The organism is Vibrio sp. YQ_11 (assembly GCF_043103065.1).
GTDB lineage: Bacteria > Pseudomonadota > Gammaproteobacteria > Enterobacterales > Vibrionaceae > Vibrio > Vibrio parahaemolyticus.
Genome location: NZ_JBICJM010000044.1, coordinates 1 through 57,671 on the forward strand (window position 1 = coordinate 1; position 57,671 = coordinate 57,671).

51 protein-coding genes, 4 tRNA genes and 1 other annotated feature (1 of these 56 running past the window's edge) are annotated in these 57,671 nt (G+C 44.9%); of the genes, 28 read left to right on the top strand and 27 right to left on the bottom strand.

Annotated features, from left to right (window positions below):
- Nucleotides 1-121: 121 nt before the first annotated feature.
- The 8 genes from ACF8EG_RS17280 to ACF8EG_RS17315 form a co-directional block, all read right to left on the bottom strand.
- Nucleotides 122-514 (bottom strand): GspS/AspS pilotin family protein, encoded by a 393-nt coding sequence (locus ACF8EG_RS17280; RefSeq protein ID WP_005459209.1) that lies wholly within the window; start codon nucleotides 512-514, stop codon nucleotides 122-124.
- Between the two features lie 3 nt (nucleotides 515-517).
- The gene (locus ACF8EG_RS17285; protein WP_005481648.1) at nucleotides 518-814 is read right to left on the bottom strand and encodes a YciI family protein; all 297 of its coding nucleotides are present in this window, start codon (nucleotides 812-814) and stop codon (nucleotides 518-520) included.
- 115 nt (nucleotides 815-929) lie between these two features.
- On the bottom strand, nucleotides 930-1,325 hold the full coding sequence (gene yciA, locus ACF8EG_RS17290) for an acyl-CoA thioester hydrolase YciA (protein WP_069506489.1): 396 nt from the start codon (nucleotides 1,323-1,325) through the stop codon (nucleotides 930-932).
- A gap of 157 nt (nucleotides 1,326-1,482) precedes the next feature.
- Nucleotides 1,483-2,046 carry a septation protein A gene (locus tag ACF8EG_RS17295; protein ID WP_005481614.1) on the bottom strand — a complete coding sequence of 188 codons (564 nt, stop codon included), beginning with the start codon at nucleotides 2,044-2,046 and terminating at the stop codon, nucleotides 1,483-1,485.
- A gap of 221 nt (nucleotides 2,047-2,267) precedes the next feature.
- A complete protein-coding gene (locus tag ACF8EG_RS17300) occupies nucleotides 2,268-2,510 on the bottom strand; it encodes a hypothetical protein (RefSeq protein ID WP_005481662.1) in 243 nt (80 codons plus the stop codon).
- A gap of 95 nt (nucleotides 2,511-2,605) precedes the next feature.
- Nucleotides 2,606-5,158 carry a hybrid sensor histidine kinase/response regulator gene (locus tag ACF8EG_RS17305; RefSeq protein WP_069506492.1) on the bottom strand — a complete coding sequence of 851 codons (2,553 nt, stop codon included), beginning with the start codon at nucleotides 5,156-5,158 and terminating at the stop codon, nucleotides 2,606-2,608.
- Nucleotides 5,151-6,332 (bottom strand): acyl-homoserine-lactone synthase OpaM, encoded by a 1,182-nt coding sequence (gene opaM, locus ACF8EG_RS17310; RefSeq protein ID WP_069506494.1) that lies wholly within the window; start codon nucleotides 6,330-6,332, stop codon nucleotides 5,151-5,153. Before opaM ends, ACF8EG_RS17305 begins: the two co-directional genes overlap by 8 nt.
- Before the next feature lie 155 nt (nucleotides 6,333-6,487).
- Complete coding sequence (locus ACF8EG_RS17315; protein WP_031851228.1) at nucleotides 6,488-7,747, bottom strand: dicarboxylate/amino acid:cation symporter; 1,260 nt, start codon at nucleotides 7,745-7,747, stop codon at nucleotides 6,488-6,490.
- Nucleotides 7,748-8,288: 541 nt separating this feature from the next.
- On the opposite strand from ACF8EG_RS17315, the gene ACF8EG_RS17320 reads away from it, so the two are divergent.
- The gene (locus ACF8EG_RS17320) at nucleotides 8,289-9,830 is read left to right on the top strand and encodes a long-chain fatty acid--CoA ligase (RefSeq protein ID WP_069506497.1); all 1,542 of its coding nucleotides are present in this window, start codon (nucleotides 8,289-8,291) and stop codon (nucleotides 9,828-9,830) included.
- 118 nt (nucleotides 9,831-9,948) lie between these two features.
- On the opposite strand, the gene ACF8EG_RS17325 is transcribed toward ACF8EG_RS17320, so the two are convergent.
- From ACF8EG_RS17325 to ACF8EG_RS17360, 8 genes are all read right to left on the bottom strand, one after another.
- Nucleotides 9,949-10,641, bottom strand: a complete 693-nt coding sequence (locus ACF8EG_RS17325; RefSeq protein ID WP_020840978.1) for a Crp/Fnr family transcriptional regulator — start codon at nucleotides 10,639-10,641, stop codon at nucleotides 9,949-9,951.
- A 173-nt stretch (nucleotides 10,642-10,814) separates the two neighbouring features.
- Nucleotides 10,815-11,621, bottom strand: coding sequence for a tryptophan synthase subunit alpha (gene trpA / locus ACF8EG_RS17330; RefSeq protein WP_053316749.1), 807 nt, complete (start codon nucleotides 11,619-11,621; stop codon nucleotides 10,815-10,817).
- A complete protein-coding gene (trpB, locus tag ACF8EG_RS17335; RefSeq protein WP_005465096.1) occupies nucleotides 11,621-12,811 on the bottom strand; it encodes a tryptophan synthase subunit beta in 1,191 nt (396 codons plus the stop codon). The genes trpA and trpB overlap by 1 nt, the downstream gene beginning before the upstream one ends.
- Nucleotides 12,812-12,851: 40 nt before the next feature.
- The gene (gene trpCF, locus ACF8EG_RS17340; protein WP_069506500.1) at nucleotides 12,852-14,291 is read right to left on the bottom strand and encodes a bifunctional indole-3-glycerol-phosphate synthase TrpC/phosphoribosylanthranilate isomerase TrpF; all 1,440 of its coding nucleotides are present in this window, start codon (nucleotides 14,289-14,291) and stop codon (nucleotides 12,852-12,854) included.
- A gap of 13 nt (nucleotides 14,292-14,304) precedes the next feature.
- Nucleotides 14,305-15,303: an anthranilate phosphoribosyltransferase gene (gene trpD / locus ACF8EG_RS17345; RefSeq protein ID WP_069506503.1), complete on the bottom strand. Its 999-nt coding sequence runs from the start codon at nucleotides 15,301-15,303 to the stop codon at nucleotides 14,305-14,307.
- Nucleotides 15,304-15,322: 19 nt separating this feature from the next.
- Complete coding sequence (locus ACF8EG_RS17350; RefSeq protein WP_020840975.1) at nucleotides 15,323-15,913, bottom strand: aminodeoxychorismate/anthranilate synthase component II; 591 nt, start codon at nucleotides 15,911-15,913, stop codon at nucleotides 15,323-15,325.
- 5 nt (nucleotides 15,914-15,918) lie between these two features.
- Nucleotides 15,919-17,496, bottom strand: a complete 1,578-nt coding sequence (locus ACF8EG_RS17355; protein WP_069506506.1) for an anthranilate synthase component 1 — start codon at nucleotides 17,494-17,496, stop codon at nucleotides 15,919-15,921.
- Nucleotides 17,497-17,621: 125 nt separating this feature from the next.
- Nucleotides 17,622-17,725 (bottom strand) — a sequence feature (Trp leader region).
- Entirely contained in the window at nucleotides 17,672-17,797 is a 126-nt protein-coding gene (locus ACF8EG_RS17360; RefSeq protein ID WP_005465085.1) for a trp operon leader peptide, read from the bottom strand. (Overlaps the previous feature by 54 nt.)
- A 95-nt stretch (nucleotides 17,798-17,892) precedes the next feature.
- On the opposite strand from ACF8EG_RS17360, the gene ACF8EG_RS17365 reads away from it, so the two are divergent.
- Nucleotides 17,893-18,750: a PHP domain-containing protein gene (locus ACF8EG_RS17365; RefSeq protein ID WP_005465084.1), complete on the top strand. Its 858-nt coding sequence runs from the start codon at nucleotides 17,893-17,895 to the stop codon at nucleotides 18,748-18,750.
- Between the two features lie 109 nt (nucleotides 18,751-18,859).
- Complete coding sequence (locus ACF8EG_RS17370; protein ID WP_017448415.1) at nucleotides 18,860-19,480, top strand: L-threonylcarbamoyladenylate synthase; 621 nt, start codon at nucleotides 18,860-18,862, stop codon at nucleotides 19,478-19,480.
- An 89-nt stretch (nucleotides 19,481-19,569) separates the two neighbouring features.
- On the opposite strand, the gene ACF8EG_RS17375 is transcribed toward ACF8EG_RS17370, so the two are convergent.
- Nucleotides 19,570-20,280, bottom strand: coding sequence for a calcium-binding protein (locus ACF8EG_RS17375; protein ID WP_025441656.1), 711 nt, complete (start codon nucleotides 20,278-20,280; stop codon nucleotides 19,570-19,572).
- Between the two features lie 344 nt (nucleotides 20,281-20,624).
- Between ACF8EG_RS17375 and rluB the strand changes: the two genes are divergently transcribed.
- Nucleotides 20,625-21,563, top strand: coding sequence for a 23S rRNA pseudouridine(2605) synthase RluB (gene rluB, locus ACF8EG_RS17380; protein ID WP_005465081.1), 939 nt, complete (start codon nucleotides 20,625-20,627; stop codon nucleotides 21,561-21,563).
- Between the two features lie 150 nt (nucleotides 21,564-21,713).
- Here rluB and ACF8EG_RS17385 read toward each other — a convergent pair whose 3' ends face one another.
- Complete coding sequence (locus ACF8EG_RS17385; protein ID WP_005465080.1) at nucleotides 21,714-22,034, bottom strand: HI1450 family dsDNA-mimic protein; 321 nt, start codon at nucleotides 22,032-22,034, stop codon at nucleotides 21,714-21,716.
- 2 nt (nucleotides 22,035-22,036) lie between these two features.
- Complete coding sequence (yeiP, locus tag ACF8EG_RS17390; protein ID WP_005465079.1) at nucleotides 22,037-22,603, bottom strand: elongation factor P-like protein YeiP; 567 nt, start codon at nucleotides 22,601-22,603, stop codon at nucleotides 22,037-22,039.
- Between the two features lie 186 nt (nucleotides 22,604-22,789).
- On the opposite strand from yeiP, the gene ACF8EG_RS17395 reads away from it, so the two are divergent.
- Complete coding sequence (locus ACF8EG_RS17395; RefSeq protein WP_005488521.1) at nucleotides 22,790-23,557, top strand: nucleotidyltransferase domain-containing protein; 768 nt, start codon at nucleotides 22,790-22,792, stop codon at nucleotides 23,555-23,557.
- Here ACF8EG_RS17395 and ACF8EG_RS17400 read toward each other — a convergent pair.
- Entirely contained in the window at nucleotides 23,554-25,917 is a 2,364-nt protein-coding gene (locus ACF8EG_RS17400; RefSeq protein WP_069506509.1) for a DNA polymerase II, read from the bottom strand. The two genes, ACF8EG_RS17395 and ACF8EG_RS17400, sit on opposite strands and share 4 nt — an antisense overlap.
- Before the next feature lie 499 nt (nucleotides 25,918-26,416).
- On the opposite strand from ACF8EG_RS17400, the gene uvrY reads away from it, so the two are divergent.
- The 10 genes from uvrY (at nucleotide 26,417) to nspC (ending at nucleotide 36,457) form a co-directional block, all read left to right on the top strand.
- Nucleotides 26,417-27,061, top strand: a complete 645-nt coding sequence (gene uvrY, locus ACF8EG_RS17405; RefSeq protein ID WP_005386783.1) for a UvrY/SirA/GacA family response regulator transcription factor — start codon at nucleotides 26,417-26,419, stop codon at nucleotides 27,059-27,061.
- A 1-nt stretch (nucleotide 27,062) separates the two neighbouring features.
- Nucleotides 27,063-28,895 carry an excinuclease ABC subunit UvrC gene (gene uvrC, locus ACF8EG_RS17410; protein ID WP_079858937.1) on the top strand — a complete coding sequence of 611 codons (1,833 nt, stop codon included), beginning with the start codon at nucleotides 27,063-27,065 and terminating at the stop codon, nucleotides 28,893-28,895.
- Between the two features lie 46 nt (nucleotides 28,896-28,941).
- Nucleotides 28,942-29,499 (top strand): CDP-diacylglycerol--glycerol-3-phosphate 3-phosphatidyltransferase, encoded by a 558-nt coding sequence (gene pgsA, locus ACF8EG_RS17415; protein WP_005494716.1) that lies wholly within the window; start codon nucleotides 28,942-28,944, stop codon nucleotides 29,497-29,499.
- A gap of 390 nt (nucleotides 29,500-29,889) precedes the next feature.
- Nucleotides 29,890-29,963: transfer RNA gene (locus tag ACF8EG_RS17420), tRNA-Cys, on the top strand.
- 37 nt (nucleotides 29,964-30,000) lie between these two features.
- Nucleotides 30,001-30,076: transfer RNA gene (locus ACF8EG_RS17425), tRNA-Gly, on the top strand.
- Nucleotides 30,077-30,152: 76 nt separating this feature from the next.
- Nucleotides 30,153-30,239: transfer RNA gene (locus ACF8EG_RS17430), tRNA-Leu, on the top strand.
- Between the two features lie 10 nt (nucleotides 30,240-30,249).
- Nucleotides 30,250-30,325: transfer RNA gene (locus ACF8EG_RS17435), tRNA-Gly, on the top strand.
- Between the two features lie 736 nt (nucleotides 30,326-31,061).
- Complete coding sequence (locus ACF8EG_RS17440) at nucleotides 31,062-33,938, top strand: pyridoxal phosphate-dependent class III aminotransferase (protein ID WP_069506516.1); 2,877 nt, start codon at nucleotides 31,062-31,064, stop codon at nucleotides 33,936-33,938.
- An 18-nt stretch (nucleotides 33,939-33,956) separates the two neighbouring features.
- Nucleotides 33,957-35,210 (top strand): carboxynorspermidine synthase, encoded by a 1,254-nt coding sequence (locus ACF8EG_RS17445; protein ID WP_069506518.1) that lies wholly within the window; start codon nucleotides 33,957-33,959, stop codon nucleotides 35,208-35,210.
- A gap of 113 nt (nucleotides 35,211-35,323) precedes the next feature.
- Nucleotides 35,324-36,457 (top strand): carboxynorspermidine decarboxylase, encoded by a 1,134-nt coding sequence (gene nspC / locus ACF8EG_RS17450; protein WP_005483192.1) that lies wholly within the window; start codon nucleotides 35,324-35,326, stop codon nucleotides 36,455-36,457.
- Nucleotides 36,458-36,534: 77 nt separating this feature from the next.
- On the opposite strand, the gene ACF8EG_RS17455 is transcribed toward nspC, so the two are convergent.
- Together ACF8EG_RS17455 and ACF8EG_RS17460 are read right to left on the bottom strand one after the other, a co-directional pair.
- Nucleotides 36,535-37,047, bottom strand: coding sequence for a glycine cleavage system protein R (locus ACF8EG_RS17455; protein ID WP_005483182.1), 513 nt, complete (start codon nucleotides 37,045-37,047; stop codon nucleotides 36,535-36,537).
- A gap of 223 nt (nucleotides 37,048-37,270) precedes the next feature.
- Nucleotides 37,271-38,173 (bottom strand): DUF3943 domain-containing protein, encoded by a 903-nt coding sequence (locus tag ACF8EG_RS17460; protein ID WP_021448933.1) that lies wholly within the window; start codon nucleotides 38,171-38,173, stop codon nucleotides 37,271-37,273.
- A gap of 197 nt (nucleotides 38,174-38,370) precedes the next feature.
- Here ACF8EG_RS17460 and ACF8EG_RS17465 point away from each other — a divergent pair, with 197 nt between their 5' ends.
- Nucleotides 38,371-39,603 (top strand): CinA family nicotinamide mononucleotide deamidase-related protein, encoded by a 1,233-nt coding sequence (locus ACF8EG_RS17465; protein WP_069506519.1) that lies wholly within the window; start codon nucleotides 38,371-38,373, stop codon nucleotides 39,601-39,603.
- Nucleotides 39,604-39,675: 72 nt separating this feature from the next.
- Here the strand turns inward: ACF8EG_RS17465 and yfaE are convergent, their stop codons facing one another.
- From yfaE to ubiG, 4 genes are all read right to left on the bottom strand, one after another.
- A complete protein-coding gene (gene yfaE, locus ACF8EG_RS17470) occupies nucleotides 39,676-39,954 on the bottom strand; it encodes a class I ribonucleotide reductase maintenance protein YfaE (RefSeq protein ID WP_005457859.1) in 279 nt (92 codons plus the stop codon).
- Complete coding sequence (nrdB, locus tag ACF8EG_RS17475; RefSeq protein WP_023623868.1) at nucleotides 39,954-41,087, bottom strand: class Ia ribonucleoside-diphosphate reductase subunit beta; 1,134 nt, start codon at nucleotides 41,085-41,087, stop codon at nucleotides 39,954-39,956. Before nrdB ends, yfaE begins: the two co-directional genes overlap by 1 nt.
- Before the next feature lie 81 nt (nucleotides 41,088-41,168).
- Nucleotides 41,169-43,451 carry a class 1a ribonucleoside-diphosphate reductase subunit alpha gene (gene nrdA, locus ACF8EG_RS17480; protein ID WP_005457837.1) on the bottom strand — a complete coding sequence of 761 codons (2,283 nt, stop codon included), beginning with the start codon at nucleotides 43,449-43,451 and terminating at the stop codon, nucleotides 41,169-41,171.
- Between the two features lie 501 nt (nucleotides 43,452-43,952).
- The gene (gene ubiG, locus ACF8EG_RS17485; RefSeq protein ID WP_005483291.1) at nucleotides 43,953-44,660 is read right to left on the bottom strand and encodes a bifunctional 2-polyprenyl-6-hydroxyphenol methylase/3-demethylubiquinol 3-O-methyltransferase UbiG; all 708 of its coding nucleotides are present in this window, start codon (nucleotides 44,658-44,660) and stop codon (nucleotides 43,953-43,955) included.
- Between the two features lie 309 nt (nucleotides 44,661-44,969).
- Between ubiG and gyrA the strand changes: the two genes are divergently transcribed.
- From gyrA to ACF8EG_RS17500, 3 genes are all read left to right on the top strand, one after another.
- On the top strand, nucleotides 44,970-47,606 hold the full coding sequence (gene gyrA, locus ACF8EG_RS17490) for a DNA topoisomerase (ATP-hydrolyzing) subunit A (protein ID WP_025631569.1): 2,637 nt from the start codon (nucleotides 44,970-44,972) through the stop codon (nucleotides 47,604-47,606).
- Between the two features lie 121 nt (nucleotides 47,607-47,727).
- The gene (locus ACF8EG_RS17495) at nucleotides 47,728-48,351 is read left to right on the top strand and encodes a hypothetical protein (protein WP_069506688.1); all 624 of its coding nucleotides are present in this window, start codon (nucleotides 47,728-47,730) and stop codon (nucleotides 48,349-48,351) included.
- A 32-nt stretch (nucleotides 48,352-48,383) separates the two neighbouring features.
- On the top strand, nucleotides 48,384-48,917 hold the full coding sequence (locus ACF8EG_RS17500) for a hypothetical protein (protein WP_069506632.1): 534 nt from the start codon (nucleotides 48,384-48,386) through the stop codon (nucleotides 48,915-48,917).
- A gap of 116 nt (nucleotides 48,918-49,033) precedes the next feature.
- Here the strand turns inward: ACF8EG_RS17500 and nrfA are convergent, their stop codons facing one another.
- The gene (nrfA, locus tag ACF8EG_RS17505; RefSeq protein ID WP_392411578.1) at nucleotides 49,034-50,380 is read right to left on the bottom strand and encodes an ammonia-forming nitrite reductase cytochrome c552 subunit; all 1,347 of its coding nucleotides are present in this window, start codon (nucleotides 50,378-50,380) and stop codon (nucleotides 49,034-49,036) included.
- 531 nt (nucleotides 50,381-50,911) lie between these two features.
- Here nrfA and nrfB point away from each other — a divergent pair.
- The 9 genes from nrfB to ACF8EG_RS17550 all read left to right on the top strand — a co-directional run.
- Nucleotides 50,912-51,514 carry a cytochrome c nitrite reductase pentaheme subunit gene (nrfB, locus tag ACF8EG_RS17510; protein ID WP_069496896.1) on the top strand — a complete coding sequence of 201 codons (603 nt, stop codon included), beginning with the start codon at nucleotides 50,912-50,914 and terminating at the stop codon, nucleotides 51,512-51,514.
- Between the two features lies 1 nt (nucleotide 51,515).
- Entirely contained in the window at nucleotides 51,516-52,202 is a 687-nt protein-coding gene (nrfC, locus tag ACF8EG_RS17515; protein ID WP_045545766.1) for a cytochrome c nitrite reductase Fe-S protein, read from the top strand.
- On the top strand, nucleotides 52,199-53,170 hold the full coding sequence (gene nrfD, locus ACF8EG_RS17520; protein ID WP_069506648.1) for a cytochrome c nitrite reductase subunit NrfD: 972 nt from the start codon (nucleotides 52,199-52,201) through the stop codon (nucleotides 53,168-53,170). The genes nrfC and nrfD overlap by 4 nt, the downstream gene beginning before the upstream one ends.
- Nucleotides 53,171-53,179: 9 nt before the next feature.
- On the top strand, nucleotides 53,180-55,087 hold the full coding sequence (locus tag ACF8EG_RS17525) for a heme lyase CcmF/NrfE family subunit (RefSeq protein ID WP_043037966.1): 1,908 nt from the start codon (nucleotides 53,180-53,182) through the stop codon (nucleotides 55,085-55,087).
- Complete coding sequence (locus tag ACF8EG_RS17530; RefSeq protein ID WP_069489996.1) at nucleotides 55,065-55,598, top strand: DsbE family thiol:disulfide interchange protein; 534 nt, start codon at nucleotides 55,065-55,067, stop codon at nucleotides 55,596-55,598. Before ACF8EG_RS17525 ends, ACF8EG_RS17530 begins: the two co-directional genes overlap by 23 nt.
- On the top strand, nucleotides 55,585-55,995 hold the full coding sequence (gene nrfF, locus ACF8EG_RS17535; RefSeq protein WP_005494740.1) for a heme lyase NrfEFG subunit NrfF: 411 nt from the start codon (nucleotides 55,585-55,587) through the stop codon (nucleotides 55,993-55,995). Before ACF8EG_RS17530 ends, nrfF begins: the two co-directional genes overlap by 14 nt.
- A gap of 148 nt (nucleotides 55,996-56,143) precedes the next feature.
- The gene (locus tag ACF8EG_RS17540) at nucleotides 56,144-56,320 is read left to right on the top strand and encodes a hypothetical protein (protein ID WP_005483239.1); all 177 of its coding nucleotides are present in this window, start codon (nucleotides 56,144-56,146) and stop codon (nucleotides 56,318-56,320) included.
- Nucleotides 56,321-56,541: 221 nt separating this feature from the next.
- Nucleotides 56,542-57,198, top strand: coding sequence for a GTP cyclohydrolase II (gene ribA / locus ACF8EG_RS17545; protein WP_005457833.1), 657 nt, complete (start codon nucleotides 56,542-56,544; stop codon nucleotides 57,196-57,198).
- Nucleotides 57,199-57,375: 177 nt separating this feature from the next.
- Nucleotides 57,376-57,671, top strand: the 5' portion of a protein-coding gene (locus ACF8EG_RS17550) for an imelysin family protein (RefSeq protein ID WP_005494743.1). It continues 967 nt past the right edge of the window; 296 of the gene's 1,263 nt are visible here — the first part of the coding sequence; it begins with the start codon at nucleotides 57,376-57,378; its stop codon lies off the right edge, out of view.

The window sequence follows — 57,671 nt, forward strand, 5'->3', positions numbered from 1 at the left end:
TGGCCAATAAAAAAGCGGAGACCATCGTCTCCGCTTTTGTATCTTTTATTTAATGTCCGCCTAGCTCACTAACGACGGCTCTCGTTGTCGTCGGGCTTGAGCGACAAGCAAATTACTGTGACTATTTGATTTTGCTACAGGTTTGCTCTGAAACCAATTCATCAGCAATTAACTGACCGCGTGAGTTACGCACTTTCAATCGGTACATCAAACCCATATCAATTTGCTCTCTTACCGACGGCGTATTGCAGTATGTATAAATACTGGTATTCAGTACTTGGTTTAATGGTTTCGCACCTAAAGCATCGTCGTTGTAAATCATCATCATTTCTACCACGTTCTTGTTAGAAGAAACACGCATAATTTGCAGCGGACCGTATTCCAACGGCAGTCCGGCAGACAAGACACCAGCACGGTTAGACGCCATTAATTCAAGTTGGCGTTGGTTGTCATTGCTTGATGAACAACCCGCCAATGCACCAAAGGCGAGGAAGAGACACAGTAATTTTTTCATAACTTAAAACACTTTTTTGAACGGTTTTACGATCACGTTTTCGTAAACGCCCGCCGCCACATAAGGATCGGCGTCAGCCCATGTTTTGGCATCTTCCAAAGAGGAAAATTCAGCAATGACTGTCGAACCAGTAAAGCCGGCTTCTCCTGGGTTATCAGAGTCGATCGCTGGCATTGGACCTGCAGTAAGTAAACGACCTTCATCTTGAAGCTGTTGCAAGCGTTCTAAATGTTGAGGACGAACGCCCATACGTTTTTCCAATGAGTTCTCGACGTCCTGAGAAAAGATGACGTACCACATAGCATAGTTCCTTAATTGGTGGGGTAAAGTGTTAATTTAACGTCTTTTTTGAACCTCTCACAAGTGAACAATAGAAAATGTGAGATTCTTCCTAGCAATTCGATTTTATGACGACTTAGCTTTGCACTGGACGTGGTTTGCCTTCACTGTCGATGGCTACATAGTTAAAGGTTGCTTCACAAACCATGAAACGATCTTCGATGCCGTCGACTTTCACTGGTTTCACCCAGACTTCTAGGTCAACGCTCATAGATGTACGGCCGATTTTCTTACACACGCCGTAACAACAAACCACGTCACCTACGCTGACTGGTTTTTTAAATGTAATGCTTGAAACAGAAACGGTAACGACGCGACCAGAACAGATCTCTTTCGCCAGAATCGCACCCGCCAAGTCAAGTTGAGACATTATCCAACCACCAAAGATATCGCCGTTTGCATTTGTATTAGCGGGCATTGCAAGGGTACGAAGCAGAAGCTGGCCTTTCGGAGAGTTAAATTCTTGGCTCATAGTGACATCCTAAATCTTCAAGGGCGCTCAAAAAAAGCGCAAATATGGTGTGCCAATAAGAATACTAATGCAGTAATTATTGGTCCGTTGAACAAAACAGCGACCCGAAGGTCGCTGTGAATAATACATTTGCGCGGATTATAGCAAAATTGAGTTTTTAATCATCAACCGAGACATCGGAGGAGTTATTTTTCTCTTCCTTTGGCATGTGCTTGTAAATGTAGACACCAGTAGCAATCATGTAGGCGAAGGTGGCAATCAGCATTCCAAATACTTTGAAGTTAACCCAAACATCCAGAGGTAGCTCGTAAGCGATGTAAATGTTTAGGCCTGCAAAAAATGAGAAGAAGCCTACCCATGCCCAGTTTATCTTCGCCCAAATCGCGTCAGGTAGCGTGATCTCTTTACCCAACATGCCTTTGACGACCGATTTTCCCATTAAGTGGCTGGCGGTTAAGCCAACGGCAAGCACCACGTAAATGATAGTGACTTTCCATTTTATGAAGTTGTCGTCATGGAAGAAAATGGTCATGCTGCCGAATATCGTGACGATGACAAACGTGATCAGTTGCATCTTCTCTACTTTCTTATACAGCGCGTAGGTCACGATAAGTTGAACTGCCGTTGCAACGATGAGTGCTCCAGTCGCTACATAGATGTCGTACATCTTGTATAGAGCGAAGAAGATAATGAGAGGAATAAAATCAAGGATTTGCTTCATGTTGCCAAAAACTACCGAGTTGTTGAGTTGCTGACAGTCTAGCGGAATCTGGCGTAATGTGAATAGCTCAAGGGATTTGGATAAAAAATTGCCGCTCAATGAGCGGCAATGTATTGATATGTTTAAGGCACCTAAAAAGGCGAAATCTTGCTCGTTAGTACAGATAGCTTGGTTAGCTTCTGTAGGCTTGACTCATGGCTCGAGAGCTAAACGATTCTTTCCTACGCCACACGTTGGTATTGAGAAATCAGAGACTTTACGTCTTCCAAATAGCCTTCTCTCAACAAGTTATCGACGGTGGCTTCTAGCTCTTCATGCGTCATGGTGAAGCAAGTTGATTTGCCTGTCATTAGGCTCAAATATTGGTGATACTCTTCCTCGGTGTAGCGTCCGATTCTGTCTAACAATAGTGCTTTTATTCCGTGATGAATCAAGCCGTAATATGTGTGTCGGTGAAGTAACATAGCCATCTCCTTATCAAGCTTCCTGACTGCATGACAGCAAGCTCAACGCTCTGGATAATTCGGTTTGTACTTCAGTTAGGCAGTTTTAATGCCAACTATTCATTCGCAATTTGATAACTGTTCGTTACGCTGATTTTATCGAAATGAAGCCATCTCACCAGTACATCACGCAATGCGTTGAGTGTGGTTGGCTTTTCCAGACGACCATCCATCAACTTAGCAATCATCTCGAGCTCTTTCTCTCCAGATTCACCAGACAGGGCGATGATTGGCGTAGTTGGGGAGCACTGCTTGATTTTTTCGCTGGCATCAAACCCATTCATTACCGGCATTTGAACATCCATCAACACCAAATCGACCTGATGTGATTGAAACAGTTCCACCGCATTTGCGCCGTTATTGGCTTGTAAACTATTGACGCCAAGTCGGTTTAGGTACATTTGAACCAAAGTACGTTGCACCTCTTTATCATCGACAATGAGCACAGTTGGTGCATCTTTGTTGATTTGTACGACAGGTTCTGGACTTGGTTTGGTTTTGACTTTCTGATTCCAGTTGTAAAAGTTTGGCGTTCGAAGCGTTTCTACTTTCGGTGCATTTGGCACAACCGGAAAATGCAGATAAAACTCGGTAAATTCATTAGTTACCGATTTACACTCAATTCGACCACCAAAAGAACGCATCACACGCTGACAGTAACCCAAGCCAAGTCCGCTACCGCCGCTCTTCTGGAATGAGAAAAAGTCATCAAAGATTTTGTGTACGATGCTGTCATCGATCCCAGGCCCTGTATCGCGGAAAACAAGCGTGTTTTCATAAGGGCCGACGAGGGTTCTGATTTCAATTTGACTATCGGGATAGGAATCAAAATAGTAAATCGCATTGCGAATCAAATTGAAAATGACAAAGTTGAACAGCGTCTCGTTGATTTTGGCGACAAAGTCGTTTTGAGTCGGAAGTTTCACCCTTTCGATGATGTGTTCGTTTTCAAAACCGTATCGACTCACCGCAAGATCCACCGCTTTATGAATCGAGGTAAGCGAAAGGGGTTCATGCACAGCAGAAGTATCGCTGACTTCGCGCAAGATGATGTCGATGAGTTGGCGTCCACGCTGAATTGCTGCTTGGCCTTTTTCGATATCGCTTATGATCTTGTCATCGGATGCATTGCTATCAATGTGCTGTTTCAGCGCTTCAAATTGAAGCTGAACTTGCGCCAATGGGTTGCGCATTTCATGGGCGATCGAGTTGGCCAACGCGCGGCTTTGACGAATCTTTCTATCAGACTCAATCGTATTTTGTACGCGGATCAACAATGTTTGTAGTGCTGAAATCTCTTCGTTCGAAAACAGTTTGTTATCGCTTTTGTGTGAAGAAATCAGCAAATGTGAAACCGACTTTTCACGGCCAAACAGTGGCATAACAAGTGCCGTGTTACTCGATCTCATGCGTTCATACAGAGCTTTGATTGAACCTTTTGAAGACGGTTTTTCGTCGAGTCTTTCAGAAAGTTCGTCGAGCACCAAAACCGAATCATTGCTGTGTAAATAATCTTCGTAGAAGGTTTCGGTGTAGTTACTGGTTACGAGTTGAAGCTTGTCATTGGGTATGTTGAGTAATGTGCTCAACTGATGCACGGCATCGTCGATTGAGCGCTTAAACTCTTCTTCTAACGCTAAGATCTGCTGTACTGGTGTTTGTCGATTGCCGTAGATAAAGAACGATGCGACTCGGCTAACGCGTTTGTAGACCAAGTGCCAAGTGATGCCAATCAAGGCGCAAATCGGAATTGAGATGAGCCATTGATTGTCTTCAGACATTGGAATAAATACCGCACCTAATGGCAGGACGAAAATGGTGCACACAAAAAGCACACTGATCGTCAGATAAGCAAGGTATTTGGCGCTGTAGAATCTCGATGTAAGCAGCGCGTAACCAACAAACAGCATTTCACTGATGGATAACGCTGGTGGCAGCCACGTTAGTGAGAAATCCCCAAGGAAGTAGGTCATGCCTAGGTGTATGACAGCCGTAGACAGCATGAATACTAAGATCCCTGCGATCATGTAATTGTTCTTCGCTATAGAGAGCTTACTGCTGTTTGCGCGCATGCTAATGAGGTTGGTGAGTGTCATAACGACAAAGGTCACCAATCCCATGAAGAAATAAGAAGTGTGAGGGCCAAACTCAATCACAAATTGGCTAGGGCCATCAATCAGCACATTCTCAACGGTTAGGTTCGGGCGTAAATTGATGACCAGAGAATAAACCGTCAGCGCAACAAAAATGCCTTGTTGCCACAGTTTTACTTTGCCTTTTTTCTGCTCTGCGGCGAGCTGGCAAGAAAAGTAGAAAGCAAAAGCAAATGCGAAGAAGGAAGCTAAGTTGGCTAATTTCGCCATGAAAATGCCGTCCTCTGACCCAAGCAGAGGTAGCAAATCGGTATGGAAGTAGGCGTTACTGCTAATCCAAATAATAATGCATGTCGAATAGGCGATATAAGGCGCGTGGTACGAACCTAAGATCACTTCGTTCTTTTGTTTAAGGCGATAGCAGTAGTACAGCAGCCACACGAGAACCACGGCCACTGTAGCAAACAGTGTGATGGCTTTCGGGTAGAGTAGGCCACTAAGACCTATATCAAGCATGTTCATTCACCTGCGTATTTTGTCTGATTACTCGAATACGGCGTTTATAATCGCGAAAGTCTGTGCGTTTAAAGGTGTCTACCATCGATTCAAAATTCCAGAAACCCCGGTACGTATTAATACCGTCACCGTTAATGTCGCAGTATCCTGAATGAAAGTAGGCTTTAGAATCAATAGATTGATAAAAATTTAATATGAACGCTTGTTCTATAATGGTGAACCCAACCTTGTAGCCTGACTGAAACAGCACATTCATCAGCTCTTTTTGTGCAAGATATAAGAAGTAGAGCTTGTGTTGAACGCTGCCGCTCACAGTAAGACGTAGCACTTCGCATACCGTCTCTGTTTTAGTTATGTGTGTTTGGAATGCCTGATCAAACACTGTTAAAGAACCATAGTCTGTAACGAGGTCACTTGCCAAGATATCAAGACGATTAAGCTCTTGATAGCCGTGCAGAGGTAGACAGAATCGCCATTTTTCACTGTTAAACTGCGGCGCATAACTTAGCCAAGTGTTACGTTGGTTCCAGTCTTGGATTAGCGCTGATGCGACTAACACCGGAGTTGTCTGAGTTTGGAGCAGAATAAAGTGCTTACCTTTCTGAGAAAGTGACAACAAGGGCAAGATTTCATACCACTTTTCTCCTTGAACGAAGAGTTCCAAATTACTCAACGCAACTGCGTCACTCAAGGTCATTGCCACTGGGTTGCTGGGCAGTTGAACGCGCATTGAAGACTCTGAAATATCATCAATGAGCATTGCTGAGTAAGAGGCGTCTTCGAAGGAGAGTTCAGTCGCTGGTTCGCGGTTTTCAAGCGAGTATTTCTGTTTGATGGCTTCGATTTCGCAAGCGCACCAAAAGTCTAACCAATGAGGGAAGCACTCTGCTGCAATTAATTCAAGTAGATAGACGTCGTCATGTAGGTTGTTCGGATGCAGTCGAACCAAATCTCGATAATCCATTAACTCAAACAAGACAGAAAGACTTTTGGACTGGTACTCAGGATAGCGTGCCAGCAAGTTCGTTTCTCGTTGATGAGTGATGGACTCAAAGAGAGAGGCTCTCTCTTGTGGTGTTAGGAAGCGAAGAACAATATCGATCAGTGCCTGTTGTTTTGTTTCAATAGGCAAATCTGTATTGGAAAGCGAAACCAAAGACAGCTTAAGACTCATGATACAACCTAGATCTGACGTTTTTTATAGTTAGTACGGGCGTTATATCACTTCAGAAAAATTATGCTATTAGTTTCTATTTGTATGGTTACGTAATGCAAAGAATCGAAAAAAAAGCCGCTCTTTTGAGCGGCTTTTAAGTATTTGTTAGGCAACTAAGCTTCTTGCTTTTGTAACTCCGCTTCAGCGGCAGTTTCTTCTACTAAAGCATCAACAATGACCGCACATGCCGCATCACCAGTAATGTTTAGAGCCGTACGAATCATGTCGAAGATACGGTCAAGAGCGAAGAGTAGAGGCAGACCTTCAATTGGGATACCCGCCGCTAGTAGTACTGCTACCACTAGGAAAGAAGGGCCCGGAACACCAGCTTGACCAACCGCACCTAGTGTTGAAGTCACGATAATAGCGATGTAAGCGCCCATGCCTAGGTCGATGTTGAACAGCTGTGCAAAGAAGATAGCAACCAAGCCGTAGTAAATCGCATTACCAGACATGTTGATGGTCGCGCCCAGAGGTAGAACGAATGACGCAGTTGAGTTTTTCACGCCAAGTTCTTTTTCACACGTATCCATAGTGACAGGCAGTGTCGCCATTGACGACGCTGTTGATAGTGCAACTGCTTGTGGTTTTTTCATGGCAGACACGAATTTCTTCGCTGATGTCTTAGTGAAAACATGCACCATTGCAGGGTATACGATAAAGCCAAACACAAGGATTGCCGCAACGTAAACAACGAACAGTTTGAATACAACCATGAGTGCGCCAAAACCGAATGTACCTACGGCTTCTGCCATCAGACCAAATACACCAATAGGTGCAATGATCATCACTTTATTGATCATCCAAACCATTGCATCAACAATGCAGTTCACGCCATTGATGATTGGTTCACGACGCTCTTTCGCTTGCTTAGAAATCGCAATACCAAAGAACATACAGAATACTAAGATCTGTAGGATGTTCGCTTCATTCAGTGATTGGAAAACGTTGGTTGGGATCATACCAGTAATGGTTGCCCAGAAAGTAGGTAGTTCACCTTTTGAAGCGTACTCTGCCGAGAACATGCCTTCTACGCCAGAAACGTCGATGCCCATGCCCGGTTGGAATACTTCACCCATAAACAGAGCCAATGCAACTGCTAGAGCCGAAGTTAAACCGAAGTAACCCAATGTTACCAAGCCAACTTTACCCGCAGACTGGCTGTTACCAAGACCAGCAGCACCAGAAATCAAAGCGACAGCAACCAATGGGATTACCAGCATCTTGATTAGGTTGATAAAGATAGCACCTAATGGCGCGAATACAGTCGCATCATGACCCATTAGAGCACCAACGGCAGTACCCGCGATCATTGCAATGACGACTTGCACGCCAATGTTGTTTAGCAAACTCTTTTGTTTTAACACTTCCATAACCTCTGTGCTAATAAAATGTAAAATCCTAAAATTACCCACCAGCCTGTAATTGTTTTATGGATAATTATCTCGCCTTGCTTTTTACACGTATCGTTCACAATTGGCAATATGCAGCAGAAGCTTATTGATGAAATAATCGATATTTCATTGACGGGTGCTAATTTTTTGCACGATAGCAAACGATTGCTATTTGCTTAATGTATGGATTCTGTGTCTCGATGTGCTCTTGAGTGATAAATCACGTTTGTTGAAATTAAGTTAATGTTAATGGCTTGTTCAACGGTGGAGTTGAGGAAGGGCTTTGGTTTTTTGGTTTGATATTTATAACAATAATTAGCTAACACGCTCACATTTTGGTTCGTGCGGGCATCTGAATGTTAAATTTTTTACATTCTTGCGTTTTTAAATCTTGTAAATGTAATGTTAACAAAAGGCGATATGGCTTTTCCAAGCCTCCTAGTCGCCCATGATGCGTGACTCTCTTAAAGGAATTCACGAACAACAATGAAAATGACAAAGTTTTAGAGGGTAAGCCATTATGATGAACCTTGCTGCTGCTTTGCAGAGAAATGCTGCAAGTAAACCGAATAAAACGGCTTTGATATGTGGTGATAAAAAATTCACATACGCAGAATTTGACGCGATTGCGGGTAAGATCGCGACTTCGATGATTAAAGCGGGCGTCAAACCGGGAGACCGAGTGGCGTTATCGTGCCCGAATTTGCCTTTCTTTCCTTTCGTTTACTTTGCGGTTCAGAAGGCAGGTGCCGTTACCGTTCCGCTGAACGTGTTGCTCAAATCTAGAGAAATCAAATACCACCTAGAAGATTCGAAAGCGAAGTTTTACTTCTGTTTTGAAGGAACGCCCGAACTGCAAATGGCGAAAGAAGGCATGAAAGCGTTTAAAGAGGTGGATGCGTGTGAAACGATGATCGTAATGGCGCAAGATCAAACGCAAAAAGAGTACCAAGGTTTACCGACACTGACGTCTTTTATAGAAGATATCGAACCTTTGGCGGATTACGTTGCTCGCGATGCGGATGACACTTGTGTGATTTTGTATACATCAGGCACAACGGGACTGCCCAAAGGAGCAGAGCTCACGCAGCAAAACATCGTAATGAATGCGCTTGTGGCTCAGAACATCATGGCGAGTCAGGCTGATGATGTTCATCTAGTAACGTTGCCACTGTTTCATACATTCGGTCAAACCGTGCATCTCAATGCTAGCGTGCAAAGCGGTGCAACTTTGGTTTTAGTACCTCGATTTGATCCGAAACATGTGTTGGAGCTGATCGAAAAGCATCGAGTGACACTCTTTGCCGGTGTGCCTACGATGTACATTGGTTTGCTGCATGTTGAACATAATTGCGATATTTCGTCGCTACGAGTAGCCGTTAGTGGAGGCTCGTCGCTACCGACAGAAGTATTTAAAACCTTTGAAGCACGATTCAATGTACCAATTCTAGAAGGTTACGGCTTGTCCGAAACCAGTCCGATAGCGTGTTTTAATCACCTTGATCAAGAGCGAGTACCGGGCTCTGTCGGGCAACCGATTCAAGGTGTTGAGGTGAAAGTCGTTGATCTTGACGGCCATGCTCTCCCTGTCGGTGAGGAAGGCGAAATTATTGTGCGCGGGCACAACGTCATGAAAGGTTATCTTGATCGCCCAGAAGTGACGGAATCGGTGTTGCAAAGTGGTTGGTTCCATACCGGTGACGTCGGGCGATTTGATGAGTCGGGTAATCTGTTTATTGTCGACAGGATGAAAGACGTGATCATTCGAGGTGGCTTCAATGTGTATCCTCGTGAGATTGAAGAAGTATTCATGACGCATCCTGCGGTAGCGATGGTGGCCGTGATAGGTATTCCGCATCAAGAATATGGCGAAGAGATCAAAGCCTACGTGGTACTAAAACCAAATCAATTTGTCGAAGCCGATGAGCTGCAATTATGGGGGCGAGAGCAGTTAGCCAATTTCAAATACCCAAGGTTTGTCGAAATTCGTGAACAGTTACCGATGAGTGCTACGGGTAAGATCTTAAAGAGAGAGCTAAAATCGGAACTCGAAGTCGCATAAGTATGATGTCAAAGCTAGCGAAGCTCTCGCTGGCTTTTTGTTTGATCTACATGGCATTGGCTGGTGGTCGTTTTGGCTGAGTTCGCCGGTTAGACCAGAGACGTGTTTGCATCTACAACTATTCCAACTGTTTGAGATACGCTTCCATTTTCAGTGGATTCAATATGGTAATACTGCCGTATTGCAGCCTAAGAACGTTCGAGTTTTCCAATTTCTTTAATACCTTGTGAACACTTTGTCGTGTTAGCCCCATCATGTTGGCGATGTGCTCACGAGTCACTTTCACTACACAAGACTGGGCACTTATAGGACGGTTATGTTGATATTCTGCCAGAAGCAATAACCGTCTGCCGATCCTCTCTTCTATACCGCGAATGGCGTCGTCTTCGATAACGGAAATAGCTGACCATAATCTGCGGCTGAGCAGATCCAGAATCACAGGGTAGCTTTGTGGATATTTGGCTAACAACTGCCGAAATTTATCGCCAGGTAGCTCTAATAGGGTTACGTCGGTATGAGCCGTTGCTCCGAAAATGCGTGGCATGCCGGGTGAAAATACATTGTCGCCAAACCATCCTCCGGCTTCGAAAATCATCAAGGTGACTTCTTTTCCTTTGGAACTTATCGAGTTAACGCGTACAGATCCTTTGGCGATCACCATCAATGAAGAGTGCTGCGCGCCTTTGCTGCAAATGAGTGCTTTCTCGTCGAAGTATCGTGCGCGAACGATTTGTACTGCTTCGTTTATTCCTTCCACTGGCAAACCGGCTAAAACAGGGCATTGCAGCAACAACGATTTGATATCTTCCATGTCAGTACCTTACAAAACAGGTTTGAACAATGGCATGTTATCACTTTATGGATTCGCTTCTTTAAAAGACGGTTGGAAGTGAGAGCATTGCGAGGTTTGCAATCAAGTTGATAGAAAAAACGCCCATTAACGAGAATTAATGGGCGTTTGCTGTGTTTAGCTTGTGGTGTCGGTTACTTTTGAGTTGCCGCTTTCATTGCTGAGACAAATTCACTAAGCTTATCGAGCATGATTTGCGGTTGCTCTACGTGTGTTTCGATGATTTTTACGACTGCTGAACCCGAAATTGCACCTGCAGCACCCGCTTCAATGGCTTGTTTTACTTGCGCTGGTTCAGAAATGCCGAAACCTAGTAACGCTGGTGGTGCATCAAACTGGTTTAGCTTTTCAAGCATGTGGTCAACTGGCATGTTAGCTTTGGTTTCTGCACCCGTCACACCCGCGCGCGAAAGCAGGTAAGTGTAGCCGCCGCCTAATTCAGAAACTTGTTTTAGCGTCTCGTCACTTGCCGTTGGTGGTGCGATAAAGATTGGGTGGATTCCAAATTTCTCTGCCGCGGCTACGAACTCTGCGCTTTCGTTAGTCGGAACGTCTGCAATGAGAACGGAATCGATGCCCGCTTTTGCACAGCGCTCGTAGAACCTCTCAATACCGCGTGAGTATACAAGATTGGCGTACATCAATAGACCAATTGGCAGGTCTGGGTACTTTGCTCGAATTTTTCCGATTTGCTCAAAACAGATATCCGGAGTTGCACCCGAATCTAACGCTCGAATGTTGGCACCTTGAATTGTTGGGCCGTCCGCCAATGGGTCTGAGAACGGAATACCAAGTTCAAGCGCATCAGCGCCAGATTCAACCAGTGTTTCCATGATCTTGTACGATTGCTCGGCGTTTGGATCACAAACCGTCACGAATGGTACAAATGCGCCTTGGTTTGTCTCGTTTAGGCGTGCAAACATCTTCTCATAACGGCTCATTAGATTACTCCTTTTTCTTCTAAGATGGCGTGTACGGTGAAGATGTCTTTGTCACCACGACCAGATAGGTTAACAACCAGTAATTGCTCTTTTTCAGGATTCTCACGAGCCATGCGCAGTGCATGTGCCAGAGCATGAGAGGATTCAAGTGCAGGAATGATGCCTTCGCTGCGAGCTAGTTCTTGGAATGCTTCTAATGCTTCATCATCCGTTACGTTGTCGTATTCAGCGCGACCGATAGCGTTAAGGTGTGCGTGCTGTGGACCAACAGAAGGGAAGTCTAGACCTGCTGAAACAGAGTAAGACTCTTCAACCTGACCATTCTCATCTTGCATTAATGGTGCCTTCATACCAAAGAAGATACCTGTTTTACCATGCTTAAGTGGCGCACCGTGTTGATCTGTATCGATGCCTTTACCTGCTGGTTCCACGCCAATCAGGCGAACGCTTTCTTCTTCGATAAAATCTGCAAACATACCAATCGCGTTTGAGCCACCACCCACACAGGCGATAACAGCATCAGGTAGGCGACCTTCACGCGCCAGAATTTGGTTTTTAGTTTCTTCGCCAATCATGCGTTGGAACTCACGCACAATAGTCGGGAATGGGTGAGGGCCTGCTGCTGTACCGAGAAGGTAGTGTGCGTCTTCGTAGCTTCCTGACCAATCACGCAGCGCTTCATTACACGCATCTTTAAGTGTTGCAGAGCCTGAATGGACAGGAATCACTTCTGCACCCATCAGTTTCATGCGGAACACGTTCGGGCTTTGACGTTCAACGTCTTTTGCACCCATGTAAACTCGGCACTTAAGGCCAAGTAGTGCACACGCAAGTGCAGTTGCTACACCGTGTTGACCTGCGCCTGTTTCTGCGATGATTTCGTGTTTACCCATGCGCTTCGCAAGTAGCGCCTGGCCAAGTACTTGGTTGGTTTTGTGTGCGCCGCCGTGAAGCAGATCTTCACGTTTTAGGTACAATTTTGTTTTTGTGCCTTTGGTTAGGTTACGAGTCAGAGTCAGTGCCGTTGGGCGACCAGCGTACTCTTGAAGGAGCGTCATGAACTCGCTGCGGAATTCTGGATCTTCTTGCGCGTCAATAAACGCTTGCTCTAGTTGCTCAAGTGCTGGAACTAGAATTTGCGGAACGTATTGACCGCCGTATTCGCCAAAGTAGGCATTCAGTTTTGCCATTTTGATAATCCTTCTCGTATTTTTATAACTGCGAATAACTTTAGTAGTTGCGAATAGCGCGAAATGCGGCTTGCAACTTCTGTGAATCTTTTTTACCTGGTGCGCTTTCTACTCCAGAGTTTAAATCTAATCCCAAGCAGCCTAATTTTGCTGCTTGCTGTGCATTTTCAGGCGACAGTCCACCTGCCAGCATGATTTGACTTGGATCGCCGATCAAAGACCAGTCGAACACGTGGCCTGTGCCGCCAGTTTGAGCATCAACTTGAGCATCCAGCAGGTGACGGTCAATGTTGTCTGCGAGCAAGGATGGCTTTGTATCCGCCACGCCGTAGGCTTTCCAAATCTCGACGCCAACGGGTAGTTCTTTTTTGAGCTGGTTGACGTACTCTTGATCTTCTTGTCCATGTAACTGTACGGCTTTTAAGCCCAAAGACGTTACGATTGAGGCGACATAGTCAGCGTCGTGATTTTGGAATACGCCAACATAATTAAGTGGCGCGCCGCTCATGGTTAGGCGAGCACTTTCAAAATTGACCGCTCGTTTTGATTTCTCAACGAAAATCAGACCACCAAATACTGCGCCTGCTTGATACGCTTTTGCCGCATCATCTGGGTGAGTCAGACCGCAAACCTTATTTTCACCTAGCGTTACTTTACGAACCGCAAGTTCTAAGTTGTCTTCCGCCATCAGCGAGCTGCCAATCAAAAAGCCGTCTGCATATTCTGCTAAGTCACGAACTTGTTGATGAGTGTAAATGCCAGACTCTGAAATAACCGTTGCGTTTGGTGCAAGCTTACGAATGGTTGGCGCAAGCGCTTTAGTGCGGTTTAAATCCGTTGTTAAGTCGCGCAAGTTGCGGTTGTTTATACCGATAACTTTAGCGCCAAGCTGAACTGCGCGGTGAAGCTCTTCTTCGTTGCTGACTTCCGTTAAAATGCCCATGTTTAGGCTGTGCGCAGCTTCTTCTAACGCTTTGTACTCTTCGTCATTCAGCACCGAAAGCATGAGCAATACCGCATCCGCGCCATAATGACGAGCAAGGTAAACTTGGTAGGTATCGACCATGAAGTCCTTACACAACACTGGTTGTTTCACTTGTCGGCGAACTTGAGGTAGAAAATCGAAGCTACCCTGGAAGTATTTTTCATCGGTCAGAACCGAGATCGCGTCTGCATAGTTGTTGTAAACCGACGCGATGTAGTCCAAATCGAAGTCGTTGCGGATAAGGCCTTTTGATGGCGATGCCTTTTTGCATTCTGTAATGAATACGGTTTTATCGTCACTCAATGCATCATAAAAACTGCGATCCGACGGCAATAGATCCGACTGAAAAGTGCTCAGATGCTGTGATGCTTTTCGCTCTGCTACCCATTGGTATTTATCGCGAACAATTTTGGCAAGCACTTCCGCCATTTCTGCTTCTTTTTTTGAGACGTGCTCTGATAAGTTGTTTGCTTGTTGGGTGTTGAAGTCAGTCATCTTCATCTGTTCCTTAAGCGTGCGCGGCAAGTTGCTGTATCAATTGGTAAGCTTTGCCTGAGTTCATAGCCTCGATCGCTTGCTGCGTGTTGGCTTTTAAATCTTCGTGGCCGAATAAACGCATTAGAAGTGCGACGTTAACCGCGACTGCGCCTAATTGTGCGTCTGTACCTTTACCCGTCAGAATGTTGGTGATTATTGCTTTGTTTTCTTCCGGGTCGCCGCCTTTAATGGCTTCTAACGGGTGAGACTCTAGACCAAAATCTTCTGGCGTCAGCGTGTATTCGGTGATCTTGCCATCTTTGATTTCGGCAACCGTTGTTGTACCGTGAATGGCCACTTCATCCAATCCGCTACCATGTACGACAGCGGCGCGCTTCATACCCATTTGTAGCATGGTTTCTGCGATAGGACGAACCAGTTCTTCACTGTAGACGCCCATTAATTCGATGTTTGGACGTGCAGGGTTAATCAACGGGCCAAGAATGTTGAAAATGGTGCGCGTTTTCATGGTTTGGCGCACAGGCATCGCGTGGCGAACGCCTCCGTGATATTGAGGCGCGAACAAGAAGGCAACGCCAATGTCGTCAACCGCTTTGCGGGTGTCTTCAGCACTCATTGCTAGGTTGATGCCAAACGAGTCCAGTAAGTCAGAAGAGCCCGATTTACTTGATACGCTGCGGTTGCCGTGTTTTGCGACCTTTAGGCCACATGCTGCTGCAACAAAGGCGGCCGTCGTCGAGATATTGATAGTATTGTGACCATCGCCCCCTGTCCCTACGATGTCTGCAAAGTCGTAATCAGGACGAGGGAACGGGTTCGCATTCGCCAGTAGGGCTTTTGCTGCACCGGCAATTTCATCAGGCGTTTCGCCTTTGATCTTTAATGCTGTTAATGCCGATGCCATTAAAATTGGATCAAGCTCGCCGCGAATAATAATGTCGAATAGCTGTTGGCTTTCTTCTTGAGTCAGTGATTGCTGTTCGTACAGTTTGTTGATGATTGCTTCCATAGTTTCTCTCCCCATTTCCTTATGCGTTATTTTTCTCAAGCGCCCATTCAATCGCGTTGCCCAACAAGGTTGCGCCGTAAGTCGTCATTATTGACTCTGGGTGGAACTGAAATCCGCAAACTTTATCTTGTTCGTGCACAACAGACATGACCAAATTGTCGACTTCGGCAGTGATGGTCAGGCTTTCTGGTACCTTTGTCGCCACTAAAGAATGGTAACGCGCAATTGCAAGTGGCGATGGCAGATTTTGATAAATTGCGTGGTCTTGGTGCTCCATCATCGACACTTTGCCGTGGATGATTTCACCAGCGCCAGCGACAGTACCGCCATATGCTTCAACAATCGCTTGGTGACCAAGACAAATACCAATCATTGGCACTTTGCCTTTCATTCGTTGAATCAGCTCTGGCATCGAACCAGCTTCTGATGGCGCACCTGGCCCCGGTGATAGCAGAACGACGGGGTTTTCGAGCTCGTTTATTGCTTGTTCGATGGTTTCTGCCGGAATGTGGTTACGATAAATTGTGACTGAGTGACCTAATGAGCGGAATTGGTCCACAAGGTTATAGGTGAACGAGTCAAAGTTATCGATGAATACGATATTCGCCATGTCTGCTACTCCTTGTTCGCAGGTTGAGAATGCGCTGCTTGAATAGCAGAGATAACCGCTTGAGCTTTTCCGCGTGTTTCATCGGCTTCCGCTTGAGGGTCAGAATCGAATACCACGCCTGCACCTGCTTGTACTTGAGCAATGCCGTTTTCCACGTAAGCCGAGCGAATCACGATACAAGTGTCGAGCGTGCCTTCTCCTGTCAGGTAGCCTACCGCTCCGCCATAGCTGCCACGACGAGCACCTTCAACATCGCGAATCAGTTGCATTGCACGAATCTTAGGCGCCCCAGTTAACGTGCCCATGTTCATACAAGCTTGGTAAGCGTGCAAAGCATCAAGGTCATCGCGCAACTGGCCAACCACGCGAGACACCAAGTGCATAACATGGCTATAGCGGTCGACTTTAAGGAGATCGGCAACATGACGAGTACCAGCTTGCGAGATGCGCGCTACATCATTACGAGCTAGGTCTACCAACATCATATGTTCAGCGTTCTCTTTTTTGTCGCTACGCAGTTCAAGTTCAATACGGCTATCTAAATCAAAATCGATTTCGCCATTTGGACGTTTACCGCGACGGCGAGTCCCTGCAATTGGGTAGATCTCTATTTGGTTGGTGTCGGTTTCATACTTCAACGCACTTTCTGGAGACGCACCAAACAAAGTGAACAGCTCATCTTGCATGTAGAACATGTAAGGGCTTGGGTTGCTTTGCTTTAGCTCTTTGTAAGCTGCCAACGGAGAAGGGCAAGGCAATGTGAATCTACGAGAAGGAACCACTTGGAAAATATCGCCTTTTACCACGAATTCTTTTAGATCACGGACGATTTGACAGAAGTCTGGATCCGAAACGCTTGGTTGAGCTGTGATATTGGCCACTTGCGTTGCGTCTGGAAGGCGCTTTGGCGATGTGCATTGAGCTCGGATATCTTCGATTCGACTTTCTAGCGCTGCTTTTTGCGAGCCGTCAGCGAACAATGTTGCTTGCAGTTGGCAGGATTCTGTTTGGTGATCTACAACCAGCAATGTTTCCGCGACATAGAAGACGTAATCCGGACACTGGTTTGTTGCCACCGCATCTCCTAATGGTTCGAAGTTCGCCACCAAGTCATACGCAAATAGGCCACCAAGGAAAATGGCATGTTTGTCTTGCGAAGAAAGATCAAAACTGTGCTGTACTAAACGAAGCGCATCAAAAGAAGAAGCTTCTCGTAGACGAGAATCTTCATCAATCGTATCGCATGGTTGGATGAATTCTAAAGTCAGTGTTTCGCCGTCAAATTGGCTTGCGACTTCGCCACGTACGTTTTGATTCAAATGCGTCAGTAGGTTTTTGCCGTTCTCCGTTAGAGCATGAAAGCTGACGGTATGTCCATAACAAACGATGCGAACCGCAGAATCGACGATTAACAGCGATTTGAGATTCTGTTTAGAATCAATTTCAGCCGATTCTAAAAGCAAGCTATCCGTTTTGTTCTCACAAATAGTATGGAACAGACGGGTTGGGTCTTGAGTGTAAGGAACAGAAGCTTTTAATACTTCCAGTTGTCCAAGTTTCTTAATTTCAATGGCCTTGTTCACAAGACCTCCTTGTAGCTGTTTTAATCGTCCTGCAGTACATAGTCGCATAAAGCAAACGTTCTCCCAATCAAGAGTTGGTCATATCCGATTAATGTTTAGGCAGTTGAATGTGAGTTGGGCGACAAAATAAAAAGCCCGCTTGAGTAGCGGGCTTTATGACGTTTGTTTTTCTAAACTAGAAGTACACGTTAGCCCACCAAGAACTTGTCCAAGTGCGCCACCAAGCAAGATCTGCTGAGTTTGTCTTATTAAGACAAACAGCAACTTTCGCTTTTTGGTTCTGGTTAAATTCTTGTAACATAGTGAGCCTTAAATTACGTGCTTTGTATTTGTGTACTAGTTAACTAGTGCGAGAGTAAAAAGTCAACCCCAAAACAGCATTAAAACGACAAAAATATGAGAATTGATTTACATAGTCACACCACGGCGTCCGATGGTCGATTAGAACCGAAAGATTTAGTGGATAGGGCACTGGGTTTTGATATCGAGGTTTTGGCGATTACAGATCACGACACGGTTGACGGTTTAGCGCGTGCCAAGCAATACGTTGAAGAGAACGACTTGCCGATAAAAATCATTAACGGTATTGAAATATCAACCGTTTGGCAGAATAAAGATATCCATATCGTTGGTTTGAATATTGATCCTGAAAATCCTGCATTAGCGGCATTGATTGAGCAACAAAAGCAACATCGTGTGGCTCGTTCTGAGCTGATCGCTTCTCGTCTGCAAAAGGCCACTCGTGAAGGGGTGTTAGAAGAAGTTCAGCAACTGGCTGGTGACGCGCCGATTACCCGAGCTCACTTTGCTAAGTGGTTAGTTGATAATGGTTATGCGAAAACCATGCAAATGGTGTTCAAAAAGTATCTCACTCGCAATAACCCGGGTTATGTACCGCCAAATTGGTGTTCAATGAAAGAGGCTGTCGATGCTATCCATGCCGCTGGTGGTAAAGCGGTATTGGCGCATCCGGGCAGATATCAGTTGACAGCAAAGTGGATTAAGCGTCTTCTAGCTGCGTTTGTTGAGGCTAACGGAGATGCAATGGAAGTTGCTCAACCGCAGCAAGCACAACAAGAAAGACGCAACTTGGCTGATTATGCTATACAATACAAACTATTAGCCTCTCAAGGCAGCGATTTTCACTATCCATCTCCTTGGATGGAATTAGGCAGAAACCTGTGGTTACCTGCAGGTGTTGAACCCGTTTGGAAAGATTGGGGCATCGATCCTTCGTTGGATGTATCCAAGTAACGTCAAGACGTTAGTTTCAGCGAGAATGACTTGGGTATAATGCTCAACAAGACGGCATTCAAGCTCCACAAAAATATAGAGCCGAGAGGCTCGATAATGAGGAATTACAATGAGCCAGTTTTTTTACGTTCATCCAGAAAACCCACAGGCTCGCTTGATCAATCAAGCAGTAGCAATCATTCGTAATGGCGGTGTCGTGGTTTACCCGACAGATTCAGGGTATGCACTTGGTTGCCAATTGGAGAACAAACAAGCGCTAGAGCGCATTTGTCAGATTCGTCGCTTAGATGATAAGCACAACTTCACGTTGTTGTGTCGCGATTTGTCAGAAATTTCTCTGTATGCGCGCGTGGACAACGGAGCATTCCGACTACTGAAAAACAACACTCCTGGTCCTTACACGTTCATCTTCAAAGGTACGAAGGAAGTTCCTCGTCGCTTGATGAATGCGAAACGTAAGACTATCGGTATTCGTGTGCCAAATAACCAAATCGCATTGGATCTTCTCGAAGCACTGGGTGAGCCATTGATGTCAACGTCATTGATTCTGCCTGGTAGCGATGTGACAGAGTCTGATCCGGAAGATATCCGCGACAAACTTGAACATGCAGTTGATGTGATTCTGAATGGTGGTTACTTAGGTGAGCAACCTACTACAGTGATTGACTTCAGCGAAGGTGATCCAGAAGTGGTTCGAATTGGTTCTGGTGATCCATCACCATTCGAATAAGTTGAAATATCAACATAAACAAAAGGAGGCTATCAGCCTCCTTTTTCATTATTTATACTTGAGCAGTGTTTATGCCGAATAAAGATGGCTTATGCGAATTCGAAAATGTCGATACCGTGGTGTTCAGCATAGTTTATGTAAGCTGAATTAACGCCATTTAGCGTGACTTCTACGTTGTATTCTTCGCTAGAGAATACTGCCCAACCACATTCGTTGTAGCTAAGGGTCAGATCATCCGCTGAATCTAGGAAAGTATCGCGAATGCCATCTCCATCTGTATCTTTACCCAAATCAAAGACCAGTTTGTCGTGGAAGATATTAAAGTCGAGAACATCGGCTTCTATCTCAATGTCATTGGAGGATACCGGTTGATCAGGAACGCCAATCGCCAGACGGTTGGTAAAGACAAATGTGTCGTCACCACAGCCCCCGCTCAACACTGACTCGCCATCGCCGATCACAAGCGTATCGTTACCCCAGCCCCCACTGAGGAAGTTGTTGCCTGAATAGTCGAAAATAACATCATCACCGCATCCACCGAACAATGAATCATTACCTAGACCACCTGAGATGAAGTCATTCCCAAAACCGCCAGAAATAAAATCGTTGCCACGACCGCCTAGCAGTGTGTCGTCTCCCCAGCCGCCAAAAATATAATCATTGCCGCCGTAGCCTACAAACTTATCGTTACCGCCAAATCCGAAAAAGATGTCGGTGGTTTCAGATCCTTTTGTTCCTGTTAAATCGTCATCTCCGGATGTGCCAAAAATCCAATTTAGGTCAAGATTTGTCTTAGACATTTTTTATTCCTTTTATCTGATTACCATAGCCAGCAAGCTAAATGGGTTATTGTTGTTATAACCCTGACAATTTTATCAGCTGAGACCGTTTGAAAGAGGATAGGAACGACCCATAATAGTTCGATTCTGCATGGGAATATCTCATACTTAGTAGGACAAAAGTTGGGCCGAGAGTTTGTCTTGAACGGTAAATTGTGGGCGGAGAATTGGCAGGATTTCACTTACATTAAATGCAAGAATCGCGTATAATGACCGACCGAAAAAATCCCATCTACATGGGTAACTTGCACAATGAAGGCCAATTCTGGTCTCGACGTCTGTGAAGACGACACATAGGTAGATAAATGAGCGAAAAGTTACAAAAAGTATTAGCACGTGCTGGACACGGTTCTCGTCGTGAGATCGAATCGTTAATTAAATCCGGACGCGTAAGCGTGAACGGTGTGGTCGCTAAACTTGGTGAAAGACTGGAAGATGAGAGCAGTGTAGTTCGTATCGATGGTCACATTGTATCTGCAAAGGTTCAAGAAGAAGTGATCTGTCGTGTACTTGCGTACTACAAACCTGAGGGTGAGCTGTGTACTCGTCATGACCCAGAAGGCCGTCGCACGGTTTTCGACCGTCTGCCAAAAATTCGTGGCTCTCGTTGGATCTCTGTTGGTCGTTTGGATGCAAACACGTCTGGTCTGCTACTTTTCACTACTGATGGTGAATTAGCAAACCGTCTAATGCACCCAAGTCGCCAAGTTGAGCGTGAATACCTAGTGCGTGTGTTTGGTGAAGTAACCGAACAAAAAGTTCGTAATCTAGTAAAAGGGGTTGAACTGGAAGACGGTTTAGCTCGCTTTGAAGACGTTGTCTACGCAGGTGGTGAAGGTATGAACCACACTTTCTACGTAGTGATCAACGAAGGTCGTAACCGTGAAGTTCGTCGTCTATGGGAATCTCAAGAGTGTACCGTTAGCCGTCTGAAACGTGTTCGTTACGGTGATATCTTCCTAGACAAAAAACTGCCTCGTGGCGGTTGGATGGAACTGGATCTGAAAGAAGTAAACTACCTGCGTGAGCTTGTAGAACTTCGCCCAGAGAAAGAAACCATGCTAGATTTGAGCAAGGATAATACGTCACGTAAGCGTGAACGTGCTCGCAGCCAAAAAATCCGCCGCGCGGTTAAGCGCCATGAAGAACGTGTAAGCACGTCTAAAGGTCGCAGCAACAATCCTGCTCGTCGTAAGCCAAAGAAAAATGCTGGCGAACAAGGTGCACGCAACAAGCATCGTTAATCGAGAACGAAAAACGAAAATCAGAAAGGCTTGCCAACTGGCAGGCCTTTTTCTTATACGCAAAAAGGCCAGTTTTCTATCTTCGGTGATGTTTGAAGATAAAAAAACACCAGCACTAGGCTGGTGTTTTTATTTATAAGAGAAGGAGCGTTAGTCGCGCTTCCAAAGCATATGGCAGAACTTATGTTCTGGGTCTCGGCTGATTAGCATACGAGCGAATACGTCATCAAGTACGTCATTTTCTTCGTTTACTAGGCCGATTCTAACTTCTGCATACACTTCTTTGTCGACCTCAAAGCCCACATGTTCAACCCAGTCTTCACCAGTTTCAACAAGTTCTGCGGCACCGCGATCTTCAAATTGAGCAGTAAACAGAATGACATCAGCTGGCTCTAGATTGTCTGGAGCCATTTCAAGGAAGATGTCGTACGCTGCGTCGATAACGTCGTCGTAAGAAATCAAATCAGACATGCTTATGCTCGGCTCATGTATTTACGTTCAGCAGTGTTGATAACTACACGGTCACCAGTTGCGATGTATTCTGGAACTTGAACCACTAGACCTGAAGCAAAACGCGCAGGTTTAGTACGAGCAGAAGCTGAAGCGCCTTTGATTGAAGGGTCAGTTTCTTCGATGACTAGTTCAACAGAAGAAGGCAGTTCAAGACCTACAGCAGAACCGTCCACAAGGATAATGTGAATACCTTGCGTGTCTTCGTTGATGAACAACATGTCGTCTTCAACTTCATTGTGTTTGAATGTGTACTGTGAGTAGTCTTCGTTATCCATAAAGATATGCTCATCGCCGTCAGCGTATGAGTACACAACTGCTCGTTTGTTCATCTCAACTGTTTCTACAACGTCATCAGACTTGTAACGCTCGTCTACGCGTGCGCCAGTTGTTAGATCTGTACAACGCATTTTGTAGATTTTAGCGCCGCCACGACCGCCAGGAGTCGTTACTTCGATGTCTTTAACTAGAAGAGTTTTACCATTAGACTCGATTGCGAAGCCTTTTTTGATTTCACTTGCCTTTGGCATTGTATATTCCTATTCATACTTATTAAGCAAAACTCGCTGATTATAGCGCTAAGTTTGTTGTGTGGCACCAAAATTCATCGTGATTGTTGGATCAAGATTAAACGTTTGATTAGGCTTGATTCCGAATTGGGGCTAGGGGATCATAAGCGAATCTTACTGACAAACTTTGAGCGCGCTTTTTAATCCATGTCTCTTCCAGTTATCGATCCTAAACAACCTTTTCAACCAGAGTTTGCTCCTTTAATCAAAGAAGTGTTGATGTGCCTAACAGGCGGTCTAGGGCAAAATCTTCACAGCGTTTATGTGTACGGAAGTGTTGCGCGAAAAACGGCAATAGCAGGAAAGTCCAACCTGGATTTAGTTGTGGTGACAAAGTCGATGTTTGAGAACAACCGAGCGACGCTGCTCAATACTATAAAGTGGCGAGCTCAGCAAAATCACCCGCAAGTCAAGGGAGTGGCGATAAGAACAGCACTTGTTAGCGAAGTTGCCAATCTTGATAGCATTTTTACTTGGGGCTTTATGCTCAAGCACTGCTGTGTTTGTGTGCATGGAGATGACTTGGCTGATTGTTTTGGCGATTATGTGCCGAGTTGGGAAATTGCTAAGCACTGGAATATGGATGTTGAAGAATGGCTAGCGGTGTATCGAGCTAAGATTGTTCAGGCGACAAGCCTTGAGGAGCAAGTTCGTGCGCAGGTAGTCATCGCTAAAAAGTTATTAAGAGCTTCTTACTCTTTGGTGATGTATCGCGATAAGCGCTGGTTTGATGATCCAATAGAATGTGGTGAAGTGTTTTTGCAATATCATCCCGAGAAAAAACTGGAGATTGACCGCCTCTGCATATTGTTATCTGGAAGGCCAATTCCCAAGCGTTCGGTCATTGGCCTAATTGATGCTTTCGGTGGCTGGCTCGTGAAGCAGTACCAAAAGACTGAGTTTCGTATTGGTTAGAACAGTCCCATCTGTGGTGCTGAGAGGGTTTCAAAGTCTGTGCCGATAAATGGCAGAATCGCATCTGCAACAGGCTTTAGCTGCTTGTCGATGTAGTGCTGGTAGTCGATAGGACTGTTACGGTATTCATGAGGCTCAGGGCCATTTAGGGTAATCAAATACTCTATGCGCCCACGATTTTGATACTGTAAAGGTCGACCAAGCTTGGCATTAATGTCGTCGGCTAAACGTGCTGCACGCACTTGAGGTGGAATGTTTTTTTGGTACTCATGCAGCTTTCGGCGTAGTCGCTTTTGATAAACCAATTGGTCATCAAACTCCCCATTATTGGTTTTTTCTACTACTTCACGCACATAGTCACTCGGGTCTTCGCCGTGAAATACCATTCGATAGAGCGTGTTTTGGAATTTTTGCGCTAATGGCGTCCAGTCGGTACGCGCACTTTCTAGCCCTTTGAATACAATGCGCTCTTGTTCTCCTTCACCAATTAAACCCGCATAACGTTTTTTCGAGCCCGTTTCCGCGCCACGAATAGTTGGCATCAGAAACTTGCGGTAGTGAGTTTCATATTCAATTTCAAGCATTGAAGTGAGGTTATACTCAGCGCGAAGATGCTCTTGCCACCAAGAGTTTATGTATTCAACCAAGTGATTGCCGACTTCATCCGCTTCCGCTTGGCTGTATGAACCATTCAAAGAGACAAATGTTGAGTCTGTATCTCCATAAATCACTTGATAGCCTTTGTTTTCAATCAGCACTTTAGTTTGCTTCATGATTTCATGCCCACGCATGGTGATGCTGGAAGCTAATCGAGTATCAAAGAAACGACATCCCGATGAGCCCAATACGCCATAAAACGAGTTCATGATGATTTTGATTGCTTGAGAAAAGGCTTTCTCGTTGTTTTTCTTCGCAACATCTCGTGCCGCCCAAAGCTTTTCGATCATCTCTGGCAAAAAGTGTTTCGAACGATGAAACTGACCACCACGAAAACCAGCCACGGCTTGATCGTCATCCTTACCAATGTCCAGTAATAAACCTTCGACCAAACCCATTGGGTCGATCAAGAAAGAGCGAATAATAGAGGGATATAGACTCTTAAAATCCAGCACTAAAACTGAGTCATAAAGGTTAGGGATAGAGTCCATTACGTAACCGCCGGGACTCGCAATCCAGTTTTCAGGGTGCAAATTGGGTGCGACGTAACCTGCTCGATGAATTTGTGGCAAATAAAGATTGGTGAACGCCGCGACTGAGCCTCCGACGCGATCCAACTCAACTCCCGTCAACCTCGACCGTTCAATAGCAAACGCGAGGAGATGAGTGTGCTCGAAGATTTTGTTTACCAGCACGCAGTCTTGCAGGTTGTATTTGGCAAGTGAAGGCTTATCGGAGCGATACATGCGATTGATTTCGTCCATACGGTCATGCACGTTATGGATCTCTTTGCCTTCACCGAGTAATTCTTGTGAAACCGATTCTAATGACCAAGACCGAAAGTGATAAGTCGCGGTTTTTAGTGTATCAATGCCATCGAGTACTACACGTCCGGGAATTGAGATAAACCCCTGTTGGCTTTGGGATGAGCTACGAAAGAAGCTTGGCTGATCGGCGCGACCCAACATCAACTTCATGTTGTGCCATTCCGCACGTTTATGAAGGAGACGAAAATCGAAGTCGATAACATTCCAACCAACAATAACATCAGGATCGAACGACTTAAACCAAGCAATCAATGCTTCGAGTAGTGCTTTTTCATTTTGAACCCATTGAATATTTGTTTCAGCTGGTTCTGGTTCTCCAATCATAATGACTCGAGAGTCATGAGGGCTATCCAAACCGATGGAGTAAAGAACGCCTTTTTCTGAACACTCCAAGTCTAGCGAAACGACATGCAACTTAGGCTCATAGTCACCACTTCGACACTTTGCATTCTGGATACGTTGAAAGCCATTTCGCGATTGCTGATGACCTGTAAACTCCACACTCCCTTTAATAAAGCGCTCCATTAGATAGCGGTCAGCGAGTCGTATATCGCCTTCGTAAGTCACGATATCTTGCTGTGAGAGCAGATCTTGTAATACGAGTGCTTCTTTGGTTACTTTCGTATAGCAAGCTGCGAGAGGGGTATGCTCGAACGTTTTCAGTTCAAGAGTTCGAATTTCAACTTGAATACTTTTCGATAGCGCCAGGTTTTGGGTTTGCTCAATGTGCTCTTGAGCGATGAAGAACACGGGTTTCTCACCATTGATCAATAGTTGAGTCGGACCTGCTTCTGTCGCGAGCCACAACTCTATCTGAGTTTGGCCTTTGATGTCTCGTGCTTGGCGAGTAAGTAGGAAACCTTGTTGGATGTTCAAAAGAGAGAAACCTTATAAATTTTTCAAGTCGCCATTCTAGCATTATGGACTGTAAAAATAACCAGTAATAGAAAATGGAATTAGATGCTTCTGCATAGTTACTTCTGGCTTGTTTAATCGGAGGTTTTTAGCAATTACAAATGGCTTAAAAAAGGATTTCTAGTTAACGATTTCTGTATATTAAACCACCAGATCTGCCAGTTGTTTTCTCGTTTGCAAGTTAAGTGATTCTCATATATCGAGGTTATATGGATATAGATACTTGATTTGTTGGGGGTAATGTTGTTAATTAGTTTTTCCTAGATTTCGGCTCTGCACATCACGCTCTGAAATAATAGAGTGGTTTATGAATAAGTTCTTGCTAAAGTTTGCGTTTCAGCACATATTCATAGAAAGCAATTTTTTGCCAAATACGTTAGTATATAGGCAGTCATACTGATATCCACATTTAGTAAAGTTATGTGGGTGCAGAGCCAATAAAAAGTGTGGAGATACAAGTTTGATTAATGTTTTCCTTGTAGATGATCACGAGCTGGTTCGCACAGGGATACGACGTATTATTGAAGACGTCCGTGGAATGAACGTAGCAGGAGAAGCTGACAGCGGTGAAGATGCAGTTAAATGGTGTCGCAGTAATCATGCTGACGTCGTTTTAATGGACATGAACATGCCTGGGATTGGCGGCTTGGAAGCCACCAAGAAAATTCTTCGCGTGAATCCAGATGTGAAAATCATCGTACTAACCGTTCATACGGAAAATCCGTTTCCAACCAAAGTGATGCAGGCTGGTGCTTCTGGTTATTTAACCAAAGGTGCAGGGCCGGATGAAATGGTAAATGCAATTCGTGTGGTCAATAGTGGGCAGCGTTACATCTCTCCAGAGATAGCGCAGCAAATGGCATTGAGCCAGTTCTCACCAGCCTCTGAAAACCCATTTAAAGATTTGTCCGAACGTGAACTGCAAATCATGCTTATGATCACGAAAGGTCAGAAAGTAACGGATATTTCTGAGCAACTTAACTTAAGTCCAAAGACCGTCAACAGCTACCGCTATCGACTGTTTAGCAAGCTGGACATTAATGGTGACGTCGAGTTAACACACTTAGCGATTCGCCACGGAATGCTGGACACCGAGACCCTTTAGTGTGAATCCTCCTTTCGATTCGGCTTCCTTTCTCAAGACAGTAACTCATCAGCCCGGCGTGTACCGCATGTACAACGCCGATGCTGTTGTTATTTACGTCGGTAAAGCCAAAGATCTTCAAAAACGCCTTTCTAGTTACTTTCGCAAAAAAGTCGACAGTGAAAAAACACGCGCTTTGGTGAGCAATATTGCCAAAATAGATGTCACGGTGACGCATACCGAGACAGAAGCGCTGATTCTTGAACACAATTACATCAAGCAGTATTTACCGAAATACAACGTGCTTCTGCGTGATGATAAATCGTACCCTTATATATTCATTAGCGGTCATAAACATCCGAGATTGTCGATGCACCGTGGGGCCAAGAAGCGTAAAGGCGAGTATTTTGGTCCTTACCCTGACTCAGGGGCGGTACGAGAAACGCTGCACTTGCTGCAAAAAATATTTCCTGTTAGACAGTGTGAAGATACGGTTTACTCCAATCGAACGCGCCCTTGCTTGATGTATCAAATTGGTCGCTGCGCTGGCCCGTGTGTTAGCTCGATTATCTCAGATGAAGAGTATGCTGAGCTGGTGGGTTTTGTTCGTCTATTTCTGCAAGGTAAAGATCAGCAAGTACTGAAGCAGTTGATAGAGAAAATGGAGGTTGCTAGTCAGCAACTTCGGTTTGAAGACGCGGCAAAGTTTCGTGATCAGATACAAGCGATAAGACGAGTCCAAGAACAGCAATATGTATCGGAAGACAGCATGGACGATATGGATGTGCTGGGTTTTGCGCAAGAGAACGGCATTGCTTGCATCCACATATTGATGATTCGTCAGGGTAAAGTGTTAGGCAGTCGCAGTCATTTCCCTAAGATTCCTCAAAACACGAGCCAACAAGAGGTATTCGATAGCTTTTTGACTCAGTACTACCTGAGCCACAATGAGGCGCGAACAATCCCATCTCGAATAATACTGAACCAAGAGTTGGCCGACGATCTCGAACCCATTCAAAAAGCACTGAGTGAAGTCGCAGGACGTAAGGTTCATTTTCATACTTCTCCGACTGGTGCGAGAGGGAGATATCTTAAGCTGTCTAATACCAATGCACTTACTGCCATCACGACAAAAATCAACCATAAGATGACGATCAACCAACGTTTCAAAGCACTTCGCGAGTCGCTGGGAATGGAGTCTATTATGAGGATGGAGTGTTTTGATATTTCCCATACGATGGGCGAGAGCACTATCGCATCGTGTGTGGTCTTCAACAACGAAGGTCCGGTAAAGCAAGAATACCGACGCTATAACATTACTGGAATCACGGGTGGCGATGATTATGCAGCGATGGGGCAGGCGTTAGAGCGGCGCTACTCAAAGCAGTTGGACGTAGAAAAAATCCCTGACATCATCTTTATTGATGGTGGTAAAGGTCAGTTAAATCGTGCGCATGAAATCATCGCCCAGTATTGGGGAGATTGGCCTAAGCGACCAATCATTATTGGTATTGCCAAAGGTGTAACACGTAAACCTGGCCTTGAAACCTTAATTACGGTTGATGGCGAAGAGTTCAACTTACCAAGTGATGCTCCAGCCTTACACTTGATCCAACATATTCGCGATGAGAGTCATAATCATGCGATTGCGGGTCACAGAGCGAAACGTGGTAAAACTCGACGTACAAGCGCGTTGGAGGGGATTGAAGGTGTTGGGCCAAAACGACGCCAAGCTTTATTGAAATACATGGGTGGATTGCAGGAACTTAAGCGTGCAAGTGTTGAAGAAATCGCCAAAGTACCGGGAATTAGTCACTCTTTAGCAGAAATTATTTTCCAAGCATTGAAACAATAAGGAAAATCCAGCAACATAAACACGCAATGTGTAAGAGAATAATAAAATGCGTTTGAATATCCCGAACATTCTGTCCCTTCTTAGACTGTTCTTAATACCTGTATTCGTGGTTGTCTTCTATCTGCCTTATTCTTGGGCGCCCTTTGCGGCAGCAATGGTGTTCTGGGTTGCAGGTTTTACCGACTGGTTAGATGGCATGCTAGCTCGTAAACTTGGCCAAACTTCAAGGTTTGGTGCGTTTATCGATCCAGTCGCTGATAAAGTACTGGTTGCGACAGCGTTGATTTTGATTACAGAGCACTACCACACCATTTGGGTAACTATCCCTGCTGTAACCATGATTGCGCGAGAGATTATCATCTCTGCATTGCGTGAATGGATGGCTGAAATCGGTAAACGCGCAAGTGTCGCTGTATCGTGGGTTGGTAAAGTAAAAACAGTTTCTCAGATGTTTGCATTATGGGTTCTGATTTGGCGCTATGACGAATGGATGGTTTGGCTAGGCTTTGCCGCTCTGTACGTCGCTACATTCCTAACATATTGGTCGATGGTTCAGTATCTTGCAGCAGCAAAAGATGATTTGCTGAACGAAGAACATCACTAAACGAGATTAAGAAAGCAGGTCGCTATGCCTGCTTTTTTTGTGCATTTCGAATGACTTTCTAAAAATAGAAATGTGATCTTAATCTTGTTTTTTGTTCAGCCGGTGTTTGTTAGATTTGTAATTGTCCAATTATCTCTACTTGAAATGGCGAGAACCTATCGTAGCAGCGGGTGCTGAGTAGCCATAAACTCAAGATAAACAAGTGTAATTGGTCATGTTTTCGTATTAAAACTAATCAATCTACAGTCTTTCGCACAAAATCTGGTCAAACGATTTAAAAAAATAAAAATAGTGTTGACTCGATCGCTCGAATCCGTAGAATGCATCCCGTACCCAAGAGAGCACGGCTTGAAAGGGTGGTGAAAAAAGCGATGCTTACTTCACAAATGAGGCGCCTTGGCAGAGTGGCTATGCAGCGGATTGCAAATCCGTGGACCTCGGTTCGACTCCGGGAGGCGCCTCCATTATTCTTTTGAGAGTGAATTGCTTTCGAGAATAAATGCGACACTAGCTCAGTTGGTAGAGCGCAACCTTGCCAAGGTTGAGGTCACGAGTTCGAACCTCGTGTGTCGCTCCAAATTATAGATATGGCGTTATGCGGTATCAGATGGTGTTTTACTTTTCTGTAAAGGCATTACAAAGAATATTTGTGTGCCCTGGTGGTGGAATTGGTAGACACAAGGGATTTAAAATCCCTCGACGTTCGCGTTGTGCCGGTTCAAGTCCGGCCCGGGGCACCATCTTAAATCTGCGACACTAGCTCAGTTGGTAGAGCGCAACCTTGCCAAGGTTGAGGTCACGAGTTCGAACCTCGTGTGTCGCTCCAGCTTGATAAGCCCAGCTTTTTAGCTGGGCTTTTTCGTATTTGTTGTTTCTCAACAACTTCAAAAAGTAAGTCCGACTCTCGCCAAACAAATAAATGCAAATTCTAAGCTATCTGGGAAACCAGTTCTTTTAAATGCACATCCATACTATTCAACCAGTTTTATTTATGACTTTGTTAGATGCATATCGACAGAACAAGATAAATTCACCTCTATCAAGTAAGTTATTGAGATCAGAATAAGAATGGTTTTGTTGTGATCGCTGTCAACTTATGAATTGTGAAAAGTCGTTGCCAGAAGATTTTATTTTGTGATAAATTCGCGCGCAATCTCGGAGCGTAATTTATGACGCTAGTTCTCTGGGGGATACGCGTAGTGACCATTCAAGCTGATTGTGACACTACGTAGGGTAGGTATCGGTAAAGCCATTTGTCGATAGACGGGATACTAATGCTGTAAATGCAGCATGTTAATGGGAAACCCAACATTGAAACCTTTGAATAAACACACACTAATCAGCTTCATACTGCCGAAATGTCCTGTTTTACAAAACGGTTGCATTACGGAACCTTGATTAATTCCCAGCACAAATAAAAGTCACCGATGTTGTGACTGACTATCTGTATTTGTCTTTTACGTAGCGACAAATGCGGAGGTTTACCTATATCTCCTGTAATTAAATTCAAACGAAAATAAATACAGGTTCGAGAATTATTACAATTCAAGGGATTAAGTAGTATGAGCACTGCCTTTGAAGTCGATAACACTATCGCAAACATTTTTTCTTCTCAGGTTCCTTTTGTTGAGGGAACGTATGACTTAACGCCGGATCAAGTTCTATTAGAACAGGCGGAGCATGAATCTGAGGTTCGTTCTTATCCACGTCGTCTACCGATTGCGATTAAGCAAGCATATGGCTGTTTGGTAGAAGATACTCGTGGTCAAGTCTTCCTAGATTGTCTAGCTGGTGCTGGTACTTTAGCGTTGGGTTACAACCATCCTGAAATTAACCAAGCGTTAAAAGAGCAGTTAGACTCTGGTCTGCCTTATCAAACTCTTGATATTGCCACTTCTGCTAAAACTCACTTTATTAAGTCTGTTAAGTCTTTTCTTCCTCAAGAGCTGGGCGATAACTGTGTTATTCAGTTCTGTGGACCATCGGGTGCTGATGCGGTTGAAGCTGCGATCAAGCTAGCGAAACAAACGACAGGTCGTAATACCATGTTTGCTTTCCGTGGTGCATACCACGGTATGACAAACGGTACGATGGGCATGATGGGTAATTTAGGAACAAAAGCGCGTCGTACTGGCTTAATGTCAGATGTGCACTTTATGCCTTTCCCATACAACCTACGCTGTCCATTTGGTCTTGGCGGTGACGAAGGTGCGAAAGCAAGCATTCGTTATATCGAGCGTTTATTGAATGATGATGAAGCGGGTATCATGAAACCTGCTGCGATCATCGTAGAGCCAGTACAAGGTGAGGGCGGTGTAATTCCTGCTCCAGCATTCTGGTTGCGCGAACTACGTCGTATTTGTGATGAGCACGGTATCCTACTGATTTTTGATGAAATCCAGTGTGGTGTGGGTAAATCTGGTTACAACTTCGCTTTCGAAGAAGCGGGTATCGTGCCTGATGTATTGTGTCTTTCTAAAGCGATTGGCGGCGGCTTGCCAATGTCACTGCTTGTGATCAATAAGCAACACGATACGTGGAAGCCAGGCGAGCACACGGGCACATTCCGTGGTAACCAACTTGCAATGGTTTCAGGTGCTAAAGCGCTTGAAATTATCCGACGTGACAACCTTGTTGAGCATGCGAACGTTGCTGGCCAATACCTACGTTTTGGTCTCGAAAGCATCCAAAAACGTGTTAACTGTATTGCTGAAGTTCGTGGCAAAGGCTTGATGCTAGGCGTTGAAATCAAGAATCCTAACGGCGAGCTTAACAAGTTTGGTGAACCTCTTGCTGACGGTCAGTTGACCCTAGCGATTCAACGTGCTGCGCTTGAGCGTGGTTTGATGGTTGAGAAAGGCGGCCGCGAAGGTTCTGTTATTCGCTTCCTTCCACCACTTATCATTTCATTCGAACAGATTGACTTCGCATTACGTGTGCTTGAAGAAGCGATCATCGCCGCAGGCGGTAGCCACGTTGAAGCTGCACCACAAGAAGAGTGGAAAAAGCACTTCATCCATACCGGTGAACTAGGCAGTGCTGAGTTTGCATCAGTAATGAACCACACAACTGCTGCAATGAAGTCAGTGTTTGAACAAGTTAACGCACCATACTCAGGTATGGAGCCTAAAGCGTTAGAAGATGCGATCAACGCGGTTGACCTAGACAACAAAAATGCGCCACTTAAATCCGTAATCGATGATGCGGCAGAGCTGGTGGCAAAGAACGCTATCTTCACTCAACACCCTGATTGTATCGCGCATTTGCATACGCCTCCTTTAATGCCGGCTGTTGCAGCAGAGGCGATGATTGCAGCACTGAACCAATCAATGGATTCATGGGACCAAGCATCTTCTGCAACTTACGTTGAGCAAAAAGTGGTCAATTGGCTGTGCGGCAAGTACGACTTAGGCGAAAAAGCCGATGGTATTTTCACTAGCGGTGGCACTCAAAGTAACCAAATGGGTTTGATGCTGGCACGTGATTGGATCGCAGATAAGCTAAGTGGTCACTCAATCCAGAAGTTAGGTCTGCCTGACTACGCTGACAAACTTCGCATCGTATGTTCTAAGAAATCACACTTCACAGTTCAAAAGTCTGCATCTTGGATGGGGCTTGGTGAGAAAGCGGTGATGACTGTGGATGCAAACGCTGATGGCACCATGGATATCACGAAGCTAGATGAAGTGATTGCGCAAGCGAAAGCTGAAGGGCTAATTCCATTTGCGATTGTTGGTACTGCGGGTACGACGGATCACGGTGCAATTGATGACCTAGACTTCATCGCCGACATGGCAGTCAAGCACGACATGTGGATGCATGTGGATGGTGCTTACGGTGGTGCGCTGATCCTTAGCAGTCATAAGTCTCGCCTGAAAGGCGTTGAGCGCGCTCACTCTATCAGTGTCGATTTCCACAAATTGTTCTACCAAACAATCAGCTGTGGCGCACTTTTGGTGAACGACAAGTCGAACTTTAAGTTCTTGCTTCATCACGCAGATTACTTGAACCGTGAGCACGATGAGCTACCAAACTTGGTCGATAAATCCATCGCGACAACCAAACGTTTTGATGCATTGAAAGTCTTTATGACCATGCAAAACGTGGGTCCGAAGGCACTGGGTGACATGTACGATCATCTACTCGCTCAAACGCTTGAAGTGGCTGACATGATCCGTACAAACGATCAGTTTGAACTACTAGCTGAGCCTTCACTGTCGACGGTATTGTTCCGTGCAACACACGAAACAGCAGATCTTGATGAACTGAACAAAGCGCTACGTTTAGAAGCGTTGACTCGCGGTATCGCGGTATTGGGTGAAACCATTGTCGACGGTAAAACCGCGCTTAAATTTACGATTTTGAACCCGTGTCTAACGACTTCGGACTTTGAATCTTTGCTCTCTAAAATCAATACGCTAGCAGTTGAGCTAGTTTAACAAAGGTAACGGAAAACTATGGCAATTCTACAGATTGGTGCAGGCGGCGTTGGCTGGGTAGTTGCACACAAAGCAGCACAAAACAACGACGTTCTGGGTGATATCACAATCGCATCACGTACCGTAGGTAAGTGTGAGAAAATCATCGAATCGATTCAGAAGAAAAACAATCTGAAAGATTCAACTAAGAAACTAGAAGCTCGTGCAGTAAATGCTGACGACGTAGATTCTCTTGTTGCTTTGATTGAAGAAGTGAAGCCGGACCTAGTCATCAACGCAGGTCCTCCTTGGGTAAACATGCCAATCATGGAAGCGTGTTACCGAGCAAAAGTTTCATACCTAGATACATCAGTCGCGGTTGACCTATGTTCAGAAGGTCAACAAGTCCCTGAAGCTTACGATTGGCAATGGGGCTACCGTGAGAAGTTCGAAGAAGCGGGCATCACTGGCATCTTAGGCGCTGGTTTCGATCCAGGCGTAGTTTCTGTGTTTGCAGCATACGCAGTAAAACACCTGTTCGACGAGATCGACACAATCGACGTGATGGATGTAAACGCGGGTGATCACGGTAAGAAGTTTGCAACGAACTTTGACCCAGAAACCAATATGCTAGAGATCCAAGGTGACTCTTTCTACTGGGAAAATGGCGAGTGGAAGCAAGTACCTTGTCACTCACGTATGCTTGAGTTCGAATTCCCGAACTGTGGCTCGCACAAAGTGTACTCAATGGCGCACGACGAAGTGCGTTCAATGAAAGAGTTTATCCCTGCGAAACGTATTGAGTTCTGGATGGGCTTTGGTGATCGTTACCTTAACTACTTCAACGTAATGTGCGACATCGGCTTACTAAGTCCAGATCCGCTAACGCTGCACGATGGCACAGTAGTACAGCCTCTTCATGTATTGAAAGCGCTACTACCAGATCCAACGTCTCTAGCGCCGGGTTACACAGGTTTAACGTGTATCGGTACTTGGGTTCAAGGTAAGAAAGACGGCAAAGAGCGTAGCGTATTCATCTACAACAACGCTGACCACGAAGTGGCATACGAAGATGTAGAGCATCAAGCGATCTCTTACACAACAGGTGTACCAGCGATCACAGCCGCACTTCAATTCTTCCGTGGCAAGTGGGCTGACAAAGGCGTGTTCAACATGGAGCAGCTAGACCCAGATCCGTTCCTAGAAACAATGCCAGAAATCGGTCTAGATTGGCATGTTCAGGAGCTGGAACCGGCTCAAGGGCTACCAGTCATCCACGAGCTTAAAAAATAAGCAGTTAAGCTCAGGCTAATCTTGAATTAACTAAATCTAAGCCGATGCAATTGCGTCGGCTTTGTTCGATTTTATAGTGGCTTCGTTCAGGCGAAAGTACTCAAGGTATTAACATGCAACACAATGAACTAAAAACTCCGTACTTCATGATTAATGAAGACAAGCTGATTGCGAACCTAGAGAAAGCGAAACAGCTCAAAGAAATCTCAGGTGTAAAGCTTGTGCTAGCACTGAAGTGTTTCTCTACTTGGGGTGTGTTTGACATCATCAAGCCGTACTTAGACGGCACAACCAGCTCCGGCCCATTCGAAGTAAAACTTGGATACGAAACGTTTGGTGGCGAAACGCACGCCTACAGTGTGGGTTACAGCGAAGATGACGTACGTGAAGTCGCAGACATCTGTGACAAAATGATTTTCAACTCGCAATCTCAACTTGCAGCTTACCGCCACATCGTTGAAGGCAAAGCGTCGATTGGTCTGCGTTTGAACCCAGGCGTAAGCTACGCGGGTCAAGACCTCGCAAACCCTGCGCGCAAATTCTCTCGCTTAGGTGTACAAGCCGATCACATCAAACCTGAAGTATTTGAAGGTATTGATGGCGTGATGTTCCATATGAATTGCGAGAACAAAGATGTGGACGCGTTTATCGGCCTATTAGATGCGATTTCAGAGCAGTTTGGCGAATACCTAAACAAGCTGGATTGGGTGAGCATGGGCGGCGGTGTATTCTTCACGTGGCCGGGTTACGATATTGAGAAGCTAGGTCTAGCGCTAAAAGCATTCTCTGAGAAGCACGGCGTGCAAATGTACCTAGAGCCGGGTGAAGCCATCATCACTAAGACGACAGACTTAGTGGTTACTGTGGTCGATATCGTTGAGAACGTGAAGAAGACAGCAATTGTTGACTCTGCAACTGAAGCACACCGTCTTGATACGCTGATTTACAATGAACCAGCTTCCATTCTAGAGGCATCTGACAACGGCGAGCACGAGTACGTGATTGGCTCGTGTTCATGTCTTGCCGGTGATCAGTTCTGTGTGGCGAATTTTGATCAGCCACTAGAGATCGGTCAACGTCTGCACATTCTAGACAGTGCGGGTTACACGATGGTGAAACTAAACTGGTTCAATGGTCTACGTATGCCTTCGGTTTACTGTGAGCGTTCAAGCGGCGAGATTCAAAAACTGAATGAGTTTGACTACTCAGACTTCAAACGCTCACTGTCACAGTGGTCTGTGAAGTAACGTTTTTCTCATGCTTACAATGACAAAGAGCAGCTATTTATAGCTGCTCTTTTTCTATGGATAAAAGACTAAATCGACTAGCTTTCAATAATCACTCTGGTGTCTTCGCTGAGCGCTTCTAACTCGTTCGCCACATCTTCGATTTCCAATTCGCTTGGCAGCTTGATAGCCATTTTTGCGCTGAACAAGCTAGAACTCACACCGCCACCCCCAGCAATAAATACGCGTTGGCAATCCATATCTAAAATAGAGATACCTTGTGCGTCCAGAACGTGAGTGATTTCATTGACGATACCTGCACGGTCATTGGAATCGAGACGAAGTTGGAAAATGGTATCTTCTTTGTGTGAGTGAGGCTCTGAATCCACAAATTTAACTACTAGAGTCTGGCAGGCTGAAAACGCTTCTTTCACCGTGTCCGCGTTTTCTTCAGGTAACTCAACTTTTATCACCCCAGCGACTTGGTCTTCAATAAAGTTCACTTTACTGATTAACCATTTGCCTCCGTTTTCATGAGTAACAGCAGCCAGTTGTTTGATAGTCGCCGGTGATGCTTGACCGACAAAGTTAACGATAAACACAGTGTTCATGATGTCCCTCCTGGAATAAGGTTTGGACGCAGTGCGGTGGAACGCATCGCTTAAGTTATTGGAATAAGTCCTTTTCTTCAGTGTAGGTCCTAGGAAGGGGTTATGTTTGATAGAAGTCAATTTTTCACACTAATTCGCGAAGCAAATAATCAAAACAGTGCACTAGATACAAAAAGAGCAGCCGTTTGGCTGCTCTTCATTAATGTCGTTCAATATGGTTGGCTTAGAACGTTACTTTCAGCTCTACGCCGTAAAACTGACTGTCGTAGCTTGCACCTGCGTCCATGGCAAACTTCGCAACATCTTGATTGCCGAACCAAGGTGATGAGTTGAATTTCAATTCAGCGCTGCCGCCCCATGCGTCAGTCACCCAGTGGTGGATATGACCAACAGGGTTTAGGAAGAAGAGAGAAACGTCGCCTGCAGTTTCTGAACCTAACACTTCGCCGCCATTTGCTACGATGTCTTGCTCTGCTGTTAGCATCATTTCACCCACGACGGCACCAAAGAATGGCGTGATAAAGATGTCCTGCCAAGAAGGGACTTCTGCAAACGCTTCAACACCGTATTCCCAGAAGAAAGTAGACATGGTGGCAGAGTACAAGAATGATTCAAATTCGTTGTAACCTGCATGTCTTGCCGCTGTGTAGTAAACACCACCAAAGTATGGGTGCATGATGTAGTTTAGGAAGTGTTCGTCACGGTCCCATACCGGGCCATCAGAAACGTTATCTTTCCATTTGCTACCCAGCTTGCTCATGTCGCGGTCTTCTTCATCCCACTTAGTAATGCTTTCAGGAAGAAACGTCATCAAACCAACAGTAGCCACACTCAGGCCAAGAATGGTGTACGTCTGGCCCATTAGGTAATCCCAGTCCTTATCTTGAGGAACGATAAGGTGTCTAGGCTGAAGGCCTGCGTCAAGATTTAAAGAATCATCGTTATTCTGTTCAAAAGCAAGACTGCGATTTTGAGATTCGAAGGTGTACAGATTGGTTGTTTCGCAGTAACCTGACATACAATCAGGCGTGTAAGAAAACTCTGAGTGGCGGCTCATATCGTACTGGCTCGCGTTAGCAACGGCCGACGTCGTCAGTAAGAGTCCTGCGAGAGTCTTCTTGAACATGGATGATTTTGACACAAAGGTCTCCGAGTTAATGGTTTGATGATCGGGCTCACAATTATCCCTTAAAAGAAAACCCATTTAAATACTTGACCTTAATTTAATCCCAACAAATTGACTAAGCGATTAGTCTGATAAAAAGAAAACGATATAAGTGCTCCGTATAGAAATAGAATTGTGCTTATGTTCAGGAGTCAGTTGTGAAAATTGCAATGCTAAGTACTGGTGAGGAAGTGCTTCACGGAGATATTGTTGATACTAACGCGGCGTGGCTGTCGAGTTTGTTTTATCAGCATGGGTTTGGTTTAACCAAACGATCCACTGTGGGAGACAAGCAGTCGAGCTTAATCGAAGAGTTTTTAATGCTGAGCTTCAACAATGACGTAGTCATTGTTAACGGTGGATTGGGGCCAACGACCGACGACATGAGCGCCGCAGCGGCAGCGAAAGCGGCTGAGTGCAAACTGGTATTGTTTAAAGAATGGCTAGAGCAACTGGAGAGCATGTATGCTCTGCGTGGTATTCCTATGCCTGATAGCAATTTAAAACAAGCCATGCTACCTGAAGTCGCAGAAATTTTAGACAATCCTATTGGCACGGCATGTGGCTTTAAAATGCTGATCAATGACGCGATTTTTTATTTTACTCCTGGTGTACCAAGCGAATTCAAATTGATGGCAGAAACACAAATTTTGCCTGATCTTCGAAGAGTATTTCCTGATGTAAAAGGTTCATGCTGTAGTCGAATCTACACTTTTGGTCTTTCTGAATCTGGGATCTCGGATAAGTTGGATCAGCTAAAACTGCCACAAGGCTATGAGCTTGGGTATCGCTCTTATCTGCCTTTTATTGAAGTGAAGCTGTTTGGCCCGGCAGATCAGCTTGAACAACGTTTGAAGCTGATGCAGTTGATCAACAAGCACCTCGAAAGCAATACGGTTAGCATCGACCTTCCGATGGTTGAGCATGTAGGACAACTGCTGGCGGATAAAGATCTCACACTTTCTGTGTCTGAAAAAAGCAGTGCTGGATATTTAACCTACTGGTTAAACAGTGATGAAAATGCAGAAAAGCAATTGGGTCACGGTTGGGTGCTGGCAGGGCGTAACCAAACTGTAAACCATGAGGGCGATCCATTGGCTGCAACATTTGCGTTAGCGGGAGCGACTCGCGAAAAGTGCGCTACCGATTTAGCATTAGTGACCGGACAGGTTGAAGGTGGGGTATTTTCTGTCGCCTTGTCTACACCATCAGGTGAATGGGGCGCGTCTTATAAGTTAGCGAAAAAGTATCAGCGTGACGACCAAGTGAAAGTGATCAGCACCGCAGCGCTGGATTTATTACGCCGTTACTTAGAGCGAAAACCTATGTTTGCCCACTATGCGTTTTTAGAGAAAGTGAAAGAGATGCATATTCCTAACAGCGCACTTTAGGCTATTCACCATCTACAGATAACAAAAAGCCAAGGCGATCGCCTTGGCTTTTTCGTGTTTCTTCGTCTGGAACTATGCGCGCTTTTCTTTCATCGCGTAGTTCACACCAGTCAGCGAAACGCTTGATTTGGCTTTACAGATACAAGGGAGAATCTCATCACCTTGCGTGTAAGCCATGGCAAAACCAACATACTCCACTTCACCAGATTCCAACTTACAACGACAAGCACCGCAGTGACCGTCGCGACAGTTGTATTCTGGAAGTAACCCCGCCTGTTCCATGGTCTCCAAAATGGTATTGGATGGGTTGGATTCAATGCTAACAAGTTTGTTGATTTTGATGGTTGGCATTACAGCTCAAACCCTTCAAAGTCGTCTGCGCGAACTTCGTTGTCAATCTGACCGACTAGGTAAGACGAAATTTCCGCTTCTTGAGGCGCTACTTGAACGTTATCTGAAGACAACCAAGCGTTAATCCATGGGATTGGGTTGGTTGTTGCTTCTGGGTACGCTGCTGGTAGGCCTACCGCTTGCATACGTATGTTGGTGATGTACTCAACGTATTGGCTCAGGATGTCTTTGTTCAATCCGATCATTGAACCGTCTTTGAACAAGTACTCTGCCCACTCCTTCTCTTGCTCTGCCGCTTCTTTGAATAGGTCAAAACAGTCTTGTTTTGCTTCTTCTGCGATTTGCATGAATGAGAAGTCATCTTGACCGTTACGTAGCAGGTTGATCATGTGCTGCGTGCCGTTCAAGTGAAGTGCTTCATCACGAGCGATCAGCTTGATGATTTTCGCGTTACCTTCCATTAGCTCACGCTCTGCGAAAGCGAATGAACACGCGAAACTTACGTAGAAACGGATTGCTTCTAGCGCGTTTACAGACATCAGACAGATGTACAGTTTCTTCTTAAGATCGTACAGGCTCACTTTAACCGTTTCGCCGTTCAAAACGTGCTCACCTTCACCGTAACGGTGGTAGTCATTTGTCGCTTGGATCAGGTCATCGTAGTAGTGTGCGATGTCTTTCGCACGCTTAAGGATGTGCTCGTTTTCAACGATGTCATCGAATACCACACTTGGATCATTCACGATGTTACGGATGATGTGTGTGTATGAACGAGAGTGAATCGTTTCAGAGAAAGACCAAGTTTCAATCCATGTTTCTAGCTCAGGAAGAGAAACAAGTGGAAGTAGTGCCACGTTTGGGCTACGACCTTGGATTGAGTCTAGAAGCGTTTGGTACTTCAAGTTAGAGATGAAGATGTGCTTCTCGTGGTCTGGCAGTTTGTTGTAATCGATACGATCGCTAGATACGTCAACTTCTTCTGGACGCCAGAAGAAAGACAGTTGCTTTTCGATAAGCTTTTCGAAAATTTCGAATTTTTGTTGGTCGTAACGAGCAACGTTTACTGATTGACCAAGGAACATAGGTTCTTTTAGTTGGTCATTTTTGTTCTGGTTAAAAGTACTGTAAGCCATAATGCCTCAATTCCTTTTAGACCTCCCCATAAGGGGAGGTGTTCGATATTCTGTTACTGCGGATTGTTAGGGTAGGGAAGATTAAATCTTACAACCGCCGCCTGCACAATCGTCATCTTGTGGTTGAACCGCGTCTTTCTGGTCGTCTTTCGCACCATCACGAGTGTTATGGTAGTAAAGCGTCTTAACACCAAACTTATACGCTGTAAGTAGGTCTTGAAGAAGTTTCTTCATTGGAACCTTGCCCGTCTCGTAACGCGATGGGTCGTAGTTTGTGTTTGCAGAGATCGCTTGGTCAACGAATTTCTGCATAATGCCAACAAGGTGAAGGTAACCGTCGTTAGAACCGATATTCCAAAGCAGTTCGTAGTTGTTTTTCAGTTCAGTGAACTCAGGAACAACTTGCTTCAAGATACCATCTTTTGATGCTTTTACAGATACGTAACCGCGTGGTGGCTCAATACCGTTTGTTGCGTTCGAGATCTGAGAAGAGGTCTCAGAAGGCATTAGCGCTGTCAGTGTTGAGTTACGAAGACCGTGTTCCATGATTTCTTGACGTAGGCTGTCCCAATCGTAGTGCAGCTCTTCATCACAAATTAGGTCGATATCTTTCTTGTAAGTATCGATTGGCAGTAAGCCTTTCGCGTAGTTTGTTTCGTGGAACGAAGGACACTTGCCTTGTTCTTTTGCTAGCGCTACTGATGCTTTTAGCAAGTAGTATTGCATTGCTTCAAACGTGCGGTGAGTCAGGCCATTTGCGCTGCCGTCAGAGTATTTCACTCCGTGCTTTGCTAGGTAGTAAGCGAAGTTGATAACACCAACACCTAGCGTACGACGGTTCATTGTTGACTTGTACGCCGCTGGTAGTGGGTAATCTTGGTAATCCAGTAGTGCATCTAGAGCGCGAACAACAAGATCAGAAAGCTCTTCGAAATCATCTAGAGATTTGATTGCGCCAAGGTTGAACGCGGAAAGCGTACATAGTGCAATCTCACCTGAATCATCTTCAACGTTAGTCAGTGGTTTAGTTGGAAGTGCGATTTCCAGACATAGGTTAGACTGACGAACTGGCGCAACTTCAGAGTCGAATGGGCTGTGAGTGTTACAGTGGTCTACGTTCTGAATGTAGATGCGACCTGTTGAAGCACGCTCTTGCATGAGTAGCGAGAACATTTCGATGGCTTTTACCGTTTCCTTCTTAACTGAAGGATCGTTCTCGTATTTCACGTATAGACGTTCAAATTCTTCTTGGTTCTCGAAGAATGCGTCGTATAGACCCGGTACGTCTGAAGGTGAGAATAGAGTGATGTTGCCACCCTCAACCAGACGTTGGTACATCAGTTTGTTTAGCTGTACGCCGTAATCCATGTGACGAACGCGGTTCTCTTCAACACCACGGTTGTTCTTAAGCACCATTAGTGAACGTGCTTCGCCGTGCCACATTGGGTAGAACACCGTTGCTGCACCACCACGTACACCACCTTGAGAACAACATTTTACGGCTGTTTGGAAGTACTTGTAGAACGGGATACAACCTGTGTGGAATGCTTCACCGCCACGGATCTCAGAACCTAGCGCACGAATGCGACCCGCGTTGATACCGATACCAGCACGTTGAGATACGTAACGAACAATAGAACTTGCAGTTGCGTTGATAGAATCTAGGCTGTCACCACACTCAATCAGTACGCATGAGCTGAACTGACGAGTAGGGGTACGTACACCAGACATAATTGGTGTAGGTAGAGAGATTTTAAATGTTGACGTCGCATCGTAGAAACGCTTGATGTAGTCAAGACGTGTTTCTTTCGGGTAGTTAGCGAATAGGCAAGCCGACACTAGAATGTAAAGGAACTGCGCACTTTCGTAGATCTCACCAGACACACGGTTTTGCACGAAGTACTTACCTTCAAGCTGTTTTACCGCAGCGTAAGAGAAGTTAAGGTCGCGTTTGTGGTCGATGTAAGAATCTAGTTCGTCCAGTTCAGCTTTTGAGTAGTCTTCAAGGATATGTTGGTCGTACTTACCCATATCTACAAGACGAGACACGTGATCAAACAGCGTTGGCGGCTCATATTGGCCGTACGCTTTTTTACGCAGGTGGAATACCGCTAGGCGAGCAGCTAGGTATTGGTAATCCGGGGTCTCTTCAGAGATCAGGTCTGCCGCTGACTTGATGATAGTCTCGTGGATATCTGTCGTTGTGATACCGTCGTAAAACTGGATGTGAGCGCGAAGTTCTACTTGAGAGACTGAAACGTTATTTAGACCTTCTGCAGCCCAAGTGATAACGCGATGGATTTTATCCAGATCAATACTTTCTTTACGGCCATCACGCTTAGTGACGGTAAGTTGTTGGTTCATTCTGCTTTATTTCCCTAAGAAAACTGATAAAAGCCGTATTTTTGTTTGTTTATGTGCAAAGTTTGTAAAGCTTGCGGCGGCTTTGTGATCAAAGTCTATCTATATATTGTAGCTTAAACACAACATATAGGGGTTCATTTGTTTGCGGGTTACAAGATAGTGCTATTGCACTGATTTATCAAGGTACAGATTTGGGATGACTTGTGGATAAGTAATAAAATAAAAAAAATCAGTAAGTGAACACTAACCGATGAGAAAAGGGCTGACTTGAATGGGGAAAACTAAGCTTTGAAGATCGGTTTATAAATAACCGCCCTCAAAAAAAAATTCCTTGATCTTTGCCTGTTTTTATTTGCGAAAAATGGGTTGGTTAAAATGGAATCTAGAGCACGAATTTCATACATAAAAAGACAAAAAAAGCGGCAACTTTGTGCTACCGCTTTTGATTCATTTTATGACTGAAATGTCAATCACAAGAAGGCGTTTTTAATGTAACGCCGTTCAGTATTTTTTAGTGTGGACGATGTAGTTTACATCTACATTACGACCTAGCTTATAGCTGTCATTTAGCGGGTTGTAATGAAGGCCTGTGATGCCCATTTCCGTCAAATCTGTTTGGTCGATCATCTTCATCATTTCAGCAGGTTTGATGAACTTCTCATGATCGTGCGTGCCTTCTGGTACTATCTTCAATAGTTTTTCTGCGCCTACAATCGCAAACAAGTACGACTTGATGTTGCGGTTTAACGTCGAGAAGAACACATGTCCTCCAGGCTTAACCAACGCGGCACATGAACGAATTACAGAGAGTGGGTCTGGCACGTGTTCTAGCATTTCCATGCAGGTCACAACATCGTAAGTCCCCGCATTTTCCGCAGCGTGGTCTTCGATGGTGCTTTGGATGTAGGTCAGCTTAGTCCCTGTCTCCAATGCATGTAGGCGAGCAACTTCTAGTGGCTCTTTACCCATATCTAGACCAGTCACGGTGGCGCCTTCCTTTGCCATGCTTTCTGCTAAGATGCCGCCGCCACAACCAACATCGAGAACTTTCTTGCCGAAAAGGCCATCGGCTTTTTCTAGGACATAGTTCAAGCGAAGCGGATTAATTTGATGAAGAGGTTTGAACTCGCCTTCTAAATCCCACCAACGAGAAGCCATCTCTTCGAATTTCTTAATTTCACTAGGGTCGACGTTTTGTGCTTTAGTCATGATAGTTATTTTGCTTCGCTAATAGTCCTTTGGAAGGCGAGATTATACTCTAATGGTACGATACGTTTAAACTGCTTCTTTTCTCACAATCGTTACAGGAGACTTTTTTGGCGACAGTTGGTGGAAATATAGTCAGTTTTCAGAAAGATATGGGATGAATGTGCAATTTCTCTTCATTTAACTCATAACGAAGCTCACAACCTGATAAAACGAGCGGGAAAGTGATGCCCCAGTGATGAATTGTGTGTTATATTTTTGCACCTTACACGTATCGTAATTACGATCAGAAAATAGAGGGATAATGGCTCTATGAGCGATTTAGCTAAAGAGATCACGCCCGTAAACATTGAAGATGAGCTTAGAGGTTCATACCTAGACTACGCGATGTCAGTTATCGTGGGTCGTGCTCTTCCAGATGTGCGTGATGGCCTAAAACCAGTACACCGCCGCGTTTTATTCGCGATGAACGTACTAGGCAACGATTGGAACAAACCATATAAAAAATCAGCCCGTGTTGTCGGCGACGTAATCGGTAAATATCACCCACACGGTGATAGTGCTGTGTACGACACAATCGTACGTATGGCTCAGCCGTTCTCACTTCGTTACATGCTGGTCGATGGTCAAGGTAACTTTGGCTCAATCGATGGCGACTCTGCTGCGGCAATGCGTTACACCGAAGTTCGTATGGCAAAAATTGCCCACGAACTTTTGGCTGACCTAGACAAAGAAACCGTAGACTACGTACCTAACTATGATGGTACAGAACAGATTCCAGCGGTTCTTCCAACCAAAATTCCAAACCTATTGGTGAACGGTGCTTCTGGTATCGCGGTAGGTATGGCAACCAACATCCCGCCACATAACCTTGGCGAAGTGATCGATGGCTGTCTTGCATACATCAATAATGAAGAAATCACTATTGATGAACTAATGGATTACATCCCTGGTCCAGATTTCCCAACTGCGGCGCTTATCAGCGGTCGTAAAGGCATTGTAGACGCGTACAAAACAGGTCGCGGTAAGATCTACATGCGTTCAAAAGCGGAAATCGAAACAGAGAAAAACGGTAAAGAAACCATCATCGTTACCGAAATTCCTTACCAAGTGAACAAAGCTCGTCTGATCGAGAAGATTGCTGAACTTGTTAAAGATAAGAAAGTTGAAGGCATCAGTGCGCTACGTGACGAATCTGACAAAGATGGTATGCGTATCGTTATTGAATGTAAGCGTGATGCAGTAGGCGAAGTGGTTCTTAACAACCTTTACGCCCAAACTCAGCTACAAACGACTTTCGGTATCAACATGGTTGCGCTGAACAATGGTCAGCCACAGCTATTCAACCTGAAAGATATGTTGAAGTGCTTTGTGGATCACCGTCGTGAAGTCGTGACTCGCCGTACTATCTTCGAATTGCGTAAAGCTCGTGAGCGTGCGCACATTCTTGAAGGTCTTGCACTTGCTCTAGCGAACATCGATGAAATCATCGACCTAATTCGTAAAGCGCCGACTCCTGCTGAAGCAAAAGCTGGTCTTATTGCTCGTGGTTGGGATCTAGGTAACGTAGCAGCAATGCTTGAGCGTGCTGGTACTGATGCGGCTCGCCCAGAATGGCTAGAGCCTCAATACGGTATCCGCGACGGTCAATACTTCCTGACTGAACAACAAGCGCAAGCAATTCTAGATCTGCGTCTACATAAATTGACCGGTCTAGAACACGAGAAGATTCTTGCTGAATACAAAGAGCTTCTAGAAGAAATCGCTGAGTTAATGCACATTCTTGCAAGCACTGAGCGTTTGATGGAAGTGATTCGTGAAGAACTAGAAGCAGTTCGTGACGGATTTGCTGATGCACGCCGTACTGAAATCACAGCAGCTAGCCATGACATCGACATGGAAGAGCTGATTGCTCGTGAAGACGTAGTCGTAACTCTATCTCACGAAGGCTACGTTAAGTACCAAATCCTAAGCGACTACGAAGCACAGCGCCGTGGTGGTAAAGGTAAGAGTGCAACTCGAATGAAAGATGAAGACTACATTGAACGTCTTCTAGTGGCGAATACCCACGACAACATTCTATGTTTCTCTACTCGCGGTAAGACTTACCGTCTGAAAGTTTACCAATTGCCATTGGCGAGCCGTACTGCACGTGGTAAACCGATCGTGAACATCCTTCCACTAGAAGATGGCGAGCGTATCACTGCAATTCTTCCGGTTGATGAGTTCTCAGCAGACAAGTTCATCTTCATGGCAACTGGCGACGGTACCGTTAAGAAGACTTCTCTAGACCAGTTTGCGAACGTACGTTCAAACGGTCTAATTGCGGTGAACCTACGTGATGACGATTCTCTAATCGGCGTTGATATCACAACGGGTTCAAGCGACATCATGCTGTTCTCTAAAGCAGGTAAAGTTGTTCGCTTTAGCGAGGACAAAGTACGTGCAATGGGTCGTACAGCGGCAGGTGTCCGTGGTATGAAGCTGGCTGACGACGACCAAGTGGTCTCACTAATCGTTCCGTCTAACGAAGGCGACATCCTAACGGTTACTCAAAACGGTTACGGTAAACGTACTGAATTGGCTGAATACCCAACGAAAGGTCGTGCAACTCAGGGCGTTGTGTCTATCAAGGTTTCTGAGCGTAATGGTCCAGTAGTTGGCGCAGTGCAAGTAGAAGAAGGCGACGAGATGATGATGATCACCGACGCTGGTACTCTGGTTCGTACACGTGTAGCAGAAGTTAGCCAAGTAGGCCGTAACACTCAAGGTGTAACGCTGATCCGTACAGCAGAAGACGAGTCAGTTGTTGGTCTACAACGTATCGATGAAGTTGAAGAAGTGGAATTGCCAGAAGGCGAAGAAGCAGAAACAACAGAAGCGAATGCAGAACAGCAAGCTCCTGAAGCGCCAGCAGAAGACGACGCGGAAGAAGGCACAGAAGAGTAATCTTCTCCTTCATCGCTAAATATGAAAGCCGAGCAAGATGCTCGGCTTTTTTGTATCTTCATCAACGCAATCTATCAACCAAACCAGTACACTAAGCTTATGTTTACTCACGGGTATCGCTATGTCTTTATGGTTCTTCATTGCCGTCACTTTGATGGGGCTTTTTATCGTCGTTTTGTCACTTAGCGCTTCTAAAGTTAAGCCTACGCAGTGGTTTGGCTTTTGTTTGATGGTGTTAGCACTCACTAGCGCTGGCTACTTATTGTTGAAGCAAACCCCACCGCAACCTATCCAAGCGGAGATAGCTCGAATGATGACCTCGCGAGACATCATGGATGAAATACAGCAACAGTTAAAACAAGAGCCTAATAACGATGAGCTTTGGTTTCAGTTAGGTCAAGGTTATCTGTTGGAGGGAGAATTTGATGCCGCGTTGATTTGTTTCGACTACACACTCCAACTCACCGACAACGTAACCGCGACGCAACTTGCCGCTAAGGCGACAACATTATACTACCTGCATAAACAAGCGATGACTGATGAAATCAGTTTACTATTAGAACAGGCATTGCAACTTGAACCTTATAATGAAGCCTCACTGTCGTTGATAGCGAACGATCACTTCATTTCTTTCCGCTTTCAAGAAGCCATCGATACTTGGGTGCTACTCCTAGATTCCAATGACCCTAATTTAGACAGAGTGACGATCATCGAGTCCATCAACAAAGCGAAAAAGCTGATGTAAGCATACAATGTAGAGTAAAGAGGAGAGTCGGTATGAAGAAGCTAGAAGCGGGTCTGTTGGTATTGTTGTGCGGTACAGTGCTGGTGGGATGCTCGTCTCCTTCAACTGGTTCTTCATCTGTCTATTATTCGAGTGGGTATTACGACCCTTGGTGGTATGGTCACGATGACTATTGGATTTACTATTATCCGGGTTGCTGTGACAACGGACATGACCATCGAGAAAAGCTCGAGGTATGGTGGAATGGTCTCGACGACGATCAACAACAGTCAATTAAAGACAAAGTTGAAGATTGGAAAGATGGTGATATGAACGCCAACTTCGATAACATGAAGCGACAACTGGATAACCACTGGCAGACGTTGCCGGATGAACAAAAACAAGCGATTCAAGCAAAATGGCACGAGCGTCCCCAGCGTGTAGAAACAAAAACGTTACCAAAATCAACATTGAAGACACAACCATTACCCGCGCATAACGTGCCACGTCCGATTACCAAGCCAAATATTCAGAGACCTCAGACTCGACCAAACATCCAACCGGTGCCAAGAATTCGTCGACGTTAATGGTTTACTTGCATTTTAATGATGTACTTCGACTAGAATGAACTGATGAAAACAAAGGGCGCAGAATGCGCCCTTTGTTGTTGCATCATAGGTGTCGAATCCTATTTTCGATTTGACTAATAGGTTGCTTCTCGTTCGGCCGCTGCTTTATCCCAATCTGGCACCACGGTGTCTAAGAAGTGCTTTTTATCCGCGTTCATTTTTTCCATATCCATTCCTAAAGCTTCTTGGGCTTTTGCTTTGGTCGAGATATCTGGAATTTGAACAGGTTCAGTAATGCCTTTTGTTGCCAGTAAGCGTACCAATTTAGTACGAGCATCGGCGGCGCGATCAACTGCGGTACCGAGAACTTCCAGCGCGACTTCTGGAGCGTGCATGTGAACACCGTGAGAGGCGATCGCATAATCCCAACGCCATTGCGCATGGCGAATATCTTGGAGAATCGGCTTCATTTCTTCTTCCGTTGCTCCTGCTTTCCATGCTTCTCCAGCTTCAAAATGCGCCGCGACAATTTGCTTCTCGGCGGTCAATTTCATGTTCAACACCTGCGCTTTACGTGACGAAACGATGTTACGTAGCTGCTCTTTGGTTTGAGTATGGCACTGCGCACATGTGTCTTCGAAGCGGTCGAAAGGATTGCCTACTTTATGATCGGTATAAACGGTACCATCTTCTTTTGTCACCTTCGGCATATGGCAGTCGACGCAAACCACTTTGTTTTTGCCGTGAATCCCTTCACGCCAAGTTTCGAAGCCAGGGTGCTGTGCTTTTAGCATCGGTGCTTTAGAAACGGCGTGAGTCCAATCTTTAAAGTCCAACGCATCGTAATACTTCTCCATGTCACCGACAGTCGTACCCATATCCCAAGGGAATTTCACCGCTTTCGTTGGTCCTGTAAAGTAGTATTCGACATGGCACTGAGCACACACAGACGCTTGTTTATCAAGGCGCGGCTGCTCATCAAAGTTTTTTCCAATTACATCGAATGCTCGCTCAACATAAGGTCTGGTTAGTGCGAGTTCTGGCTCGCCTTGGTTGAATTTTTCTGAGCGAGTGTCGTGACAGTCAGAACATCCGATAGGATTGACGATTTCTGAGCCTAGACGTGCCCATTTACCAGAGAAGTAGCCATCCTCGCCACGCTCTTCTATCACGCGAGCGACATCAGGACTTTTACAACTCCAACACGCCATTGGCATTGGCCCGGAGTTTTCATCTGCCGGTGCGCCTGTCCTTAGGGTTTGCCTTACATCGTCGAGCGCATAAAAGTGACCTCGAGCCTTGTTGTAATCTTTGGCAAATCCGTAGCCAGCCCAAAGAATCACCATATTTGGGTCTTCACTTAGGGCGTCTTCAATATGTTTACTTTCTGATGTTGCCTTCCAAGAATGATATTGGTCAGGATGGTTTTGTTCGAAGGCGTCATTACGAGGATCAAGTCGATCGTTGTTTTCTGCCGCCATCACAGAGCCGGCCAACAATAATTGGCTAGCGAATAAGGTCGCAACCGCGATAGGTGCGCTCATCCAGTGTTTTATGCTCACGGTGTTATCTCCATATTCGTTTTTATTAGCAGCGTTGTGAGAAGCTATTCCAAATAAGAATCGGAGATCTACAAATAATATTATTGTGTAAATAAAGAGATGAAATAGTGAGCGGAATGAGTCTTGCTTTAGATCAATTTACACTAGTGATCTTAATCATGTTTAATTTCATATACCTCTAAAGTGGTATGATTCAATCCCCTTTATTGACAGTAGGTTAGAGGTATAACCATTTTATAAATAAGGTGATTAAGTTCGCTTTTTGAACAGTACCTTCTACCTCTTAGGAATAATAGGGGTATTATGAATATAGGTTTAGCGTTGTGGCTTTCCAAAATAAGAATTGATGTCATTTGAAGATATAAAAATATCTTCAGAAGAAATTAATTGTCGCTCTATTAAATAGTTGAGAACAGTTATCAATTATTTTAGAGCTAAGGAAAGAAAAATATGGGCAATATAAAATTGACCATAGTGACAATGCTGAAATTTCTCTTCGCCTTTGCCATCTATGGTTTTTCTATCTCCGCCCATGCGATTTCATCAGAGCCTGTTGAGGGTGCACAAACCACTCGCCATCAAGTTGAGCTGATTCGTGACCGAGACTACAAATGTCTTCAATGTCATAAGGATGCCAAAGAAACTCTGAATTTGTCGCATGAGCCAGAAGCGCTGCTTAGCCAAGGTAAAACACTTAACTGCACAAACTGTCACAGCAATATCGGGCCTGATCACCGTGAAGGGGCTCCTGATGTGATCAAGTTTGCTGCTGCGCAATCAAAAGCAGTGCATGACAAGGTTTTTCTTGATCCAAGCACCATTCTCAAAGCGAATAGCCAGTGTGTAGATTGCCACGCTCCAACTCAGTTGAGAGAAAGTAATTGGACGCATGATGTCCATGCTAAAAATTTGACCTGTTCAAATTGTCACGATGTTCACGCTGCCAAAACGAAAGCGCTTTCTTTCGACAGAAAACAGCTCATCAAGCAATGTGTCGATTGCCACTCTCAGTTTGCTGCTGAACCTGAACTTGCAAAAGACGAGGAGAGATAGCATGAAGTGTTCAAGACGAAATTTTTTAGCCAGTAGCGGCGCATTGATTTTGACCACTGGCGTTGCTGGCACCTCTGTTGTTAGTGCTTCTCTTTATGCCAGTGATAGCGAGCAAACCAAACGTTTTGGCATGGTGCATGATGAAAATGCGTGTATAGGATGTACTGCGTGTACTGAAGCATGCCGCGAAGTGAATAAAGTGCCAGAAGGGGTGACCCGCCTAAAAATTCATCGCAGTGAACCCATTGGAGAATTTCCTGATGTTGAGTACCAGTTTACGCGTGAATCTTGTCAGCACTGTGATAATCCACCATGTGTGTATGTTTGCCCTACGGGTGCTGCGTACAAGGATGAAGCTACGGGGATAGTTGATGTGCACAAAGAGCGATGCGTCGGCTGTGGCTATTGTTTGGCGGCTTGTCCTTATCAAGTGCGCTTTTTCAACCCTGTTGACCATTCTGCAGACAAATGTAACTTCTGCCGTGATACCAAACTAGTACAAGGTAAGCAGCCAGCTTGCGTGGAATCTTGCCCGACAAACGCGTTGATATTTGGTGATTTGAATGATCCACATAGCGAGGTCAGCAAAGTCATTGATAACCATCTTGTGTATCGCGATAAGTCACATTTAGGAACGCAACCTAAGTTGTTTAAAATTCCGCATAACAAAGGGGAGGTGTCATCATGAACGGTTTTGAAAGTGCTTTCCACTTTGATTCATTAGTGTGGGATTGGATCATCGCGATTTACCTATTTTTAGCTGGGATGTCTGCTGGCGCAGTGATGATTTCTATCTACCTTAAACGCAAAGTCATTGAGGGTGATCCGGCGAACAATGGCATTATGAAAGCGATGGCTTGGCTCGCGCCATTTGGCATCATTTCCGGTTTGGTGATTTTGATTTTCCATTTAACTAAGCCACTCCAGTTTTGGAAAATCATGATTTACTATAACCCGACGTCGGTGATGTCGATGGGCGTTGTCTTGTTTCAAGTCTACATGGTTGTGTTGTTTGTTTGGATTGGCGTGATCTTTCGCCATCAAATCATCAGCTTTGGTGAAGGCAAATTACCGAGCGGATTACTCGACTTTGTGGATGGCTTTTTGATCAAGGCTGGAAAGGTGAGTAATGCCATCGAGTTGTTCTTGGGTTTCTTGGCGTTAGTACTGGCGGCATATACTGGCTTCCTACTATCGGCACTTAAAACCTACCCGATGCTCAACAATCCGGTGTTGCCGATTTTGTTCCTATTCTCAAGCCTTTCTTCGGGCGCAGCGGCATGTTTGATGTTCGGAATCTTAGTGTTTAAAGAGCCGACATCCAGTCCTAGTGTGTCATGGGTCCATGGCTTTGAACGTCCGGTTGTATTATTCGAGTTGTTCGTTTTAGTAACGTTCTTTACTGGCCTGATTTTCAGCGGGGGTCAAAACGAAGTCGCAGCTTGGAATGCAATATCCAACGGCTTTTGGGCGCAGTGGTTCTGGGTTGGTGTTGTGTTGATTGGTATGTTGATGCCGCTAACATTGAACTGGTTAATGCCTTCTGAAGTTCGCCATAAAGGTAGTTACGTCTTTGTCGTGACGACATTGAGTTTGGTCGGCGTGCTGATGCTGCGTACATTCATACTCTATGCTGGTCAAATGACCGTTGTCTAAGGAGGAACAATGGAGGCTGAACTGGGTTTCTTCTTACTGATTTTCGTCGCAATGGGGGCGAGTTGTTCCGCTGCACTGCATTGGTATCGCCGTGCAGCGGCTAAGCCCATTATGTTAGAACACCAACTTGCGACCTCGCATCTCATCAGTTTGGCCTCTGTTGTTTGTCTATTACTGCTGATTGTCTGTTTTATCCAAGACAATTTTGCTCTTGAATATGTGGTCACTCATTCCAACAGCCAATTGCCAACCGCTTACAAGGTTGCAGCGGCATGGGGTGGGCACCAAGGCTCCATGCTGTTTTGGGTCGTGACGCTCAGTTTATGGGCATCATACATTGCTCTTAGTTCTCCGATTAACCAATGCTACACCGCAGATTGCCTTGGCATTATGAATGTCCTGATTGCCGTTTTTGCTTGGTTCACGTTAACAACGTCTAACCCTTTTGAGTTCGCAAAAACATTCGCAGTAGAAGGACGTGATTTGAATCCAATGCTGCAGGACATCGGATTGATCATTCATCCGCCACTTTTATATTTAGGTTACGTTGGTTATTCCGCCATTTTGGCGTTTGCACTTGCGGCGTTATTAAGCAAACGGCCTGTCAATGAATGGTACCGTTGTACGCGAAAGGCCGCGTATTTTGCCTGGGGAACCCTGACTGTTGGTATCCTTGTCGGCTCTTGGTGGGCATACAATGAACTAGGCTGGGGAGGCTGGTGGTTCTGGGACCCAGTAGAAAATGCCTCTCTATTGCCGTGGTTAACAGGCACTGCACTCCTGCACAGCGGAGTATTAGCAAAGAAAAATCAGGGAGCGTTGTGGAGCACATACGCGTTGGCGTTTGCGACCTTTAGTTTAAGCATTCTCGGGACATTTATCGTACGTTCTGGCGTATTGACATCGGTGCATGCTTTTGCTGTGGATCCTACCAAAGGTTTAGCCCTGCTTGCTGTGCTTAGTGCGTTAGTATTGATGACGTTTGGCGTACTGATTATGCGTGGAGATGCCATCAAACCATTTAGATTACGTTCCTTGATTAGTCGTTCTTATATGGTGTGTGTGTCCATTGGACTTTTGGTCATATCCACGGCGATCGTCTTTTTAGGTACGTTCTACCCGATGATTTATCAATTGCTAGGGTTGGGAAACATCTCTGTTGGTGCGCCGTATTTTAATAGCTTGATATTTCCTCTTAGTATTTTCGCTTTGTTGGCGTTAGCCATGACGCCAATTTTGCGGTGGACAAAAGGAGTGTGCGCGAACTGGAAAGGGCAATTCGCCTTCGCAAGTACAATCGCTTTAGGTGTCGTAGCCGTCTTTATCTTGTCGGTTGATACCGTGCGTATTGGGACAATCACGAGTGTATTTTTAGCAGCTTGGGTTATTGCTACGCACACTATGTTATGGCTGAATGCCGAAAACAAAGGGCCACTAATCAAGATGGTATTAGCACACGTCGGTTTTTCTGTAGCCGTTGTGGGAGCTGTCTTCAACAGTGAATACTCGTACCAATACAACTTGCGAGTAGAGCCTGGTGTTTCACATCAAAGAGCAAACATTGGTATCGATTATCAAGGTATGGATTGGGTAATAGGGCCAAATTACACCGCAGAACAAGCAAGGATCATTTTGCGCCTTGATGATCAGACTCGCTATGTATTACAACCTGAAAAACGCCATTATCCCGTGCGAGTAATGAACATGACTGAGCCCGCGATTCTGAGTTTATGGCACGGAGACTATTATCTGACGTTGGGGGATAAAGTTGGCACAAACGCTTATGCGATAAAAGTTCAGTACCGGGCGGGGATTTGGTGGATATGGTCAGGCGGTTTGATAGCGGTGTTTGGCGCACTGACGACTGTGTATCGCAAAAGAAAGAGGGCCGTGAATGTCACCGAAAACTATGCCTAAACTATTCGGGTTATTTATTGTTGTTGCCGTCTTTTCAGTCGTGGTCGTTGCGGGGTTATCTGACCGCCCCCACGTTGAGCAAGCAAAGGAAAGCACGCTAAGGGTTCCAAATTTCAACGCTGTATCGGTTATCTCTGGAAAAGAGGTTACTCAGGTGTTGTTTCAAGACAAGGGCTATAAGTTGCTGAATGTGTGGGCGTCATGGTGTGGGATCTGTAAGAAAGAACATGAAACACTTTTGCAGATAGCGGATGCGGGAGTACCGATCATTGGTTTGAATTATCGAGATAATAACTCTGCCGCTCAAAACTACTTGAGCTCTAAAAACAATCCTTATCAAGAAGTGATTAGTGACCCAAATGGCGAATTAGCGGTTGAGCTGGGAGTGATAGGTACACCAGAAACTTATCTTATTGATCAAAATGGCAAGGTTTTGATCAAATATCGGGGAGCAATCACGATCGACAAATGGAACTCAATATTTTCTAGGTATTTTAATGGCGCTATTTAAATATATATTTATTACCGTTTTTGCACTTGCATTATATTCTCCTGTGAGCAATGGGAGTGAAATTAAGCAGAACGTTGATCTTTTTGAATTTCAATCTGTAGAAGTGCAACAACGAGCAACCTCGCTCGCTAAGACATTGCGCTGCCCACAATGCCAAAACCAGAACTTGATTGAGTCCAATGCGCCAGCGGCTAAAGATCTTCGGTTAAAGGTCTATACGATGGTCAATGAAGGTAGCTCCGATCAGCAGGTAAAAGATTATTTGGTTGAACGATATGGAAATATTGTTCTGTATCAACCTCCATTTAATTATTCAACTGCGCTATTGTGGATCTTTCCTATTATATTTTTGATCTTTTTTGCTCTATTTTCGATCCGACTAATCAAGCGAAATTAATGTGACCATTATTCCAGTATGGAAAATAAATTGTGCATATAACAAGCAGAGTGTTATCATTTTTTGGAATTTATGAAGCCTCCAGTATAAAGCTAACGATAAAATTTGAGCTGGAGAAGTAATAAAAGAACAACAGTAGGTGTACGCAGTGGATTCAGTTATATTGCAGTTAAAGAAGGACTTTTATTCGCAGATTCGTGCGTTTCAAACACCGAAGCTGCCACAAGTGACTTCAACTCTCGCCGTCCTAACAGACGAAGAAATTCAAGAACTCGAAGCGGTATGGATAGAATTAGCGGTTTGGAAACGTAGCCAAACTCATTAAGATTCCTTTTCATGCTCTAACCTTTACCAACCCCAGGCAAAAATTTGTCTGGGGTTTTTTATTGTAGTTTTATAAAATTGTTATACTATAACAATTCATCAGCGCAGCAAGATAAGTGATCGTCTTTGTTTGCGGAAGGGGATAAGATCAACCCAATTGTGATCTCAACATTGAAAAATGCGGTATCAATCCCCATAGTTGAAGAGCAATAAGTGAATCCCATGAATGCAATAACAAAAACGCATCAAGCGCATCAAGCAATAAATCGAGTGAGTATAGATATGGCGGAAGTACGTGCCAGAGTAGATTTTAAAGTCGGGGCTAAAAGTAATATCGATGCTGAGATCCTGTCTTTCCGTGGCCTTAAGACAGATAAAGAGCATGTGGCAGTTATTTTTAAACAAGCGGATCAAACGCAAGACACGCCGCTAGTGCGTATGCATTCCGAGTGTCTGACTGGCGATGTTTTCCACTCATCTCGCTGTGACTGCGGTGAGCAGTTAGAAGAAACGATCCAACGTATGGGCGAATCTGGCGGCGTGATCCTTTACCTTCGCCAAGAGGGTCGTGGTATCGGTTTGTACAACAAGATTGATGCGTATCGTCTGCAAAGCCAAGGGATGAACACTTACGAAGCAAACAACCATTTAGGCTTTGATGATGATTTAAGAGACTTCACCGAAGCGGCACAAATGTTAGAAGCGTTAGGTATCAAGAAAATTCGTCTTGTGACCAATAACCCTAAGAAAATCCGTGAATTAGCGGAGTACGGAATTGAGATTGTCGAAGTTGTCAATACTTCGGCGCACATTAAAGATGGTAATGAAAACTATCTTAGAGCGAAAGTTTCTCACGGCAAACATAACCTAAAGGTTTAATCTCTAAAGAGAAAACTGTCAATTATGAATGTTAAAAGCCTCACAGTGATGAGGCTTTTTTTGTATCTGGAATTGCAAATAAATTGTAAATTTGTATTATCTCGTGACTAAAAGTGCAAATAAGAATAATTAGCACTACGAATATAACAAATAAATTGCTCAACAAGGATGCTTCAGATGAATGCAAAAACAGTATTAGTCCAATCTATTGCTGCTTCACTCCTCATTGCCAGTGGTACTACCGTTGCTGCTCAAGTAACAAAACAACAAGTTGTTGAACATTATGCAGATGTGGCTCATGCCGTATTTGCTGACTCACTGACGACGGCAAAAACGTTGGAAGTGAAAATCGATGAATTTTTAAAAGCACCATCTGAGGCAAAGCTTGAAGACGTTAAGCAAGCTTGGCTAGAGTCCCGCGTGCCATACCAACAGTCTGAAGTTTTCCGTTTTGGCAACGCAGTAGTCGACGA

Bases quoted from the DNA above. Each gene is read 5' to 3' on its own strand.
- ACF8EG_RS17280 (WP_005459209.1), bottom strand. From the start codon at position 514: ATGAAAAAATTACTGTGTCTCTTCCTCGCCTTTGGTGCATTGGCGGGT.
- ACF8EG_RS17285 (WP_005481648.1), bottom strand. From the start codon at position 814: ATGTGGTACGTCATCTTTTCTCAGGACGTCGAGAACTCATTGGAAAAA.
- yciA (WP_069506489.1), bottom strand. From the start codon at position 1,325: ATGAGCCAAGAATTTAACTCTCCGAAAGGCCAGCTTCTGCTTCGTACC.
- ACF8EG_RS17295 (WP_005481614.1), bottom strand. From the start codon at position 2,046: ATGAAGCAAATCCTTGATTTTATTCCTCTCATTATCTTCTTCGCTCTA.
- ACF8EG_RS17300 (WP_005481662.1), bottom strand. From the start codon at position 2,510: ATGTTACTTCACCGACACACATATTACGGCTTGATTCATCACGGAATA.
- ACF8EG_RS17305 (WP_069506492.1), bottom strand. From the start codon at position 5,158: ATGCTTGATATAGGTCTTAGTGGCCTACTCTACCCGAAAGCCATCACA.
- opaM (WP_069506494.1), bottom strand. From the start codon at position 6,332: ATGAGTCTTAAGCTGTCTTTGGTTTCGCTTTCCAATACAGATTTGCCT.
- ACF8EG_RS17315 (WP_031851228.1), bottom strand. From the start codon at position 7,747: ATGGAAGTGTTAAAACAAAAGAGTTTGCTAAACAACATTGGCGTGCAA.
- ACF8EG_RS17320 (WP_069506497.1), top strand. From the start codon at position 8,289: ATGATGAACCTTGCTGCTGCTTTGCAGAGAAATGCTGCAAGTAAACCG.
- ACF8EG_RS17325 (WP_020840978.1), bottom strand. From the start codon at position 10,641: ATGGAAGATATCAAATCGTTGTTGCTGCAATGCCCTGTTTTAGCCGGT.
- trpA (WP_053316749.1), bottom strand. From the start codon at position 11,621: ATGAGCCGTTATGAGAAGATGTTTGCACGCCTAAACGAGACAAACCAA.
- trpB (WP_005465096.1), bottom strand. From the start codon at position 12,811: ATGGCAAAACTGAATGCCTACTTTGGCGAATACGGCGGTCAATACGTT.
- trpCF (WP_069506500.1), bottom strand. From the start codon at position 14,291: ATGACTGACTTCAACACCCAACAAGCAAACAACTTATCAGAGCACGTC.
- trpD (WP_069506503.1), bottom strand. From the start codon at position 15,303: ATGGAAGCAATCATCAACAAACTGTACGAACAGCAATCACTGACTCAA.
- ACF8EG_RS17350 (WP_020840975.1), bottom strand. From the start codon at position 15,913: ATGGCGAATATCGTATTCATCGATAACTTTGACTCGTTCACCTATAAC.
- ACF8EG_RS17360 (WP_005465085.1), bottom strand. From the start codon at position 17,797: ATGTTACAAGAATTTAACCAGAACCAAAAAGCGAAAGTTGCTGTTTGT.
- ACF8EG_RS17365 (WP_005465084.1), top strand. From the start codon at position 17,893: ATGAGAATTGATTTACATAGTCACACCACGGCGTCCGATGGTCGATTA.
- ACF8EG_RS17370 (WP_017448415.1), top strand. From the start codon at position 18,860: ATGAGCCAGTTTTTTTACGTTCATCCAGAAAACCCACAGGCTCGCTTG.
- ACF8EG_RS17375 (WP_025441656.1), bottom strand. From the start codon at position 20,280: ATGTCTAAGACAAATCTTGACCTAAATTGGATTTTTGGCACATCCGGA.
- rluB (WP_005465081.1), top strand. From the start codon at position 20,625: ATGAGCGAAAAGTTACAAAAAGTATTAGCACGTGCTGGACACGGTTCT.
- ACF8EG_RS17385 (WP_005465080.1), bottom strand. From the start codon at position 22,034: ATGTCTGATTTGATTTCTTACGACGACGTTATCGACGCAGCGTACGAC.
- yeiP (WP_005465079.1), bottom strand. From the start codon at position 22,603: ATGCCAAAGGCAAGTGAAATCAAAAAAGGCTTCGCAATCGAGTCTAAT.
- ACF8EG_RS17395 (WP_005488521.1), top strand. From the start codon at position 22,790: ATGTCTCTTCCAGTTATCGATCCTAAACAACCTTTTCAACCAGAGTTT.
- pgsA (WP_005494716.1), top strand. From the start codon at position 28,942: ATGCGTTTGAATATCCCGAACATTCTGTCCCTTCTTAGACTGTTCTTA.
- ACF8EG_RS17440 (WP_069506516.1), top strand. From the start codon at position 31,062: ATGAGCACTGCCTTTGAAGTCGATAACACTATCGCAAACATTTTTTCT.
- ACF8EG_RS17445 (WP_069506518.1), top strand. From the start codon at position 33,957: ATGGCAATTCTACAGATTGGTGCAGGCGGCGTTGGCTGGGTAGTTGCA.
- nspC (WP_005483192.1), top strand. From the start codon at position 35,324: ATGCAACACAATGAACTAAAAACTCCGTACTTCATGATTAATGAAGAC.
- ACF8EG_RS17455 (WP_005483182.1), bottom strand. From the start codon at position 37,047: ATGAACACTGTGTTTATCGTTAACTTTGTCGGTCAAGCATCACCGGCG.
- ACF8EG_RS17460 (WP_021448933.1), bottom strand. From the start codon at position 38,173: ATGTTCAAGAAGACTCTCGCAGGACTCTTACTGACGACGTCGGCCGTT.
- yfaE (WP_005457859.1), bottom strand. From the start codon at position 39,954: ATGCCAACCATCAAAATCAACAAACTTGTTAGCATTGAATCCAACCCA.
- nrdB (WP_023623868.1), bottom strand. From the start codon at position 41,087: ATGGCTTACAGTACTTTTAACCAGAACAAAAATGACCAACTAAAAGAA.
- nrdA (WP_005457837.1), bottom strand. From the start codon at position 43,451: ATGAACCAACAACTTACCGTCACTAAGCGTGATGGCCGTAAAGAAAGT.
- ubiG (WP_005483291.1), bottom strand. From the start codon at position 44,660: ATGACTAAAGCACAAAACGTCGACCCTAGTGAAATTAAGAAATTCGAA.
- gyrA (WP_025631569.1), top strand. From the start codon at position 44,970: ATGAGCGATTTAGCTAAAGAGATCACGCCCGTAAACATTGAAGATGAG.
- ACF8EG_RS17495 (WP_069506688.1), top strand. From the start codon at position 47,728: ATGTCTTTATGGTTCTTCATTGCCGTCACTTTGATGGGGCTTTTTATC.
- ACF8EG_RS17500 (WP_069506632.1), top strand. From the start codon at position 48,384: ATGAAGAAGCTAGAAGCGGGTCTGTTGGTATTGTTGTGCGGTACAGTG.
- nrfA (WP_392411578.1), bottom strand. From the start codon at position 50,380: ATGGCGGCAGAAAACAACGATCGACTTGATCCTCGTAATGACGCCTTC.
- nrfB (WP_069496896.1), top strand. From the start codon at position 50,912: ATGGGCAATATAAAATTGACCATAGTGACAATGCTGAAATTTCTCTTC.
- nrfC (WP_045545766.1), top strand. From the start codon at position 51,516: ATGAAGTGTTCAAGACGAAATTTTTTAGCCAGTAGCGGCGCATTGATT.
- nrfD (WP_069506648.1), top strand. From the start codon at position 52,199: ATGAACGGTTTTGAAAGTGCTTTCCACTTTGATTCATTAGTGTGGGAT.
- ACF8EG_RS17525 (WP_043037966.1), top strand. From the start codon at position 53,180: ATGGAGGCTGAACTGGGTTTCTTCTTACTGATTTTCGTCGCAATGGGG.
- ACF8EG_RS17530 (WP_069489996.1), top strand. From the start codon at position 55,065: ATGTCACCGAAAACTATGCCTAAACTATTCGGGTTATTTATTGTTGTT.
- nrfF (WP_005494740.1), top strand. From the start codon at position 55,585: ATGGCGCTATTTAAATATATATTTATTACCGTTTTTGCACTTGCATTA.
- ribA (WP_005457833.1), top strand. From the start codon at position 56,542: ATGAATGCAATAACAAAAACGCATCAAGCGCATCAAGCAATAAATCGA.